The organism is Streptomyces sp. NBC_01257, from assembly GCF_035917255.1.
Classification (GTDB): Bacteria; Actinomycetota; Actinomycetes; order Streptomycetales; family Streptomycetaceae; genus Streptomyces.
In genome coordinates, this window is the sequence record NZ_CP108472.1 from 4505029 (window position 1) to 4561662 (window position 56634).

Consider the following 56634-nt stretch of genomic DNA (forward strand, 5'->3'; position numbering starts at 1 on the left):
CCTCACCCCGCACCAGCACCTTGACCCGGCTGACGTGACGCCGCACGACCTGCGCGGCACCGTCCGCGTCGCCGGACCTGATGGCCTCCAGCAGCTCACCGTGCTCGGTGATGTTGGCGGCGATCCTGCCCGGGTGGGACTCCATGACGGCGACGCCCATCCGCAGCTGCCGGTCGCGCAGCTGGTCGTAGAGGCGCGACAGGATCTCGTTGCCCGCGTGCCGGACGATCTCGGCGTGGAAACAGCGGTCCTTCACGGAGACGGCGGCCAGGTCACCGGCGTCCGACATCTGCCGCTGCTCCTCCAGGAGCTCCTCCAGCCGGGCGATCAGCTTCGCCGACGCCGGCACCGCCTTGCGCACGGCGAACTCCTCGACCAGCAGCCGGGTCTCCACGACGTCCGCGATCTCCTGGGCGGAGACGGCGAGCACCAGGGCGCCCTTCTTCGGATAGAGCTTGATCAGCCCCTCGACCTCCAGCCGCAGCAGCGCCTCGCGCACCGGTGTGCGGGAGACCCCCACGGCCTCGGCGAGGTCGCCCTCGGTCAGGAGCGTCCCGCCCTCGTAGCGGCGGTCCAGGACCGCGTCCTTGATGTGGGTGTAGACGCGCTCGGCGGCGGGGGGCCGCTTCACGGGAGGACGGACGGGGGACGCGGCGGGGGCAGGCATGCACACAGCATAGATACAACATGCACGCAAGGCGGACCCGTTCCACGATCCGGACGCCACCCCTTTCGCGTGCGGTGAGAGCCCCTCCCGTATGTCGTGAAAAATCACCCGGCCCCGCCACAACCATTCATCGACCCCATACGTCTCACAGATGCGCGGCACCCTCATGTGGCCGCATTCCAGGGGCATTTGGAGCGTTCAACTTGAAACTCGGCATTAAGGGCATAAGGCGCGTATCGGCCACCGCCACCGTAGCCCTCACCGCAGGTGCCGTCATGGCGGGCGGTGCCTTCGCCACCACGGCCCAGGCCGCCACGCCGCCGACTCCGAAGATCGTCGCCAAGGGCGGCTTCGTGATGAACAACGGCACCGGGAAGACCCTGTTCACCAAGGCCGCGGACACCCGTCGCTCCACCGGATCCACCACGAAGATCATGACGGCCCGGGTGGTCCTGGCGCAGAAGGGCCTGAACCTGGATTCCAAGGTCACGGTCCAGAAGGCCTACAGCGACTACATCGTCTCCAAGGGCGCGTCCTCGGCCCGCCTGATCGTGGGCGACAAGGTATCGGTCCGTCAGCTGCTGTACGGCCTGATGCTGCCGTCCGGCTGCGACGCCGCGTACGCGCTGGCCGACAAGTTCGGCTCCGGCTCGACGCGCGCGGCCCGGGTGAAGTCGTTCATCGGCAAGATGAACAGCACGGCCAAGACGCTCGGCCTGAAGAACACCCACTTCGACTCGTTCGACGGCATAGGGAACGGGTCCAACTACTCGACCCCGCGCGACCTGACGAAGCTCGCGAGCAGCGCGATGAAGTACTCCACGTTCCGCACGGTCGTGAAGACGAAGTCGACGAAGCAGAAGGTCACGACGAAGAGCGGCGGCTACCGCTACATGTCGTGGGCCAACACCAACAAGCTGCTGGGCACCTACAGCGGCGCGATCGGTGTGAAGACCGGCTCCGGCCCGACGGCCAAGTACTGCCTGGTCTTCGCGGCGACCCGCAAGGGCAAGACCGTCATCGGTACGGTCCTGACGTCCACGTCGGAGGCGAACCGCACGGCGGACGCGAAGAAGCTCATGGACTACGGCTTCAAGAAGTAACCGCGACACGCAAGAGGGGGCTGGGGCCCGCGGACAGGCCCCTGCCCCCTCTTTGTGTTTCGCCGAAAACCGGTGGTCCGCCGCCGCGTTGCGCCACTACGGTGCTGCCGACCGAGTCCTCCAGGCAAAGGCGTCCCGTTGTACACCGTTTGAGACATCCCACTGCTGATCTGTCGCGCGTCGCGCTCTGTGCGCCGTGCTGCTTCCCGCTGCGGACTTCTCACTGAAACCGGTGTACCCCTGTGCTCAACACCTGGGTTGTCATGCCCACTTGCCTGCCTCTTGTCCTGCGACGGTGCCACTCGTGCGCGTCCGGGAGCTTCCGGGCGAACGGCAAGTTCCGCGTCAACGCCCACCACAAGCTCCTCGACGCGTGGCTCCTCGCGCTCTGCACCACGTGCGGGGAGACCACCAAGCTCACGGTCCTGGAACGGGCGCACGTGCGCTCCATCCGGCCCGAACTGCTGGACCGGATGCACGACAACGATCCGGGCCTGACGGCCGAGCTGCTCCAGGACCCGGTTCTGCGGCGCCGCAACCGCATCGCCCTCGACTGGACCGACGCCTGGCGCCTCGACACGGGCCAACCGGACGCCCCGGACCGCGTAGCACTCGACGTATCGGTCCGCTTCGCGGCCCGGATACCGGTCCGTCCGCTGCGTCTGATCGCGGACGGTTCCGGCCTCTCGCGGGCCGAGACGGAACGCCTGCTCGCCGAGGGGAAACTCGTCTCACCGGTCCGCCTGACCGGACGGATCTCCGGCGACTTCGGCTTCCTGCTGAAGCGGTGAGACGTCGGGGGCCGGGTCATCCCGGGCTCGGCCCCCGGCGTTCCCGGCGCCGGCCGCCGGGCTGCTCGTACGGGCGGGCCCCCGCACGGGGTGTGTCCTCACGGACGCCCTCCGCGGGGCTCCCACCCGCCTCGTGGACCCCCGTTCCCGGGGTATACGCGTCCCATGACCTCATCGTGGAACGAAGCGAAGGGCCGCACCGTCCGGGCCGGGTGCGCGCTGGTTCCGCTGCTGGTGCTGACGGCCTGCGGGCACGACGGCGCGGACCAGGCGCAGCCCGGGGCGGCGCACACCTCGTCCGACGGGGCGTTCCGGACCACCTCCCTCACGCAGGGGAGCCGGCTCGTCATCACCACCCAGGGCGGCGTCCGGGTCGTCGGGACGGACGACGACCACCTGACGGTGGACGAGGCAGTTCTCGCCCATGGGGACGGGGACGGGGGCACGTACAGCCTCGACCTGCCCTGCGACGAGGGCGACGACCGGGCGAAGGCGAACTGCGGCGGCATGCCGCTCGTACGCGTACCGAGCGGCGTCACGCTCACGGTGCGGGCGCGCAACGCCGGCATCGATGTGAGCGATGTGCGGGGCGCGCTGAGCCTGAGCACCGTCAACGGCGACGTCACCGTGCAGGACGCGGGCGCGAAGAACGCCCGCCAGCACCTCGTGACGCGGAACGGGTCCGTCCGCGCGACCGGCCTCCAGGGGGCCGGTATCGAGGCGGAGACGGTCAACGGCGACGTCGATCTGGGGTGCGCCACCTCGCCCGGCACGCTCGACGGCGTGACCCGCAACGGCTCCGTGCACGTGACCCTGCCGTCCGCCGCCCCCGCGTACGCGACCGACGCGCAGACCGTGAACGGCCGCTCGACCACGAACATCCCGTCCGACGCCTCGGACCACACACACCGGCTGAGCCTGCGCACCGTCAACGGCGATACCGAGGCCCGACGCGGTTAGCGCGCATCTGTCCGACCAGGACATCACGGGATTTTCCTTCTGTATTCCGACAACGCGCTGCGTTGGCCTCACGCCCTTCCCCCACCGGAGACTTGAGCGCTCCCAGCACGCCGGGCCCGGTCCTGTACGTAGGACCGGGCCCGGTGAGCACGGCTCCTCAACTGGAGCGGATTCCCAGCGCGACGAACTGGGTGACCGCGTCGTCCGCGAAGTTGTCGTCACTGACCAGGACCAGCGACCGTTCGCCGCCCCGCAGGGCCGGGCCCCACGTCATGCCCTCGGTGTTGTCGACGGTGGACAGGCCCAGGTCGTCGAAGTCCGCGATCAGCTTCTTCCGCATCGGCTGGACCCGGTGGCCGGCGAGCGAGTCGACGTTCCGCACGTCGGTCGCACCCCGGGTGGTGGCGTCGTAGAGCCGGATCTTGTAGCCGGAGCCCGCGACCCAGCTGCGTTCGAGCACGAGATAGCGGCTGGGGTCGTCGGGGAACGCGAGGATCGAGGACACCCCGGTGTCCGGCCCCCACAGGCTGGTCGGGTCCGACGCCGCGAAGATCTTCTCCAGCGGGTAGGCGAACTGCCCGAGCACGTCGCCCCTGCGGCTCTGCTGCGTGACGCGGACCAGGGCGCCGTGTTCCAGGGTCGGCTCCGGCCCGTCCTGGAGCAGCGGGCCCTCGACCGCGCTGGTCAGCACGCGGTCCCCGTCCCCGAACGTGATCGCCTCGACGGCCTTGTTCCGCCTCAGGCCCCGATCGGTCATCGTGTTCTCGTAGTTGGCCGGCAGCGGCAGCTGTCCCCGGTAGGCACCGCGGCGGCCGGCGAACTGGATGGAGGGCTGGATCAGCGGTTCACTCGCCGACTTGGGCCGGTCCCCCTCCTGGGCCCACCAGTACCGGCAGCTGCGCGGGTCCACCCGCACCTCCTCCGGGTCCACCGCCTTGCCGTCCCCCGCGCTCGCCGGCGGGTAGACCGAACCGTCGGGCTGGCGGAACGGGTGTGTGCCGGTGAAGTCGACGGAGTGCACCCCGGCGCCGTCCACCGCGATCTTCGCGGTGTAGAAACGGGCGGGCTGAAGAACAGAGCGGTCGTCGCTGATCGCGACGTACTCACCCGTGCAGGGGTTCCGGTCGAGGCCGGACAGACCGCCGACCGTCGTTCCCTGGAAAGCGAGTTTGTGCGGAACGATCTTCTCGCCCAGCAACCGGGCCTGCGCCCCGATGCGGGACTTCACAACGGATTCCGACCGCGCGGCGGCGCCGTCCGACTGGGCCGCCACAGCGGGGGCCACCGTCGTCACCAGCACCAATGCCGCGAGAGAGGCGCGGCGGAACAAGGAAGATTTCATGTAAGCGATCTTGTCCCGGTGCGCCTACAGCTCGCAGTCACCCATAAGCGTGATGGGGTGACGCAACGGAGTGGCGTGAGGGTTGGGCGGTTACCGGGCCTGCACCGCAGCCGAGTTGACCGGTCGGAGCGCCTACGTTCTACGCCTGTCGCCCCAGGGTCTCCCGGAAGGCGTCCCACGCGGCGGGGGCTTGGAGGAGAGCGGGGCCGTCCAGCCGCTTGGAGTCACGGACGGCGACGGCGTGGGGGACGTTGCGGGCGACCTCGACGCACTCACTGGCCGTCGCGCCGTAGCTGGACTTGCGGGGCGTCCTCGCACTCGGCCTTGGCGACGGCGTCGGGCCCGGCGGCGATGATCGCGGCCCAGGAGCGGCGCCCCTCGCCCAGGTGCTGCACCAGGTCGAACAGCGTCCACTCGGGGCAGGTCGGCACCTGAGCGTCGAGGTCGGGGGCGACAGCGACCGCCGCGCGGAAGGCAGTTGACCGCTGGTCGATCAGTCACAGCAGGTCGGAGAATTCCAGGGTCTTTTCCACTCCGGGTGTCTATCACCGTCACCCGGCGGCCGGACAGGGGATTTACGCCGGCACGGCGGGCGGACACGGCAGTGGGCCCGCGCACACCTCGCACGGGCCCACCTCACACACGTACCGCCGGGGCGGCAGCACCGGTCAGCCGCCCTGGCCGGCACTGCCGATCGGGCCGACCAGCACCTGGTCACCGTTGCCGCTGTCCCCTGCGGGCAGCGAGCTCTCCCCCGGCCAGTCGAGGGTGACCGACTTCGTCTCGTTCGGCGGGGTCACCACAAGGCCGGTGATGGTGACGCCGGAGCCACCCGTCTTGTTGAGCGGGTAGCTGACGTTGGAGTCGATCTCCTTGCCGTTCTTGAGGGTGTACGGGTCACCGGGGTCACCCTTGCGCGTGGCGGAGATCGTCCCCGCGTTCGTCTTCAGGTCGACGCCCACGAACCCGGAGATCACGCAGTCCGCGCCGCTGGTGTTCGTCAGCCCCACCGCGATGCTGCCCTCGCGGTCGCCGTCGATGAAGGTGTTCTGCGCCGTGACCTTCAGCCCGTCGGTGGTGCACTTGCCACCCTTGGCCTCGGAGCCGCTCCCGCTCCCGCCGGAGGCAGAGCCGCCGGAGTCCGGGGCGGATGAGTCCTTGCCACCGGCCTCGTCCGTACCACCCGAGTCCGAGCCACCGCCGGAGGAGGAAGCGGAGGACGCGGACTGCCCGGACGACGGGTCGGCCTGGCCCGCGGCATCGTCGTCGTTCTGGCAGGCCGTGAGCGAGAGACCCGCAGCGAGGGCCAGGGCCGCGAGGGTGAGCTTACGAGCGCGCATGGTTTCGTCCTCAGCATCGGTTGGTCAGTACCGGCCCACTCGGTACGGGTCGGTACCAGCGAGCGCTTCTGATCAACAGGAGCGGCCTGAGCGGCTCGGCCGTTCCGCCCGGTCACCGGCTAATACATGCCTGTTACAAGCCCGCCGAGCCGGAACGGACCGGTGGGTGCGCGAGGAGGAGCCCCCTGACCTGCCGTTATGCCCGGCGGGCGGCGGACATGGCAGTGGGCCCGCGCACACCTCGCACGGGCCCACCTCACACACGTACCGCCGGGGGGCTACGCCCAGGTGATCAGCCGCTTGGGCTGCTCCAGGATCGCGGCGACGTCCGCCAGGACCTTCGAGCCGAGCTCGCCGTCGACCAGACGGTGGTCGAACGACAGGGCCAGCGTCGTCACCTGACGGGGCTTCACCTTGCCCTTGTGGACCCAGGGCTGGAGCTTGATCGCCCCGACCGCGAGGATCGCGGACTCGCCCGGGTTCAGGATCGGCGTACCCGTGTCGACGCCGAAGACGCCGACGTTGGTGATGGTCACCGTGCCGCCCGCCATCGCCGCGGGGGACGTCTTGCCCTCGCGGGCCGTGGCGACCAGCTCGCCCAGGGACGCCGCCAGCTGCGGCAGGGTCTGCTCGTGCGCGTCCTTGATGTTCGGCACGATCAGTCCGCGCGGGGTCGCGGCGGCGATGCCCAGGTTGACGTAGTGCTTCTGCACGATCTCCTGGTTCGCCTCGTCCCAGGCGGCGTTGACCTCGGGGTTCCGCTTGATCGCGACCAGGAGGGCCTTGGCGACGATCAGGAGCGGGTTGACCCGCACCCCGGCCAGCTCCTTGTCCTCCTTGAGCTCCGCCACGAGCTTCATCGTGCGCGTCACGTCCACGGTGACGAACTCCGTGACGTGCGGCGCGGTGAACGCGCTGCCGACCATCGCCTGCGCGATGGCCTTCCGTACGCCCTTGACGGGGATGCGCGTCTCGCGGGCACCCGCCGCCACCGGGGCGGGGGCCACGGCCGGGGCCGCGACCGGGGCCTCGGTCCGCACCGGCTCGACGACGGGCGCGGGCGTCGCCGCCGCGTGCACGTCCTCGCGGGTGATGACGCCGCCCTCGCCGGTCGGGGTGACCGTCGCCAGGTCGATGCCCAGGTCCTTGGCCAGCTTGCGGACCGGCGGCTTGGCGAGCGGACGGGCCTCGGGAATGGCGGCCGTGCCGTGCCCGTTCATCTCGCCCTGGATCGCGGCAGCCGCGGCCGCGGGGGCCGCCTCCGTGCCCTTGCGGGCGCGCCGCTTGGTGGAGGACTCGGCCACGCCGTAGCCGACGAGGACCGGCTGGCGCCCCTTGGGCGCCTCGGCCTCCGGCTCCGGTTCCGCGACAGCGGCGGGTGCCGGCGCGGCCTCCGGCTGCGCGGCCGGTGCCGCCGGGGCCGCGTCACCGGAACCCGGTGCCACGTCCACGGCGATGATCACCTGGCCGACGTCGACGGTCGTGCCCTCGGGGAAGCGCAGCTCGTGCACCACTCCGTCGAACGGGATCGGCAGCTCCACGGCCGCCTTCGCCGTCTCGACCTCGCAGACGACCTGGCCGTCGGTGACGGTGTCACCGGGCTGGACGAACCACTTGAGGATCTCGGCCTCGGTCAGTCCCTCGCCCACGTCGGGCATCTTGAACTCACGGAAGCGAGCAGCGTTGGAAGTGTCGGTCATCGTTGTCACGTCCCCGTCCTCAGTACGCCAGCGAGCGGTCGACGGCGTCGAGCACGCGGTCGAGACCCGGCAGGTACTCGTCCTCCAGCCGCGCCGGCGGGTACGGGACGTGGTAGCCGCCGACCCTCAGCACGGGTGCCTCCAGGTGGTAGAAGCAGCGCTCCGTGATGCGGGCGGCGATCTCCGCGCCCGATCCGTAGAACACCGGCGCCTCGTGCACCACGACGAGCCGGCGGGTCTTCTCGACCGAGGCCTGGATGGCGTCGAAGTCGATCGGGGACATCGAGCGCAGGTCCACGACCTCGATCGACTTGCCCTCCTCCTGGGCGGCCGCGGCGGCCTCCATGCAGACCTTCACCATCGGGCCGTACGCGACGAGCGTGAGGTCCGTGCCGGTGCGGGCGACGGAGGCGCGGTGCAGCTGGCCGGGGATGGACTCGGTGTCGACCTCGCCCTTGTCCCAGTAGCGGCGCTTGGGCTCGAAGAAGATGATCGGGTCGTCGCTCTGGACGGCCTGCTGCATCATCCAGTAGGCGTCCGACGGGTTCGAGGGGGAGACCACCTTCAGACCCGCGACGTGCGCGAACAGCGCCTCGGGCGACTCGGAGTGGTGCTCCACGGCGCCGATGCCGCCGCCGTACGGAATGCGCACGACCACCGGCAGCTTGATCTTGCCGAGCGAGCGGGCGTGCATCTTCGCGAGCTGCGTGACGATCTGGTCGTACGCGGGGAAGACGAAGCCGTCGAACTGGATCTCCACGACCGGCCGGTAGCCGCGCAGGGCGAGACCGATCGCCGTGCCGACGATGCCGGACTCGGCGAGCGGGGTGTCGATGACCCGGTCCTCGCCGAAGTCCTTCTGGAGCCCGTCGGTGATCCGGAAGACACCGCCCAGCTTTCCGACGTCCTCACCCATGATGAGGACCTTGGGGTCGGTGTCGAGGGCCTTGCGCAGCGACTCGTTGAGCGCCTTCGCGATGGACATCTTTTCCACGGCCATGGCTACTTGCCCTCCTCGGCGAACGATGCCTGGTAGGCGGCGAACTGGGCGCGCTCCTCGTCGACGAGGGGGCTCCCGTCGGCGTAGGCGTGGTCGAAGATCGCCAGCCGCTCCGGGTCGGGCATGGCCCGCACCGCTTCGCGGACGCGCTTGCCGAGGGTCTCGCTCTCCTCCTCGAGACCGGTGAAGAACGCCTCGTCGGCGACGCCCTCCTTCTCCAGGTAGGTGCGCAGGCGCAGGATCGGGTCCTTGGCCTCCCAGGAGGCGCGCTCCTCGTCGGCCCGGTACTTCGTCGGGTCGTCGGAGGTGGTGTGCGCGCCCATGCGGTAGGTGAACGCCTCCACGAGGGTGGGGCCCTCGCCGCGGCGGGCGCGCTCCAGGGCGGAACGGGTGACGGCCAGGCAGGCCAGCACGTCGTTGCCGTCGACCCGGACGCCGGGGAAGCCGAAGCCCTGGGCGCGCTGGTAGAGCGGCACCCGGGTCTGCTTCTCGGTCGGCTCGGAGATGGCCCACTGGTTGTTCTGGCAGAAGAACACGACCGGGGCGTTGTAGACCGCGGAGAAGGTGAACGACTCGGCGACGTCGCCCTGGCTGGAGGCGCCGTCCCCGAAGTACGCGATCACGGCCGAGTCCGCGCCGTCCTTGGCCACACCCATGGCGTAACCGGTGGCGTGCAGGGTCTGCGAGCCGATGACGATCGTGTACAGGTGGAAGTTGTTGGTGTTCGGGTCCCAGCCGCCGTGGTTCACACCGCGGAACATCCCGAGCAGATTGGTCGGGTCGACCCCGCGGCACCAGGCGACGCCGTGCTCGCGGTAGGTCGGGAAGACGTAGTCGTCGTCGCGCAGGGCCCGGCCGGAACCGATCTGCGCGGCCTCCTGGCCGAGCAGCGAGGCCCACAGGCCCAGCTCGCCCTGACGCTGCAGCGCGGTGGCCTCGGCGTCGAAGCGGCGGGTCAGGACCATGTCCCGGTACAGACCGCGCAGCTCGTCCGCCGTCAGGTCGATCGAGTAGTCCGGGTGCTCGATCCGCTCGCCCTCGGGCGTCAGCAGCTGTACGAGCTCGGGCGCGGAAGTCTCTTGCGTCTTCGCGGGCGTCTTCGCGGCGCTGGTCCGCTTGCTGCTGCGTCGCGGTTTACGCGCGGCAGCAGTGCTCTCCACGGTCACGTGCGTGCTCCTCCGTCGGTCCGGCCCCCGGGGTCTGCCGGGAGACCAGTGCGGCTCGCCTGTGTCCGTACCCGTGCACGGGGTGGGTGCCGCTCGGTCCGGGAACAGGCGTGACAGGTGCCCCGGCGAGCGCCCTGTCAAAGGCACGTTACCCAGTGGGCCGCATAACTGCGAAACCCTTGCTGACCTGCGATTTTGCTTGGATATCCAAGTAAATCCAGGAATTCGGGAACTCCCGCTGGTCACAGCACTGGGAACAGCCTTGCAGGCCGCCGGAACAACGGCACGTTATCCCGCCCGACAGCGGCAGGGAAGAGGGGAGTGTGTGAGACTGCGTTTGTGCGCAAAGAAGGAAAAATCACTGTTTTTCTGCTGGATGACCACGAAGTCGTCCGCCGCGGAGTCCATGAGCTGCTTTCGGTCGAGGACGACATCGAGGTGGTCGGCGAGGCCGGTACGGCGGCGGACGCGCTGGTACGCATCCCCGCGACCCGGCCCGATGTGGCCGTCCTCGACGTACGGCTGCCGGACGGCAGCGGGGTGGAGGTCTGCCGCGAGATCCGTTCCCAGGACGAGTCCATCAACTGTCTGATGCTGACCTCGTACGCCGACGACGAGGCGCTTTTCGACGCGATCATGGCGGGCGCCGCCGGATATGTGCTCAAGGCGATCCGCGGCAATGAACTGCTGAATGCGGTACGGGACGTGGCGGCCGGAAAATCGCTGCTCGACCCGGTGGCCACCGCACGGGTGCTGGAGCGGCTGCGCGACGGCAAGAAGGGCCGCGGCGACGACAAACTCGCGGCCCTGACCGATCAGGAACGCAAGATCCTCGATCTGATCGGCGAGGGGCTGACGAACCGGGTGATCGGCGAACGGCTCCATCTCGCCGAGAAGACGATCAAGAACTACGTCTCCAGCCTGCTGTCCAAGCTGGGCATGGAACGCCGCTCGCAGGCCGCCGCCTATGTGGCACGGCTCCAGGCCGAGAAGCGCTGAGGGGCACGCCCCCGAGGGGCCGGGTTCAGGACTTTGGTCCCGGCCCACCCGGGGCCCCGGCCTCTTATTCCGTCCACACGGGTGACGGACAGTGGAAGGCATGTCCTCCGAGGAACTCCACGCGATCGAACTGCTCGGCCGGGTCCCCTACGGCCGCCTGGCGACGAGCATGCGGGCCCTCCCGATCCTGACGGTGGCCCGGCACATCGTCACGGACGGCCGCGTCTTCCTGCGCATGCACAGCGGGCTCGGCTACCACGAGGCCTGCGACGGCGCGGTCGTCGCGTACGGGGCGGACAACTACAACGCGGCCACCTCGGCCGGCAGCCGCGACCTGTGGTCCGTGCAGTTCACCGGACCCGCCCGCATCGTCGAGCCGACCTGCGCCCAGCGCAAGGACTTCGGCCCCGCCCCCGTCGAGGTCAACGGGGAGCCCTTCGAACCGGCCTACATCCGGCTCGACCCGCACTTCGTCACTGTGCACACTCTGGACTTCCACGCAACTCCGCAGATCCGCAACGCAGCGTGATCTAACATCTGGCGAGTGCCGCGCTCATCTGTAACATTCCCGCCTGTTCCCCCGGTCGGCGAGGTGCTCCGCCGCTACCCGGACGCGGGCGAGCCGCTCACCTGCAAGCCGCTCGCCCAGGGCCTGCTCAACCACGGTTACCGGGTGTCCACCACCCGCGGCTCGTACTTCCTCAAGCACCACCTGGACGACACCACGGGCGACCGGGCCACGATCGTCCGCCAGCACCGCGCCACCCAGCGCCTCCAGTCACTCGGTGTGCCCGTGGCCCCGCCCGTGGAGGACACCGAGGGCGGCACGGTCACCGAGATCGGCGGCCGCTGCTACGCCCTGCACCCCTGGGTCGACGGCCTGCACCGGGCCGGCGCGCAGCTCACCCTCGCCCAGTCGCTGCGGCTCGGGGCGCTGCTCGGAGCCGTACACACGGGACTGGAACAGGTGATGGACGCGGGGGCCGGGGCCCGGTCCGGGCATGCCAGCCCCGATCCGGCCGACACCTTCGCGCTGATCGACGAGTTACTGACCGCCGCGCGCCGCCGCCGGCCCCGGGACTCCTTCGACGAACTGGCCGAACACCGGCTCCAGGAGCGGCGCACCCTGCTGGAACAGCACGCCGACCGCCGACCGCCCGCCCCGGACGGTCCGGCGACCGGCTGGGTGCACGGCGACTTCCACCCGCTGAACGTCCTCTACCGGGGCGCCGACCCGGTGGCGATCCTCGACTGGGACCGGCTCGGCGTGCAGCCGCGCGCGGAGGAGGCGGTCCGCGCCGCGGTCATCTTCTTCGTACTGCCGGCCGGGGAACTGGAACTGGGCAAGGTGCGGGCGTACGCGCGCGCCTACCGGCGGGCGGCCGGCGCGGGGGCCGACGAACTGGCCGCGGCGGTGCACCGGGTGTGGTGGGAGCGGCTCAACGACTTCTGGATACTGCGGTGGCGCTACTGCCTGAACGACCGAAGGGCCGACCCGCAGTTCCCTGCGGTGTCGGCCCTGGCGGTCTGGTGGACCCGTGAATACGAGGCGGTGCGCGAGGCGTTCACGGGGTGAGGACGGGCTACGGGGTGGTGCCGCCCGCGCCCGCGGCTGCTCCGGCGGCGGTCCCGGTCGTTGCGCCCGCGTCCGCGCCACCGGCGTCCGTGCCCTCGCTCGTTCCCGTACTGCCCTCGCTGGTACCGGTGTTGCCCTCGCTGGTGCCCGTGTTGCCCTCGCTGGTACCGGTGTTGCCCTCGCTCGTTCCCGTGTTGCCCTCGCTGGTACCCGTGTTGCCCTCGGTCGTCCCCTCCGTGTCCGTCTCGGTCGGAGAGGTCGTGGGCGACGGGTCGGCCGTCTTGCTCGGGGTGTACGACGGGGTGTACGACGGCTGCTCGGGGGTCTCCTGCTGATCACCCGTGGAGTTGCCCGGCTGCTCGGTGTCCTGCGTCGTCTCCTCGTCGGTCGGCGAGGCCGACGACTTCGTCGGGGAGGGGGAGCTGGACGTCGAGGTGACCGGCGTCTTCGGCTTCTCGCCGCCGCCCTTCGCCGCGTTGACCGCGAAGGCCACACCCACACCGATCGCGATCAGCGCGAGCACGACGAACAGCCACAGCTTGCCGCGGCCGCCACCGCCCTGCCGGGTGCTGCCGTCGTAACCGCCGTCGTCCGGGTTCATCGGCGGCAGGATCGGGCCCTGCGAGGTGTCCCCGTGCTGCTGGTACCCCATCGCGCGGGTGGAGCCGCTCGTGCCGTGCGGCGGGGTGCCGCCCGCGCCCTCGTGCAGCGCGACCGGGCCGGTGTTCCACGTACCGGTGTGACCGCCCTGCACCTGGAGCATCTGCAGGCTGTACTGGACGAGCCCGCGCATCTCCTCGGCGCTCTGGAACCGGTCGTCCGGGTCCTTCGCGAGCGAGCGCATCACGAGCCCGTCCAGCTCCGGCGGCACCACGTCGGAGATCTCCGACGGCGGGACCGGAATGTCCTGAACGTGCTGATACACAACGGAAAGCGGCGTTTCGCCCGTGAACGGGGGCCGCAGCGCGAGGAGTTCGTACAGCAGACAGCCGGTGGCGTACAGGTCGGAGCGGTGGTCGACGGCCTTGCCCAGCGCCTGCTCGGGGGAGAGGTACTGCGGCGTCCCCATGACCATGCCGGTCTGGGTCATCGTCGACTGCGCGCCGTGCAGCGCACGGGCGATGCCGAAGTCCATCACCTTGACCGCGCCGGAGTGCGTGATGATCACGTTCGCCGGCTTGATGTCGCGGTGCACGATCCCGTGCTGGTGCGAGTAGGCGAGCGCCTCCAGCACCCCGGAGACGATGATCAACGCCTGCTCGGGGGGCGGCGCCTCGGCATTGAGCAGCAGGTCACGGATGGTGCGGCCCTCGACCAGCTCCATCACGATGTACGGGACGGTCTGGCCGGCCACGGTGTCCTCACCGGAGTCGTACACCGCCACGACCGCATGGTGGTTGAGGCCGGCGACCGACTGCGCCTCACGCGTGAACCGGGCCTTGGAGACCGGGTCCTCGGCAAGATCGGAACGCAGCAGCTTCACCGCGACCGTACGTCCCAGCCGGACGTCCTCGGCCGCGAACACCTCGGCCATGCCGCCCCGGCCGAGGCGGCCGGTCAGCCGGTAACGTCCGTCACCGACCACACCGCCGACGCCCCAGGAGTCGGTGCCATCCGGAACTCCGCCGCCGTTTGCTTCGGGTTCGGGTGCCATCAGTCCTCGCCGTCGTTTCTGTCCGCGCGTCCGCGGGTTCTCACGGTGCCTTGCTGCATTGCGACGTCACGCTACAGCCTCCGTCGGACACACCGTTTCCGAGAGGGACGGGCCATCCAACCGGCTGGCGCGCCCACCACGCAAATTCCATGCGGTTCCTGTAACGCTTCCGAGACGCTTCTTGTGCGTAGGGTCACGGAACGGGCACCTGGCTTGACGTGTCGTACCCCTCGGGCAGACTTGGCCAGTAATACGGATCTTCGCGCGAATCGCGCGCCCTAGGGGGAAGCAAGTCATGAGCCAGGACGGCGCACAGGGTGCCCAGGGTCGCTACGCGGGCGGTTCGGTCGCCGGCGGCCGCTACCAGCTCCGCGACCTGCTGGGCGAGGGCGGGATGGCGTCCGTTTATCTGGCGTACGACTCCGCGCTGGACCGGCAGGTCGCGATCAAGACCCTCCACACGGAACTGGGCCGCGAGCAGTCCTTCCGTGAGCGCTTCCGGCGCGAGGCGCAGGCGGTCGCCAAGCTCCAGCACACCAACATCGTCTCCGTCTTCGACACCGGCGAGGACGAACTCGGCGGCGCGCTGATGCCGTACATCGTCATGGAGTACGTCGAGGGGCAGCCGCTCGGCTCCGTCCTCCAGGCCGACATCCGCTCCTACGGCGCGATGCCCGCCGACAAGGCGCTCAAGGTGACGGCCGACGTGCTGGCCGCCCTGGACACCAGCCACGAAATGGGGCTCGTCCACCGCGACATCAAGCCCGGCAACGTGATGGTGACCAAGCGCGGCATCGTGAAGGTCATGGACTTCGGCATCGCCCGCGCCATGCAGTCGGGCGTCACGTCGATGACGCAGACCGGCATGGTCGTCGGCACCCCGCAGTACCTCTCCCCCGAACAGGCCCTGGGCCGTGGGGTGGACGCGCGGTCCGACCTGTACTCGGTCGGCATCATGCTGTTCCAGCTGCTGACCGGCCGCATCCCGTTCGACGCGGACTCGCCGCTCGCCATCGCGTACGCGCATGTGCAGGAGGAGCCGGTCGCCCCGTCCACCATCAACCGCTCCATCACCCCGGCGATGGACGCGCTCGTCGCCCGCGCCCTGAAGAAGAATCCGAACGAGCGCTTCCCGAGCGCCGCCGCGATGCAGGACGAGATCACGCGCGTGCTGAACGCGGGCGGCCAGACGGGCGCCCCCGTGATCGTCAGCGGTGCGGGCGCACCGTCGAACAGCGGCTCGGGCGTCGGTTCGGCCGTCTTCCCGCCGGTCGACCAGTCCACCCCGGCGCCGCACAACGTCCAGACGCCGTACCAGCCTGGCCCGTACCAGTCGCAGCAGCAGCCCGGTCCGTACGCCCCGACGCCCGCCCCGGCGCCTTCGTACGGCTACCCGCAGTCGGCTCCGGCCTACCAGACACCGGCGGCGATGTCGCCGATGCAGCAGCAGACCCCGCCGCCGTACTCCATGTCGCCGCAGACACAGACACAGAGCGGGTCGTCGGGCGGCGGTTCCGGGCGGAACATGCCCGTGATCGTGGGCTCGATCGTGGTCGCCCTGATCGCGATCGGCGGCCTGATCACCGCGCTCGCGCTGAACGGCGACGGTGACGACGACCCGGGCAAGGGCGGCACCGAGGCCTCGTCGAGCGAGTCCCCGGCCGGTGGCCACAAGGATCCGGAGCGGAACCGGACGATGGAAACCGAGAAGTGCACGGACGCGTACGAGGACGACGACGACCCGAACAAGGTCGACGCCCCGAGCTTCCTCTACAAGGACATCCTCTCGGCGCGTGCCTGCACGGACGCGGCCGGCTGGACCCTCAAGATCATCAAGGTTCCCGGGAACGCGTACGCGGAGGACCAGGTCATCGACCAGTTCCCCACGTCCGGAACCGCGGTGCCCAAGACGGGCGCCCACTTCGAGCTGCGGATCGCCACGGGCGACCCGGCGTAGCCGGGGACGGGGTCCGGGGCCGCGTCGTCGTGAGGTGACCCGGTCCCGCCCGCCATCCAGTCGGGAAGTGGCCCGGTCCCGTCCGCCATCCATCCGTATCACCTGAGATGCCGGACACACCGTCACATGTGACGGTGGTCGCATGGCTTCAGGACACCTCGCCTCACGGCTCTCAAGGTGCGTGGCCTGCCTGGCGCTGACGGCGGCCGCGACCCTGGGGGGCCTGACGGCCGGCGAGGCGCACGCGGACCAGCAGACGCCCACCCGGGCGCCCGCGCGCCTGTCCGTGACGCCGCAGGCGCTCCTCCCCTCGGGCTCCCCGGCCGCGTCGCACTCCGCTCCCGTCGCCTCCGGCGTCCCCTCCGCCGTGCCCGCACACCCCGCACATCCCGCGCCCCTGCCGTCGCTCTCCCCGGCCTCCGCCACGCCCTCCCCCACGGACGACGCAGCTGCGCCCGGGCAGCCCTCGCCGAGCGCGGGATCGCCTCGCCCGGACGACGCCCAGTCGCCGCTGGCGGGGCGGCCCGCCGGGGAGGGGCGGCCGCGCCCCGGCAGGACGATGACACCGGAGGAGATCGCCCGGGCCGACGCCCTCGAAGCGTCCGAGGAGGAGGCGGCCGAGGAAGCGGAGGAGGAGGCCGAGGCGACCGAACCCGCCGCCGTACCGGCCGTCACCCCGGAGCCGAGCACGTCACCCGGAACGGGCCGGATGTCGCGGCAGGCGCTTGACGGGGCGGCGGTCGAGCAGGTCCAGCAGCTGTCGCTCGGCGCGGGAATCGCCCTGGTCGGGCTGGGTCTCGGCTTCCTCGCCTTCCGTATCCGCCGCTCGGTCTGAACGCCGGACGGCCGGAGAAGCGGCGGACACGGAGCTCCCCGCGGAGACTTGCGCCCGGCAACATACTCGGTATACATACTCAGTATGTCGATCCGTCACGGGCTGCTGGCCCTCCTGGAGCGGGGGCCTCGTTACGGCTCCCAGCTCCGCACCGAGTTCGAGTCGCGCACCGGCTCCACCTGGCCGCTGAACGTCGGGCAGGTGTACACGACGCTGAGCAGACTGGAGCGCGACGGCCTGGTCGTCCAGGACGGCGAGGACGACCAGGGGCACGCCCTCTACTCGATCAGCGACGACGGACGCACCGAGCTGCACTCCTGGTTCGAGACGCCGGTCGACCGCAGCAGCCCGCCCCGCGACGAGCTGGCGATCAAGCTCGCCATGGCCGTCGGAGCCCCCGGCGTCGACATCCGGGCCGTCATCCAGTCCCAGCGCCACCACACGGTGAAGGCGATGCAGGACTACACCCGCCTCAAGGCGCAGGCGCTCACTGACGTGCCCGCCAACCGTGACGAGGTCGCCTGGCTGCTCGTGCTGGAGCAGCTGATCTTCCAGGCCGAGGCCGAGGCCCGCTGGCTGGACCACTGCGAGGCCCGGCTGGTCCGCCTCGCCGAGGCCGCCGCCACCGAGCCCGAGGCGCCCACGGCCCCGCGCAGCCCCGCCCGCGGCGCCTCCGGGCCCCGCGCACGCCGCTGAGCCACGTCAGCCCGACCGCGTACTCCGGCACTACCTGCCACCACCACCGCCGCCGGACCGCGCTCTCCTGCACCACCTGCCACCACCGCGTCCGGTACCGCGCGCTCCGCCGCCGGCCACCGAACCGTTCCTGCCGACCACAGAACCGTTCCGAGGGGGAACCCACCGTCATGTCCCTGCACGTCCCGTCCCCGTCCCCGTCCCCGTCCCCGTCCCCGGCCGCTCCGCCCCTGTCGGTGGACGCGCCGGTGCTCGAACTCCGCGACCTGACCCGTACCCACGGCACCGGTATCGCCGAGGTGCACGCGCTGCGCGGCATCAACCTGTCCGTGCACCCCGGCGAGCTCGTCGCCGTGATGGGACCGTCCGGATCCGGCAAGTCCACCCTGCTGACCATCGCCGGCGGTCTCGACACCGCGACCGCAGGACAGGTCGTCATCGAGGGCCAGGACATCTCCACGCTCGGCCGCAAGGGGGTGGCCGCGCTGCGCCGCCGCAGCGTCGGCTACGTCTTCCAGGACTACAACCTGATCCCCGCCCTGACCGCCGCCGAGAACATCGCGCTGCCGCGTGAGCTCGACGGCGTCCCGGTGCGCAAGGCGCGCAAGGAGGCCCGCGCCGCGCTGGAGGAGATGAACCTCCTGGAGATCGCCGACCGCTTCCCGGACGAGATGTCCGGCGGCCAGCAGCAGCGCGTCGCGATCGCCCGCGCGCTGGTCGGGGACCGCCGCCTGGTGCTCGCGGACGAACCGACCGGGGCCCTCGACTCCGAGACGGGAGAGACCGTCCTCGCGCTGCTGCGCAACCGCTGCGACCAGGGCGCCGCCGGGGTGATGGTGACGCACGAACCGCGGTACGCCGCCTGGGCGGACCGGGTCGTCTTCCTCCGGGACGGCTCGATCGTCGACCAGACGCTGACCGCCGGGGCCGATTCGCTGCTGGCCGCCGGGAGCCCCGAGTGAGCGTCTTCACGGGGTGGCGCGCCGCCCTCCGGATCGCCCGGCGCGACGCCATGCGGGCCAAGGGCCGCAGCGCGCTCGTCGTCGCGATGATCGCGCTGCCGGTGCTCGGGGTGACGGCCGCTGACATCGCGTACCGCAGTGTCGACTCCACCGAGGCCGAGAAGCTGACGGCCAGGATGGGTTCCGCCGACGCGCTGTTCAGCGATCCGGGGCTGGGGCCGCTGCAGCAGATGCCCGACGGGAACATGTACGACGCCGCCGGGAAGGAAGCCCCCGACGGGGAGGCCCCGCCGGTCGACATGAGTACGGCCTTCCCCGAGGGCGCACGGGCGATCAGTATCCTTTCGGTGCCCGCGAGCGTGACGACGGCGTACGGACTGACCGACGCCGACATCACGGAGGTCCGGACCTCGGACCGCATGGCGCGCGGGAAGATCGACCTGGTCGAGGGCGCGTTTCCGCACGGCACGGACGAGATGGCGGCCACCGAGCCGTTCCTGAAGTCGTCCGGGCTGCACATCGGCTCCCGCACCACGGTGAACGGCGCCGGCCGGACGTACACCATCACGGGTGTGGTCGAGGAGCCCGACGACCTGAAGGCGAAGCAGCTGTACGCCGATCCGGGCGCGGTCATCGCCCCGTGGCAGGCCGCGGCCGACCGCGACAGGAAGGTGCTGCCGCCCAACACCGGCTCGACCGAGTGGCTGGTCGAGGGCTCCGGCACGGCGGGGATCGGCTGGGGCGATGTGCTCGCGGCCAACAAGGCCGGTGCGCTCGTCGTGTCCCGCCAGGTGGTCCTGGACCCGCCGCCGGACTCCGAGATCCCGATGGCGCGGACCATCACCGACTACACGCCGCGCGAACCGGTCGAGGTGAGCACGGCCGCCGTCACCGTCGTCGCCATGACCGTCCTGGAGATCGTGCTGCTCGCCGGACCGGCCTTCGCCGTGGGGGCGCGGCGCTCGCGCCGCCAGCTCGGACTCGTCGGCACCTGCGGCGGCGACCGGCGCCACATCCGTGCGGTGGTGCTCTCCGGCGGGCTGGTGCTGGGCGGCATCGGGGCGGTGACCGGGGTCGCGGCCGGGCTGCTGCTCACGGTCGCGTTCCGGCCGCTGATCGAGGACTGGGCGGGTCAGCGCTTCGGCTCCCTGCTCCTGAAGCCGACGGAACTCCTCGTCATCGCCGTGCTCGGCCTGGTCACCGGGCTCCTCGCTGCGCTCGCCCCGGCGATCGTGGCCGCCCGGCAGTCCGTACTGGAGTCGCTCACCGGGCGGCGCGGTGTGCGCCGCAGCTCCCGGGTGCTTCCCGCGATCGGCTCCGGCGCCCTGGCTCTCGGGGTCGCCGTCGCCGCGTACGGCGGCACCACCGGCAACTCCACCCTGGTGTCCGGCGGCTCGGTCGTCGCCGAACTCGGGCTGCTCGCCTGCATTCCGGTGATCGTCGGCCTGCTGGGCCGGCTCGGCCGCAGGCTGCCGCTCTCGCCCCGGATGGCCCTGCGCGACGCCGCCCGCAACCGCGGCCGCACCGCTCCGGCGGTCGCCGCCGTGATGGCCGCCGTCGCGGGCTCGGTGGCCATCGCGACGTACATGTCCAGCAGCCTGGCGGAGTCCGACCACGACTACACGCCCATGCTGTCCAAGGGGACGATGGTGCTCTCGGCCGTCGACACCGAGGCCGCCGAACGGCTGCCGCTGGCCCGGGCCGCCGTCGAACGGAACATCGCGGTGACCGGCGGCCACGCCGACTTCTCCCGCCTCTGGGCCGGCAGCGACTGCTCCGTCTACTACGAGGACGAGTCCCGCTGCGGCAGCCTGGAGCTGGTCAAGCCCACCGGCAAGGGCCACACCTGCCCCCTCAATACCAAGGGCGCCAAGGAACTCGCCGCACGGCTCTCCGCGGAGGAGCACCGCGCGATGATGCGGTCCCCCGCCTGCATGGACGAGTACCTCTCGTCGGGCAGCTTCAGCTCGGAGACGAACAACATCGTGGTGGGCGACGCCGCCCTGCTCCACACGTACGCGAAACTCGACGACCCCGCGGCCGCCGCGGCGCTGAGGGCCGGCACCCCCGTCCTGCTGAACCGGGCGTACGCGAAGAACGGCGAGGTCACCCTCAAGGCCGTCCACACCTACAACGCCAAGGACACCAGGAACCGCAAGCTGCACCCCGGCCCGGCCCGGAAGACCACGAACCGGCTGAAGGTGTACGTCGCGGACGCCGAGTACGCCGCCACCCCCGGCATCCGCATGATCATGCCGCAGCGGACCGCCGAGCGGCTCGGCCTGCACACCGCGCGGTCCGGCACCGTGTACGCCGTCCCCGGACCGCCCACGGACGCCGGGACGCAGAGCGTCTCGGCCGCCATCGAACAGGCCGGCGGCGGGATCTGGCTCCAGACCGAGAACGGTCCGGGCGACCGGGAGGACGTCATCCTGCTGATCCTCACCCTGTTCGCCGGGGTGGTGACCCTGGGTGCGGCGGCCATCACCACCGGCCTCGCCAAGGCGGACGCGGAGGCCGACCTCACCACGCTGAGCGCGGTCGGCGCGCCCCCGCGCGTCCGGCGGTCGCTCTCCGGGTTCCAGTGCGTGGTGGTGGCACTCACCGGGGTGCTGCTGGGCACCGCGGCGGGCCTGGTGCCCGCGGTGGCGCTGCGCCTGGTCGACCAGCGCAAGGCGCTGCAGGCGATGCGGATCGAGCCCATGGAGTCCGCGTTCACGCCGATCGTGCTGCCCTGGGCGACCATCGGACTGCTGGCCTTGGCCGTTCCGCTGCTGGCCGGGGTGCTGGCGGCGGTGTTCACCCGCTCCCGGCTGACGCTGGCGCGGCGCGCCGGATGACCGGGAGAGAGCCCGCGCAGACGGCCTGACCGGCTGCTTCGCAGCCGATTCGGTGCCCTCGGAAACGGTGGATCATCCGTTTCCGGGGGCACCACAGTGTTGAACGGCACGTGTGCGAGACAATGGACGGCATGGAGATGCCGAGGAATGAACGGTCGCAGGAGCACCCCCAGGTCCTCGTAGTGGGGCAGGACGGAATGGCGATCGGCGGCGGTGGCACTGACGACGAGTCGCGTGAGGTCCCGGTGACGGAGATGGTCGAACAGCCCGCCAAGGTCATGCGCATCGGCAGCATGATCAAGCAGCTCCTGGAGGAGGTCAGGGCGGCTCCCCTCGACGAGGCGAGCCGGGTACGCCTCAAGGAGATCCACGCCAGCTCGGTCAAGGAGCTGGAGGACGGCCTCGCGCCGGAGCTGGTGGAGGAACTGGAGCGGCTCTCCCTGCCGTTCACCGAGGAGTCGGTTCCCTCCGAGGCGGAACTCCGGATCGCACAGGCCCAGTTGGTCGGCTGGCTGGAGGGCCTCTTCCACGGCATCCAGACGGCACTGTTCGCCCAGCAGATGGCGGCCCGTGCGCAGCTGGAGCAGATGCGCCGCGCGCTGCCTCCCGGCAGCGGCCACGAGGAGGAGGACGGTGGCGCGGACCCGCACGGGGCGATCCGCTCGGGCCCGTACCTGTAGGCCGCGGTCCGGTTCCGTACTTCTTGCCGAAACCCGTCGAACGAGCACAAGCACACGCGCAGGGCCCGGCACACGAACTCCGTGTGCCGGGCCCTGCGCGTGGCTGCGGTTCCGGGGTGGTCGGTTCAGATCGTGGCGGACGCCTGGGGCGATCGGTTCAGATCGTGGCGGACGCCTGGGGTCGTGGTCGGTTCAGTTCGTGGCGGACGCCTGGGGCGCCTGCAGGAGCACCTTGCCGACGTGGGTGCTGGACTCCATGACGCGGTGGGCCTCCGCCGCGTCCGGCATCGGCAACATGCGGTCCACGACCGGCCGAACGACGCCGTCGGCGATGAGCGGCCATACGTGCTCACGTACGGCGGCGACGATCGCGGCCTTCTCGGCGAGCGGGCGCCCGCGCAGCGACGTCGCCGTGACAGCGGCCCGCTTGGTCAGCAGGGCACCCAGGTTCAGCTCGCCCTTGGCACCGCCCTGGAGCCCGATGATCGCGAGCCGGCCGTTGACGGCGAGCGCCTGCACGTTCCGGTCCAGGTACTTCGCGCCGACGATGTCGAGGATGACGTCCGCGCCCGCCCCGTCCGTCGCCTTGCGAAGCTCCTCGACGAAGTCCTGCTCCCGGTAGTCGATCAGGATGTCGGCACCGAGCTCGGCGCAGCGCGCCAGCTTCGTCGGTCCGCCGGCGGTCACGGCGACCCGTGCCCCGACCGCCTTGGCGAGCTGGATCGCCATCGTGCCGATACCGCTGGATCCCCCGTGCACCAACAGCGTCTCGGCGGGCCGCAGATGCGCCACCATGAACACGTTGGACCAGACGGTGGCCGTCACCTCCGGCAGTGCCGCGGCGAGCGTGAGGTCCAGCCCGTCCGGTACGGGGAGCAGCTGCCCGACGGGAACGGCGACCTTCTCCGCGTAGCCGCCGCCCGCGAGGAGGGCGCACACCTCGTCGCCGACCGACCAGCCGGTGACTCCGGGGCCGAGCGCCGAGATGCGGCCCGAGCACTCCAGGCCCGGGTAGGGGGACGCACCGGGCGGCGGGTTGTAGAAGCCCTGCCGCTGCAGCACGTCGGCCCGGTTGACCGCGCTGGACACGACGTCGACGAGGACCTCGCCCTCGCCGGCTACGGGATCGGGCACCTCGGCCCAGACGAGCGCCTCGGGGCCACCGGGTTCGGGGATCGTGATCGCATACATGGCCGCGAGGCTACTCCGCTCAGTTGCGCGGGGCGGCCTGCGGCGGCTGGTTGAGCGGCGGTTCGTTGGTGGCGCGCACGATCGTGATCAGCCGGTCCGTCAGCTGCAGCGGGCTGGCGGCCGGATCGTCGTACCCCAGGAGCCGGTGCCCGCGCAGCACGCTGACCACGAGGTCGTCGGTCTCGCGGACGTTCTTGCCCACCTCGGCCTTTATCACCGGCCGTTCGACGAGGTCGAGCCCGCTGCCCTGCTGGATCAGGTCCTCCATCACCGTGCCGGCGCTGGGGCTGAGCACGGAGAGACCGAGCAGCCGCCCGGCCGCGCTGGCGCTCGTGATCACGGCGTCGGCACCGGACTGCCGCAGCAGCGGGGCGTTCTCCTCCTCGCGCACCGCGGCCACGATCTTCGCGCCGCGGTTGAGCTGCCGCGCGGTGAGCGCGACCAGGACGGCCGTGTCGTCGCGCTGGGTGGCGATGATGATCTGACGCGCCTTCTGCAGCTCGGCCCGCAGCAGCACATCGCTGCGTGTCGCGTCCCCGAGCACTCCGGTGAAGCCCTCGGCGTTGGCGATCTCCATCACCTTGGACGCCGGGTCGACGATGACGATCTGGTCCTTCCGCAGCCCGGTGGCGCAGAGGGTCTGGATGGCCGAGCGGCCCTTCGTGCCGAAGCCGACGACGACGGTGTGGTCACGCAAGTTGGTTCTCCAACGCTTCAGCCGGAAGTCCTCCCGAGTCCGTTCCGTGAGGACCTCGAGGGTGGTGCCGACCAGGATGATGAGGAAGAGCACGCGCAGTGGTGTCACGAGCACCACATTTATGAGCCGGGCGCCGTCGCTGTACGGAGTGATGTCGCCGTACCCGGTGGTGGAGAGGGTGACCGTCGCGTAGTACACCGCGTCCAGCAGGTCGACCTTGCCGTCGGCCGCGTCGTGGTAACCGTCGCGGTCGACCCAGACGATCAGCACCGTGATGGCGAGCACCATCAGGGCCATCATCAGCCGCTTGGCCACCTGGCGCGCCGGACCGTCGATGACCCTGCGCGGGAGCATCACCCGCGTGGGAACGGCATGTTCGTCGGCGCGCCTGGCCATCGCGTCATGGCCGGGAAGTTTCACGTGAAACACCCTTCAGTCCACGGCGTCGCCGGGGCCCACGGTAGATCGAGGATCTCCACCTCGGTGCCGGACCGTACCCCGCCCGGCTCCACAACGGCCAGCCCGTCCGCGGCGGCGATGCCGCGGAGCATGGCGGGACCGTTGTAATGCAGGGGTACGACGTGATCCGTACCGCCGCCGGTTCCGCTGCCGTCGCGACGTGTTGTGGCACCCGGCACGCCGCCGGGCCGGTCGGCTGTGCGATGGACCACGGGGACCAGCCGGGTGTCGTGCGGGTGGCCGTGCACCTCGTCCCTTATGGCGATCCGGTAGCGGTCCTGAGGGGTCCGGCCCGCCAGCCCGCCGAGCAGGGGCTCGGCGAGAGTGAGCAGACCGGACACCGCGGCCAGGGGGTTGCCGGGCAGCCCGACGAGATACGGGCCTCCGGCCGCCAGCCGGGCCAGCAGCATGGGGTGACCGGGCCGCACGGCGACCCCGTCGACGAGCAACTCGGCGCCGATCCGGTCGAGGACGGGGTGCACATGGTCGACGGGTCCGGCGGCGGTGCCGCCGGTGGTGATGATCAGGTCGGCCCGGGAGCCGGTGAGCGCCTGCCGAAGGGCCTCCGCGTCATCGCCGAGGCGGCGCGGTGCGGCGACCTCGGCGCCCAGCGCGCGCAGCCAGGGGCCGATCATCGGGCCGAGAGCGTCCCGGATCAGCCCGTCGTGCGGCAGACCGGCGGTCAGGAGTTCGTCACCCAGGACGAGGACGTCGACCCGCGGCCGGGGTCTGGCCGGCAGCTCGTCGTAACCGGCGGCCGCGGCAAGCCCGAGGACGGCGGGAGTCACCAGCGTTCCGGCGGGGAGGAGTTGGTCGCCCGAGCGGCACTCCTGACCACGCGGCCTGATGTCCTGCCCGGGGTGCACCTGACGCTGCGCGTGCAGCAGCCCCTTGGCCTCGTCGGCGTGGGCGTGCTCGCTGCGGATGACGGCGGTGACGTCCGACGGGATCCGGGCACCCGTGGCGATGCGGATGGCGTCGCCGTCGGGAAGGGGGGCCGGGGTGGCGTGTCCCGCGAGAATCCCCTCGTCCGCCCGGATGATCCACGGCCCCGGTCCCGCTACGGCCCAGCCGTCCATGGCGGAGGTGTCGAAGGAGGGCAGATCGGTGAGAGCGGTGAGCGGCTCGGCGAGCACCTGACCGAGGGCGCGGTCGAGGGGCAGTCGCACGGAACGCGGAGGAACCGCGCGCCCGGCCCGGGCGGCAAGGGCACGGGCCTCGCCCCACGACGTCGCCCGGACGTGCCGCCGGCCCTGGGCGGAGTGCCGGCCGGGGGCGGGGGTGGGGGTGGGGGTGGGGGAATGCTCGGGGGAGTGCGCCGGGAGACGCTCGCCGCGGTCCGGGGCCGCGTGGGCTTGGGCGGGGGGTTGCCGGCGCCCGTGGCCGGGGTCGGGGTCCTCTCCGGAGGCGGATGCGGTGGTGGTGGCGGTGGTGGAGGCGCCTGCGGATGCGGGGCCGGTGGTGGAGGCAGTTGCGGCTGCGGCTGCGGCTGTCGGATCTGAAGGTGCGGGCGGGCCCACCAGGGCGAGGGCCTGCGCCACGGCCAGTTCCTCGGCGGCTTCGGCCGCCAGGGCAGCTCGGGCGGATGCGACCGCTTCGGCGGGTTCGGCAGGCTCTGCGGGTTCGGCGGCTTCGGCGGGTTCAGCGGGTTCGGTCGCTTGGGTCGCTTCAGTCGCTTCAGTTGCCTCGGTCGCTTGGGTCGCTTCGGTCGCTTCGGCGACGGGAGCGCGTTTCTGTTCGGCGACCCGGCCGGACGGCGGCAGCCGCTCGGCGCTGCCGCTGGGGCCCGTCATGGCGACTCGTTCTCGTCCGCCCACCGGAGGGCGAGCGCGGCGGCCTTCCGGGCGGCCTCGGCCACCGCTTCGGGTCCGCCGCCGTCGCCGCTCGCCTGCGCAGCCGCGTAGCCGACCAGGAAGGTCGTCAGGGGCGCTGCGGGCCGGGCGACGCCGTGGGCGGCATCACGGGCGAGGTCGAGCAGGACGCCGGTGTCGACGTCGAGTTCGATGCCCAGTTCGGTCTTGACTGCGGTGATCCATTCGTCCAGCACGGTCCCATGTTCTCTGATCCGGGCCCGGGCCGAAGCGATGTCCTCCCAGGTGTCGCAGTCGAACGAGGCGAGCGGGTCCGCCGCCACCCGGGCAAGCTCCAGTTCATGGGTGAGCAGCCGCAGGGGCAGCCCGGCCAGACTGCCGTGCTCCGTGGCGATGAGCGCCAGTTCACGGCGCAGCGGCTCCGCACGGTAGACGGCCACGAGAGGCTGGTCCCGGCCGTCCTGGTCGGTGCAGACCGCACCCTCGACGTCTCCCCGGCCGAGCGCTTCCAGCAGCGAGCCGACGGTGTCCGCGCCCAGGAACGGCAGATCGGCGGAGAGCACGAGCACGTGTTCCGCCGCCGTGTGCCGCACCCCGGCACCGAGCGCGGCCAACGGGCCGCCGCCCGGCGGCTCTTCGCGCGTCCAGGTCACCGGACGCGCGGTGGGCCGTCTGCCTCCCACGACCACGGTGGTCCCGGCACCGGCGCAGGCACCGAGTACCCGGTCGAGCAGCGGCCGGCCACCGACCCGGAGCCCGGGCTTGTCGGCGCCGCCGAGCCGCTTCGCGGCCCCTCCGGCGAGAACGATGGCGTCATACGCGGTCATGCCCCGAGTATGCGTGCCACGGCGCCCGGTGGATCCTCCCCGTCCCCATTCCCGTGGATCAACGGAGAACGCGAACGGGGAGACCAGGGCGCGCAGGGCGTCAGCCCCACCACCCCCGGGCCGGCCCCTCCGGGGCCTACAGCGTCCGCAGGAGCACCGCCGGCTGTTCCACGCAGTCGGCCACGTACCGCAGGAAGCCTCCCGCCGTACCGCCGTCGCAGACCCGGTGGTCGAAGGTCAGCGAGAGCTGGACGACCCGTCGTACGGCGAGCTCGCCCTCGTGGACCCACGGCTTGGCGACGATCCGGCCGACGCCGAGCATCGCCGCCTCGGGGTGGTTGATGATCGGTGTGGAACCGTCGACGCCGAACACCCCGTAGTTGTTCAGCGTGAACGTGCCGCCGGTCAGCTCCGCCGGCTTCAGCGTCCCGGTCCTCGCCGCTTCGGTCAGCCGGGCGATCTCCGCCCCGATCGACTCCACGTTGCGCACCTGCGCATCCCGCACGACGGGGACGACGAGCCCGCGCTCGGTCTGGGCCGCGAAGCCGAGATGGACCTCCGGCAGCCGCACGATCTCGCGCGCTTCCACGTCCACCGTGGAGTTGAGCTCGGGATAGCGGGCCAGGGCCGCCGTACAGATACGGGCGAGCAGGGCCAGCACCGACACCTTGGGACCGGCACCGGAACCGGAACCGCCCACGCTGTTCATCGCGGCCCGGGCCGCCATCAGCTCGGTGGCATCGGCGTCCACCCAGCACGTGGCGTCGGGGATCTCCCGTCGGCTGCGCGACAGCTTGTCCGCGACCGCTCCCCGCACCCCGCGCAATGGAATCCGTTCCCCGGCAGGACGCACCGAAGACCCACCCGTCACAGGCGACACGGACGTCACGGGCGACGCAGGCGCAGCGGGAGCAGCGGTGACGGAAGCAGCCGTGGCGGAACCGGCCGCGGCAGTGGCGACAGCGACGGCAGGAGCCGACGTCGCCGACCGGATGGCGGACTCGACATCCGCCCGCAGGATCAGGCCGTCGGGCCCGGACCCGGCGAGCTGTCGCAGATCGAGATCGTGCTGCCGCGCCAGCTTGCGCACCAGCGGGGAGACGACAGCGACCGGCCCCTGCCTCCCGTCCGAAACCCGCGCGACCGCAACGCGCGCAGCCGGAGCAGGAGTCGGGTCAGGCGCAGAAACAGGACCAGGACCAGTGCCAGGACCAGGACTAGTGCCAGGGCCCGGGCTACGACTAGGAGCAGGCGCGCCGGGAGACGCGGAAAGGCCCTCGGGCCGGACCCGCCGACGCCGCACCGGCGGCGCCCCGGTCCCGTATCCCACGAGTACGTTCCCGGACCCGGACGGCTCCGCGCCGTCAGCACCCGGGCCCGTACGGGCACCGGAACCGGAACCGGCATCAGCACTCGCCCCCGACCCCGACGCCTCCGCCGACCCGACAGCGACGGTCAACAGGGGTGCCCCGACAGGAAGTTCCGCCCCCTCCTCGCCGAACCGCGCGGTCACCACGCCCCCGTACGGGCACGGCACCTCCACCATCGCCTTGGCCGTCTCGACCTCGACGACCGGCTGGTCGATGGCGACGACATCGCCGATCTCCACCAGCCAGCGCACGATCTCCGCCTCGGTCAGCCCCTCACCGAGATCCGGAAGCCTGAATTCGAGTACCTGCGGCATCAGTGCTCCGCCTCCCACTGCAGTCGGGCGACGGCGTCGAGCACCCGGTCCACACCCGGCAGATGGTGGCGCTCCTGCATCGGCGGCGGATAGGGGATGTCGAATCCGGCGACGCGCAGCACCGGTGCCTCCAGGTGGTGGAAGCAGCGCTCCGTGATCCGGGCGGCGATCTCGCCACCCGGCCCGCCGAAGCCGGTGGACTCGTGGACGACGACCGCGCGGCCGGTCCGCCGCACGGACGCGGCAACGGTCTCGTCGTCGAACGGCACCAGCGACCGCAGGTCGACTACTTCGAGGTCCCAGCCCTCCTCGACGGCGGCCTCCGCCGCCTCCATGCAGACCGGCAGGGACGGCCCGTACGTGATGAGCGTCGCGCTGCGGCCCTGACGGCGCACGACGGCCCGCCCGATGGGCTCCACGGCGGCGGGTGCCTGCGGCGACCAGTCCGCCTTCGACCAGTAGAGCCGCTTGGGCTCCAGGAAGACCACAGGGTCGTCGGAGGCGATCGAGGCCCTCAGCAGCCCGTAGGCGTCGTCGACGGTGGCGGGTGTGACGACATGGAGACCCGGGGTCGCCATGTAGTACGCCTCCGAGGAGTCGCTGTGGTGCTCGACACCGCCGATTCCGCCGCCGTACGGCACCCGGACGGTGATGGGCAGCGGCATCGCGCCCCCGGTCCGGTTCCGCATCTTGGCGACATGGCTGATGAGCTGCTCGAACGCCGGATAGGCGAAGGCGTCGAACTGCATCTCCACCACGGGCCGCAGCCCGTACATCGCCATGCCCACGGCCGCCCCGAGGATGCCGGCCTCGGCCAGCGGGGTGTCCGTGCACCGCTCGTCGCCGAACTCCTTCGCCAGGCCGTCGGTGATCCTGAAGACCCCGCCGAGTGTCCCGACGTCCTCACCGAGGACGTGCACGGAAGGGTCGTCGGCCATCGAGTCGCGCAGCGCGCGCCCGAGTGCCTGGGCCATCGTGGCGGGCTTGGCCTTCGCCGTCCGCTCTCCGGCCGTGGCCGCTGCGGTGGTCATCGCCCTGCACCCCTGTCGTCCGTGCCGTGCTGGTCGTGCTGGTCGTTCTCCGCGTCCAGCTCGACGCGCAGGCGGGCCGCCTGCTCGCGCAGCTGTGTCGTCTGCTCCGCGTACACATGGGCGAAGAGGTCCATCGGGTCGAGCACCGGGTCCGCGTTCATCCGGTCCCGCAGCCCGGCCGCCATCTGCTCTGCGGCCACCCGCGCCTCCTCGATGCCGTCGTCGCCGAGCAGCCCGCGCCCGGTCAGCTCCCGCTCCAGGATCCGCACCGGGTCGTGGTCCCGCCAGGCTTCTACCTCGCTGTCCCCGCGGTAGCGCGTCGCGTCGTCGGCGTTCGTGTGCGCGTCCATCCGGTAGGTCACGGCCTCCACGAGCGTCGGACCGCCGCCGCTGCGGGCACGCGCCACCGCCTCGGAGAGCACCTGGTGCACGGCTGCCGCGTCGTTGCCGTCGACCAGCCGGCCGGGCATTCCGTACCCCACGGCCTTGTGGGCCAGGGACGGTGCCGCGGTCTGCTTGGCCAGGGGTACGGAGATGGCGAAGCCGTTGTTCTGCACGAGGAAGACGACAGGGGCCCGCCAGACGGCCGCGAAATTGAGCGCCTCGTGGAAGTCGCCCTCGCTGGTGCCGCCGTCGCCGACCATGGCGAGCGCGACCACGTCGTCGCCCTTGAGCCGCGCCGCGTGGGCCAGGCCCACGGCGTGCGGCAGCTGGGTTGCGAGCGGGGTGCACAGGGGCGCGATGCGGTGCACGCGCGGGTCGTAGCCGGTGTGCCGGTCGCCGCGCAGCAGGGTGAGCGCCTCGACCGGGTCCAGGCCCCGGGCCACGGCCGCGAGCGTGTCGCGGTAGCTCGGGAAGAGCCAGTCCCGCTCCTCCAGCACCAGGGCGGCCGCGACCTCGCAGGCCTCCTGCCCGGTGCTCGACGGGTAGACGGCGAGCCTGCCCTGCTTGGTGAGGGCGGTCGCCTGCGCGTTGTACCGCCGGCCGCGCACGAGCTCGGCGTAGAGCCGCAGCAGCAGCTCGGGGTCTGCGTCGGCCACGGCGTCCGTACCGAGCACGCGGTACGGCTCGGGGTCCGGGAGCAGCGGCGCGGGATCGGTGAGCGGCTTCCAGGCCGGGGGCGGCGTGGGCCGGTAGGCGGCCGCGCCGGGCAGCTCTTGGACCGTCATGACAAGCACCTCCTGGCATCGAGGGGTATCGAGCGGCGTCTGGCGGCATCAGGGGTACCCGATGCCGAGGGGTGTCGAAATATGTCGAAATGTCGAAAGCCGTGCGAGCCGCGGATGTGGTGCGTCTCACCTACCGATTGTTCGGTCGCGAGCGCATTTTGGCTACAGGCACCGCCAGCCTGTGGACAAACGGTTCTCCACAGCCTGGGATGGGAACAGGTCGTCCAGGACGGGGAGGCACGGGAACATGGCAGCTGAACAAATGGCCGACGGGGCCGAGGAGCCCGGCCAGGTTCCGCCGGCACGCCCGCTCGACTCCATCGATCGCGCCATCCTCCGGTTGCTCCAGACGGACGGCCGCGCCTCGATACGGTCGGTGGCCGACCGGGTCCATGTCTCGCGCGCCAACGCGTACGCCCGGATCAACCGGCTCATCGACGACGGCGTGATCCGCGGCTTCAGCGCCCGGGTGAACCATGAGCGGGCGGGGCAGGGAGCCTCCGCGTACATCACGCTCAAGATCGTCCAGAATTCCTGGCGCACCGTGCGCGAGCAGCTTCAGGCGCTGCCGGGGGCCACGCACATCGCGCTGGTCAGCGGTGATTTCGACGTACTGCTGCTGGTGCACACACCGGACAACCGCTCACTGCGCGAGCTGGTCCTGACCAGGATCCAGGCCATTCCGGAGGTGCTGTCCACACGCACCCTGCTGGTGTTCGAGGAGACGGACCTGGCCCCGGGCCCGGAACGCCCCACGGAACTCACCTGAGCCCGGGCACCCCGGCGGGCAGCCGCCGGGTCAGCGGCTCGACTTCATGCCCTCGAAAGCCAGCTGCACGACGGTGTCGGCGAGCCGCTCCCCCTCCGCGCCGCCGTCGGCCAGCGGCCGGAACCACTCCACGAGCGAGTTGACCATCCCGAAGAGCAGCCGCGTCGCCAGCCGTATGTCCACGTCGGAGCGGAGATCGCCGTCCGCCACCGCCGCCTTCAGCAGATCGGCCACGCGCTGGTCGAACTCGCGCCGCCGCTCCAGGGCCCAGCGCTCGGTCTTCGTGTTGCCCCGTACGCGCAGCAGCAGCGTGACATAGGGCAGTTCGGCTATCAGCACCTCGACGGTGCGACGGGTGACGTACTCGACCCGCGCGATCGCGCGGCCCCGCGTCGCCCCCGACTCGTCGAGGATGCCGAAGAGCCCGTCCAGGGCCCGGGTGACCGCACGCCGCAGCAGTTCTTCCTTGCCGGCGACGTGGTGGTAGATGGACGACTTGGAGATGCCCGCCGCCTTCGACAGGTGCTCCATGGACGTGCCGTCGTAGCCGCGCTCGTTGAAGACACGGACGGCGACCGTGAGCAGAGTCTCCGGGGTGTACGTGTCCCGCTTGGCCGTGGTCATGCCCGCGATCCTCCCCTACGAGTTGTCCACAGGTTTCGTGGGCCCCCTTGTCCCGACCGATCGTTCGGTTACTCTAACTCTGTCCGCCCGTCCCTGCCCAGCTCGATGAGGAGTTGGTCCGTCATGGCCGCCGAGCTCTCCCCGCACCTGCTGTCCGAGAAGCACCGCCCCACGCTGGACCGGACCCTCGAAGCGATCCGCACGCGGGAGTACTGGTCCCCGCACCCCGAGCACCCGAAGGCGTACGGCGAGGGCGGCGCCCCCGGCAGCCTGGGCGCGGCCGAGGGCAAGGCCGCCTTCGACGCCGTGCTGCGCACCCGCCTCGACCTGGACCAGCCGGGCACGGACGGCTGGACGGGCGGTGAGATCTCGCCCTACGGTCCGGAGCTGGCCGTCGAGTATCCGCACGCCGACCTGGATGTCCTGCTCCCCGCGATGCGCGCGGGAATCCCCGCCTGGCGCGAGGCCGGACCGGAGACCAGGGCCCTGGTCTGTCTGGAGATCCTGGCGCGGATCAGCGCCCGCACCCATGAGTTCGGCCACGCGGTGATGCACACCAGCGGACAGGCCTTCATGATGGCGTTCCAGGCCGGCGGCCCGCACGCCCAGGACCGCGGTCTGGAGGCGGTGGCGTATGCGTACGAGGAGCAGATCCGCGCCCCCCGCACCGCCGACTGGTCCAAGCCGCAGGGCAAGCGCGACCCGCTCGACCTGCACAAGACGTTCACCGCGTCCGGACGCGGCATCTCGCTCTTGATCGGCTGCAACACCTTCCCCACGTGGAACGGCTACCCGGGCCTCTTCGCCTCCCTCGCCACCGGCAATCCGGTCCTGGTCAAGCCGCACCCCCGGGCCGTGCTCCCGCTGGCCCTCACCGTCCAGGTGGCGCGCGAGGTGCTCGCCGAGGCCGGCTTCGATCCCAACCTGGTCGCTCTGGCCGTCGAGCGGCCGGGCGAGGGCATCGCCAAGACCCTGGCGCTCCGCCCCGAGATCAGGATCATCGACTACACCGGCTCCACGGAGTTCGGCGACTGGCTGGAGGCCAACGCCCGCCAGGCGCAGGTCTATACGGAGAAGGCCGGGGTCAACACGATCGTCCTCGACTCGACCGACGATTACCGCGGCATGCTCGCCAACATCGCGTTCTCGCTCTCGCTCTACAGCGGCCAGATGTGCACCACCCCGCAGAACCTGCTGATCCCCCGCAACGGCATCACCACGGACACGGGCGACAAGTCGTACGACGACGTGGTCACCGACATCGCCGCCGCGGTCACCGGCCTCCTGGGCGACGACGCCCGTGCGAACGGCCTGCTGGGCGCCCTGGTCAACCCGGAGGTGAAGGCCCGCCTGGAGGAGGCCGCGCAGCTGGGCGACGTGGCGCTGCCTTCCCGGGAAGTGACCAACCCCGACTTCCCCGACGCGGTCGTCCGTACCCCGCTGATCGTCAAGCTCGACGGCACCAAGCCGGACGACGACTCCCCCTGCCTCTCGGAGTGCTTCGGCCCGGTCTCGTTCGCGGTCGCGGTCGACTCGACGGCGGACGCGCTGGAGCTGCTGCGCCGCACCGTCCGTGACAAGGGAGCGATGACGGTGGGCGCTTACACGACCTCACCGGAGGTGGAGCGCGCGATGGAGGACGTCTGCCTGGACGAGTCGGCCCAGCTCTCGCTGAACCTGACCGGCGGGGTGTACGTCAACCAGACGGCGGCGTTCTCCGACTTCCACGGCTCAGGAGGCAACCCGGCAGCGAACGCCGCCCTGTGCGACGGCGCCTTCGTCTCGAACCGCTTCCGCACCCTGGAAGTCCGCCGCCAACGCTGACCCCGGCACCAACCGACGGGCCCTCCCCATCCAGGCCCTTCCCGCTGTGGGCCCCTCCGATCCAGGCCCTTCCCGACCCAAGCCCCTCCGGCTTTCGGCCCTACCCGATCCAGGTTCCTCCCGACCCAGGTCCCTCCCGCTGTGGGGCCCTACCCGATCCAGGTTCCTCCCGACCCAGGACCCTCCCGCTGTGGGGCCCTACCCCAGTCCCCTCCCCTCCCCTCCCCTCCCGGCCCTCATCCGGCCCCTTCGCCCCACCCAGCCCCTCCGGCGTTTGAGGAGCGGGGTCCGGGGCGGAGCCCCGGTTACGGGAAGGGGCGGGTAGGGGAAAAGCCCCGCCGCAGGCGACGCCACCCACCCCCTCCCGCACGCCCAGCCGCGACCGCAACCAGACCCCGGACCACCCCGGTCCGGGCTCCGGACCGCCCCGGTCCGGGCCCCGGACCACCCCGGTCCAGGGACTCGGACCACCCCGGTCCGGGCAACAGCCCAGGGCCAGGCCTACGCCCCGCCCCCAGAAATATCCGCATACCGCTGCACCCACGCATGCATCGCAATCGCCGCAGCAGCCCCCGCATTGATCGACCGCGTCGACCCGAACTGCGCGATCGAGCACACCATCGAGGCGTGCTTACGGGCCTCTTCGGTCAGCCCCGGCCCCTCCTGCCCGAAGAGCAGCACGCAGCGCCGAGGCAGCTCCGTCCGCTCCAGCGGCACGGCACCCGGCAGATTGTCGATACCGATGATCGGCAGCCCCTCGGCCTCCGCCCAGGCGGTCAGATCGGCGGTGTCCGGGTGGTGCCGGACATGCTGATACCGGTCGGTGACCATCGCTCCGCGACGGTTCCAGCGCCGCCGCCCCACGATGTGCACCTCCTTGGCGAGGAAGGCGTTCGCGGTACGGACGACGGAGCCGATGTTGAAGTCGTGGCCCCAGTTCTCCACCGCCACATGAAAGTCGTGCCGCCGCAGATCGAGATCGGCGACGATCGCCTCACGGGTCCAGTAGCGGTAGCCATCACCGACATTGCGCCGGTCGCCATGGGCAAGCAGCTCGGGGTCGTACCGCTCTCCGACGGGCCAGGGAAGCGGATGCGGCCCGACCCCGATCTCCGTCCCGAACCCCTCGTCGTACTGAGCCGGCTCACCCATCTGGGCCGGCTCATCCACACCATCGGCACCGCCGACAGCGCCAGGGCCACCCGCACCACTGACACCACCGGCACTGTCCGCACCACTCGCACTACCCATCTCGCTGCTCACCCGACGAGCGTATGGCCCCCGTCGCCACTGTGCTGCGGTGCCTCCCGCCGGTCCGCACCGTCCCGTGGCCCCGGCACCTCGCCACGCCGCCCCTTCCCGTTCCGGCGCCGCACCAGCAGGTCCCGCCCGAGAGCCGCCCGGCCTCCGAGCCACACCAGGAAGACGGTCGGCAGGAAGACGGCATCCGCCGCGATCATGGCCATCGAGAAGAAGGGGAGCCCCAGCAGCAGGGCGATACCGGCGTGCTCGCAGATCATCACGACGAGCAGCACGTTCTTGACGCGCCGGTTGAACAGCGTGAACGGGAAGGCGACCTGCACGATGACCGTGGCGTACGTCAGCACCATCACCATCACCCCGCTGGAGGCGAGGATGTCGGAGAGCGCCGGCCAGGGCGTGAAGTAGTGGAGCTTGAGCGGGTAGTACAGCGCCGTGCCGTCCTGCCACCGGGAGCCCTGGATCTTGTACCAGCCCGCGGTCGAGTAGATCAGGCAGACCTCGGCCATGATCACGACGAGCGTCGCGTTGTGGGCGAGGTTGGCGACGACATCGAGCAGGGTGCGCGGCTCGCTCTGCGGTGCGTACCGGCTCACGGCCCACCAGACGCCGTGGCCGATCCACAGGATCCAGAAGAAGACCGGCAGCCAGGAGGTCCCGCCCAGGTTGTCCGTCACCGTGGCCCCGAGAAGAACCGCGCCGAACGCCACCCACAGCAGCGGACCGGCCAGGTCACCCGCCCGCGGTTCGCCGTCGACCGGGCGCCGGGCACGGCGGGCGTCCAGGGACCAGACCTGCCCGCACCGGGTGAGCACCAGGTAGATCGCCATGAGGTGGATGACGTTGTCGCCGCCGTCGCCCATGAAGATGCTGCGGTTCTGCAGCGAGAGAACACCGGCCATGAACAGCACGGACATGGCACGGGTGTGCCAGCCGACCATCAGCAGCGCGGCGGAGACCAGCGCCAGCCCGTACACGAACTCGAACCAGACCGAGCTGTCCGACCACATGAGCGTGGTGAAGGCCTGATTGCCGGAGATGAGCTGGTGCGCCATGTCCCAGCGCCACGGAGCATCGGGGCCGTACATCTCGTGCCGGTGCGGAAACTCGCGCAGCAGGAAGAGCAGGTACGTGGCGGAGAAGCCGATCCGGATGACGGCGCTCTGGTACGGGCCCAGGGCCGAGGCCGTGATGCGCTGAATGCCGCGGGGGAGCCCGCGCTCGGAACCGAACCGGCGAGAGGAACCAGGCCTGCGGCCGAGGCCGGGGCTGCGTCCGGGACCGGGCTTGCTGTCGGGGCCAAGCGTGCTGTCGGGGCCGGACGTGCTGTCGGGGCCGGGCGTGCTCACTGGTCCGCCTCCTCGGAGGCGGCCGAGCCCTTCGGGAGGTCGGCCGCGGTGACGGTCCACCAGGGCAGAACCCGGTAGGACGGCTTGGTGCTGATCTTCTCGCCGCTCCACGCGGGAGCCGCTACGGACCTGATCTCGGACCTGACCTGAATCCTCAGTACGGTGCCGCCGTAGTCGTGCTCACTGAGGCGCAGCATCACGATGCGCCGGATGTACTGCTCGGAGAGCCGGCCGCGCATGCCGTTGGCGCGGTTCTCGTTGTCGTGCGAGCCGAGGTAGAAGTCCCATCCCCGGCGGAGTTCGTTCTGCTGGACGTGGCTGGGCAGCAGATTGCCGCGTATCGCCTCACCGTCCTCGCCCGAGAGGCTCATCCAGGGCGTGGTCCGACGGCTGCCGGGGCCGGCTATCTCGGCCCGCACGTGCACGGCGATGTTCTGCTGGAGCGGATTGGGAGCGAACAGCTTCCAGTTCTGCTCGAACTCGGGGTAGACCCATTGGTCGACCGCCTCGCCGTACTGCTTGGTCAGCGTGTTGGAGGGGGCGACGTGCAGGAACACCATGCCGAGCTGGACACAGGCGAACAGCCCGATCACCGACAGCGCCACGGATGCGGCGACCTGATACGGAAACGAGAGCCCGGCCATACCGACCCGGGGCTCAGGGGCCGGCTCAGGGGCCGGCTCCGGGCCGGAATCGGGAACTGAACCGGGACCGGAGCCGAGACCGAGGCCTCGACCGGAGCCGCGCTCGGAGTCGTGCCCGGGACCCGCATCAGCACCCGGGTCCGCCACATCGGCACGCACATCAGCCTCGGCAAAGGTGCGCGCCTCGGGAACGGTCTGCGCCTCGGGAACGGTCTGCCGCTCAGGAACCTCACGCGGCTCGGAACCCTTCCGTGGCTCGGAATCCTTCCGTGGCTCGGAATCCGTACGCGGATCAGGGTCGGCCGCGCCGTCACCCCCACCGCCGGCGCCCCCGCTGACGCCCCCGCCGACGTCCTTGCCGTCGTACGAATCCATCCCGCCCCGATCCCCGTCGATCCCGGTCAGTTATCCACAGGGTTGACACCCTACGGGCCGCAGACTCACCATTGAAGACATTGAACCGAACGATCGGTCGGTAGGGAGTCCGGGATGGCGGCAGTGACTGCGGGCCAGACAGCGCAGGCGACAGCGGGCAGTACCGATGGGGCGGACGAGGCCCTGGAGGCGGCCTTCGACGCCGCGGTGGCGGCCGACGAGCGCATCGAGCCACGTGACTGGATGCCCGATGCCTACCGCGCCTCGCTGGTCAGGCAAATGGCCCAGCACGCCCACTCCGAGATCATCGGCATGCAGCCGGAGGCCAACTGGATCAGCCGCGCGCCCTCGCTGCGCCGCAAGGCCATCCTGATGGCCAAGGTGCAGGACGAGGCGGGCCATGGGCTGTATCTGTACAGCGCGGCGGAGACCCTCGGCACCGGCCGCGAGGAGCTGCTCGACAAGCTGCACGCGGGACGCCAGCGGTATTCATCGATCTTCAACTACCCGACGCTGACCTGGGCGGACGTCGGCGCCATCGGCTGGCTCGTGGACGGCGCCGCGATCACCAACCAGGTCCCCCTCTGCCGCTGCTCCTACGGCCCCTACGCCCGGGCCATGGTCCGCATCTGCAAGGAGGAGTCCTTCCACCAGCGCCAGGGGTACGAGCTCCTGCTGGCCCTCAGCGCCGGCACCCAGGCGCAGCACGAGATGGCACAGGACGCGGTGAACCGGTGGTGGTGGCCGTCCCTGATGATGTTCGGCCCGCCCGACGACGCCTCGTCCCATTCGGCGCAGTCGATGACCTGGAAGATCAAGCGGCACTCCAACGACGAGCTGCGGCAGCGCTTCGTGGACATCTGCGTCCCGCAGGCCGAGGTCCTGGGCCTCACCCTCCCCGACCCGGACCTCCGGTGGAACGAGGAGCGCGGTCAGCACGACTTCGGGGCGATCGACTGGACGGAGTTCCAGGAGGTCCTCAAGGGCAACGGGCCGTGCAACGAGCAGCGCCTCACCCAGCGCCGCCGGGCCCATGAGGAAGGCGCCTGGGTGCGGGAAGCCGCCGCCGCGTACGCACAGAAGCACACGGACGTACCGGATGCACCGGATGCACCGAACGGGGAGGCGACAGCATGAGCAGCTCGACCGACTGGCCGCTGTGGGAGGTGTTCGTGCGCTCACGGCGCGGGCTGTCCCACACCCACGCCGGCAGTCTGCACGCACCGGACGCCGAAATGGCCCTGCGCAACGCCCGCGATCTGTACACCCGCAGGTCCGAGGGCGTCTCGCTCTGGGTGGTGCCCTCCAGCCAGATCACGGCGTCGTCGCCGGACGAGAAGGACACGTTCTTCGAGCCGGCCGGCGACAAGCCCTACCGGCACCCCACCTTCTACGCGATCCCGGACGGGGTGAAGCACCTGTGACCGCGGCCCTCGCCCTCGGCGACGACGCGCTGGTGCTGTCGCACCGGCTGGGGGAGTGGGCGGGCCATGCGCCCGTGCTGGAGGAGGAGGTGGCCCTCGCCAACATCGCCCTGGACCTGCTCGGCCAGGCGCGGGTGCTGCTGTCCCTGGTGGGTGACGAGGACGAGCTGGCGTACCTGCGCGAGGAGCGCGCCTTCCGCAACGTCCAGCTGGTCGAGCAGCCGAACGGCGACTTCGCCCACACCATCGCCCGTCAGCTGTACTTCTCCGTGCACCAGCACGGGCTGTACGAACAGCTGGCCGCCGGTGACGGCGAGTTCGCCGGGCTGGCGGCGAAGGCGGTCAAGGAGGTCGCCTACCACCGGGACCACGCCGAGCAGTGGACCCTGCGCCTCGGCGACGGCACGGAGGAAAGCCACGCACGCATGCAGCGCGGGGTGGACGCCCTGTGGCGTTTCACCGGCGAGCTGTTCCAGCCCGTCGAGGGCGTGGAGGTGGACTGGCAGGCACTGCACAGCCGCTGGCTGGACTCCGTCACCACCGTGCTGGAACGGGCGACGCTGACCGTACCGACAGGACCGCAGACCGGCGCCTGGACGGCGGGCGCGGGTCGGCAGGGCATCCACACGGAACCTTTCGGCCGCATGGTCGCCGAGATGCAGCACCTGCACCGCAGTCATCCGGGGGCGTCATGGTGACCTGGACACCGCTCGAGGAGGAGCTGCGGAGTCTCGCGGGCTCCGTCCCCGACCCGGAGCTTCCCGTGCTGACCCTGGAGGAGCTGGGCGTGCTCCGGGGCGTCGAGGTGCTGGCACCGGGCCGCGTCACGGTCCGGCTCACCCCGACCTACACCGGCTGCCCGGCGATAGAGGCCATGTCTACGGACATCGAGCGCGTGCTCCACGACCACGGCATGACCGAGGTCTCCGTGGTTACCGTCCTCGCCCCCGCCTGGTCCACGGACGACATCAGCGCGGAAGGGCGTCGCAAGCTCGCCGAGTTCGGCATCGCACCCCCGAGGCCGCACGCCGCCGGGTCCCCCGCCGACGGACCCGTGCCGCTCACCCTGTCGGTGCGCTGCCCGCACTGCGGCTCCACCGACACGGAGCTGCTGAGCCGGTTCTCCTCGACCGCCTGCAAGGCGTTGCGCCGGTGTGTGTCGTGCCGCGAACCGTTCGACCACTTCAAGGAGTTGTAGATGTTCCATCCGCTCCGGGTCAGCGCGATCGAGCGGCTCACGGACGATTCGGTGGCTGTCACCTTCGCCGTGCCGCCCGAACTGCGCGAGACCTTCCGCCACAAACCCGGTCAGCACCTCAATGTCCGCTACACCGTGGACGGCGAGGAGATCCGGCGCTCGTACTCGATCTGCGCACCGGCGACCGAACGGCCGGCCGACCCGTCGCTGAAGGTGGGCATCCGTCTCGTCGACGGCGGCGCGTTCTCCACGTACGCGCTCAAAGAACTGGCGGTCGGCGACCAGGTCGAGGCGATGCCCCCGATGGGGCGCTTCGTGCTCGCACCGCGTGCCGGGCGGTTCGCGGCGATCGTCGGGGGCAGCGGCATCACCCCGGTGCTGTCCATCGCGGCGACGCTGCTGGCCCGGGAACCCGAGGCCTCGTTCTGCCTGATCCGGAGCGACCGGACCGCGGCATCCACGATGTTCCTGGACGAGGTGGCCGACCTGAAGGACCGCTACCCGGACCGGTTCCAACTGGTCACCGCGCTTTCCCGGGAGGAACAGCAGGCGGGTCTCCCATCGGGCCGGCTGGATCGCGAAAGGCTCACCGGACTCCTGCCGGCCCTGCTGCCGGTGGCCGAGATCGAGGGCTGGTACCTGTGCGGTCCGCTCGGCCTGGTCCGGGCCGCCGAGGGCGCGCTGCACGGCCTGGGCGTCGACCGGACCCGCATCCACCAGGAGATCTTCCACGTCGAGGACGTCCCGGAGGCCGCCGCCCGGCCTCGCGTCGAGGCGTCCGCGCACAGCACGCTCACCGCGACCCTGGACGGCCGCTCGGGCACCTGGCCGGTGCAGGAGGGCGAGTCGCTGCTGGAGACGGTGCTGCGCAGCCGCTCGGACGCGCCGTACGCCTGCAAGGGCGGGGTGTGCGGGACCTGCCGGGCCTTCCTGGTCTCGGGCGAGGTGCGGATGGACCGCAACTTCGCCCTGGAGCCGGAGGAGACGGAAGGAGGCTATGTGCTGGCCTGTCAGTCCCATCCGGTGACCGGAGAAGTGGAGCTCGACTTCGACCGCTGACCCGCGGTGCGGCCGGACTGTTCCCTTCTTGTAGAACCTGTTCTATCTTGACGATCCGTCAGGTCCGGGTACGGGCGCAGCGGTTCGCGGGAGGCCAGGACAGTGGACTTCACCTTCACCGAGGAACAGCAGGCAGCCACAGAGGCGGCACGAGCGGTCTTCTCGGGCGTCGCCCCTGATGCGGTGCCCAGTCCGGCGCTCGTGCCGGGGGCGGTGGCCGACGACATCGACCGGCCGCTGTGGGCCGGTCTCGCCGCCGGTGACCTGCTGAGCCTGACACTGGCGCCGGAGCACGGGGGCGCGGGCCTCGACCTGGTCGCGCTCTGCCTGGTGCTCCGCGAGTCCGCCAAGGTACTCGCCCGGGTTCCCCTGCTGGAGACGTGCGCGGTCGCGATGACGCTCCAGCGTTACGGGGACCGGGCTCTGGCGGCAGAGCTCCTGCCGGGCGTCGGGCGGGGGGAACTGGTCCTCACGGTCGGGGCCAACGGCCGCACCGGCCACGACCCCGCCGAACTCGCCGTCACCGCAAGGCCGGACGGCACCACCACCGGCAACACCCCCAGCGGCACCACCAGCGGCAACGGCGACAACGCCGGTAGCGGGAACGGTGACGGGACCGGCGGCGGGTCGCACTGGGTGCTCGACGGGGTGCAGTCGGGAGTGCCGTGGGCTCAGGCCGCGGACTGGATCGCGGTGCCCGCCCACACCGGGGACGGCCGGGCCGTCCTGGCCCTGGTACGCCGCGGCCACGACGGCGTCACCATCGCCGAGCAGGTCTCCACCAACGGCGAACTCTTCGGCGAGGTACGGCTCGACGGGGTACGGATCGAGAGCAGCGAGCTGATCGAGGCCGCCGACGCCTGGGAATGGCTGCACTCCCTGCTCACCACCGGAACGTGCGCCCTCGCGCTGGGGCTCGGTGAGGCCGTACTGGCCATGACGAGCGAGTACACCGGCAAGCGCGAACAGTTCGGCTTCCCCGTGGCGACCTTCCAGTCCGTCGCCGTACAGGCCGCCGACCGCTACATCGATCTGCGGGCCATGGAGGTGACCCTCTGGCAGGCGGCCTGGCGGATCGCAGTCGGCGGTGCGGGCGCGCTGCCACCGGCGGGTGATGTCGCGGTGGCGAAGATCTGGGCGTCCGACGGGGTCCGCCGGGTCGTGCAGACGGCACAGCACCTGCACGGCGGCTTCGGCGCGGACACCGACTACCCCCTGCACCGCTTCCACGCCTGGGCGAAGCAGATCGAGCTCTCCCTCGGCCCGGCGGCAGCCCACGAAGAGGCTCTGGGCGACCTGCTGGCCGCCCACCCCCTCGGCTGAGGAACCCTTCTGAAGAAGCGGGCCCGGCTGAAGAAACCGGGCTGAAGAAGCCGGACCGAAGAAACCGGACCGAAGAAACCGGGCTGAAGAAGAGCGAGGTCTCAGACGACGAACGCGGGGTCACCGCTGTCGCTGACCATCGGGCGCCCCGCACCGTCCCAGGCGAGCATGCCGCCGTCGATGTTCACGGCGTCGATGCCCTGCTGCACCAGATACTGGGTGACCTGGGCGGACCGGCCGCCGACCCGGCACATCACGTGCACACGCCGGCCGTCCTCCACCGCCTCGGTCAGCTCGCCGAACCGGCCGACGAAGTCACTCATCGGGATGTGCAGGGCGCCGTCGACATGCCCGGCCGCCCATTCGTCGGCCTCCCGGACGTCCAGCACGAAGCCGTCCGCCGGCACCGCCGTGGCGTCGACCGCGGGAAGCTGGGCGAAATTCATGGGTCATGCCTTCTCTCGTCAATGCGCACCGAAGTCTCCGGAAACGCTACTGCACCAGACCGGCCAGCTCGGCCTCACGCTGCGAGACCTCGCCCAGCAACTGCTCGGCGATCTCCTCCAGCAGGTGATCGGGGTCGTCCGGCGCCATCCGCAGCATGGCGCCGATCGCGCTCTGCTCCAGCTCCTGGGCGAGCACCGTCAGCAGTTCCTTGCGCTGGGTCAGCCAGTTCAGCCGGGCGTAGAGCTCGTCGGCCTCGCTGAGCTCCGCCTCGGGCAGGGCGGGTCCGGCCGCCCACTCCTGCGCCAGTTCCCTGAGCAGCGCCTCGTCCCCGCGCCCGTACGCACCGTTGACCCGGGTGATGAACTCGTCCCGGCGGGCCCGCTCCGTCTCGTCCTGAGCCAGATCCGGGTGGGCCTTGCGCGCCAGCTCGCGGTAGAGCTTGCGCGCCTCCTCGGTCGGCCGGACACGCTTCGGCGGCCGGACCGGCTGCTCGGTCAGCATGGCCGACGCCTCGGGGGACAGCCCGTCGGAGTCGATCCAGTCATGGAACAACTCGTCGACGCCCGGCATGGGCATCACCATCGACCGTGCGTCCTGCGCCTTGCGCAGGTCCTCGGGATCGCCCGTCATGGCAGCCCGCGCCTCGGCGATCTGCGCGTCGAGCTCGTCCAGCCGTGCGTACATGGGGCCCAGCCGCTGGTGGTGCAGCCGGGAGAAGTTCTCGACCTCGACCCGGAAGGTCTCCACCGCGATCTCGAACTCGATCAGAGCCTGCTCGGCCACCCGCACCGCATGCGCCAACCGCGCCTCGGGACGCGCCTCGCCTGAGCCGGAGCCGGAGCCGGATGCAGAGCCAACGCCGGAGCCAACGCCGGAGCCGTCCGCTCCCGCAGCACCGTCGGCAGGTTCAGCCGCCCCGGAAACATCCGCAGCGTCCGTGGCGTCCTCGGCCGCCCCGGCAGGGGCCTCCGCATGCGCCTCGGCCGGGGAGCCGGTCTGCTCGTCCTGCCGGTCGTCGTCCTGCCGGTCATCGTCGTTCCGGGTGGTCGGCACCCCGGCGGCTTCGTGGGTCACCCGTCCAGCGTATGGCCACGGCCCGCCTGCCGAGGACGCGCGGTCGGCGGAACGGGGCCTCACACCCCCAGCTCGGCGGCTATCCGCCCTGCCCCGATCGCCTGCACCAGCTCCGCGTGGTCCGCCTCGGTCCGGTCGGCGTACGTCACCGCGAACGACGCCACCGCCTCGTCCAGCTCGTCGTTCTTTCCGCAGTAGCCCGCGATCAGCCGCGGGTCGGCGCTGTGTGCGTGGGCGCGCGCCAGCAAGGCACCGGTCATCCGGCCGTAGTCGTCGACCTGGTCGGCCGCGAGTGCCGCCGGGTCGACGCTGCCCTTGCGGTTCCTGAACTGCCGCACCTGGAAGGGCCGCCCGTCCACGGTCGCCCAGCCCAGCAGGATGTCGCTGACGACCTGCATCCGCTTCTGCCCGAGCACCACCCGGCGGCCCTCGTGCTCCACCTCCGGCACGCCGAAGCCCACGGCGGGCAGATAGGGCGCCAGCACCGAGGGCCTGGCCTCCTTCACCTGGAGGACCAGCGGCTCACCCCGGTGATCCAGCAGCAGAACCACGTACGACCGGGTTCCCACGCTCCCCGTGCCGACCACCCGGAACGCCACGTCATGGATCGCGTACCGGGCCAGCAACGGCACCCGGTCCTCGGAAACGGTCCCCAGATAGTCACCGAGCCCTGCCGCCACGGCTGCGGCCTCCTGGTCCGGCACCCGGCGCAGCACCGGCGGCGCGTCGACGAAGCGGCGCCCGCCGTCCGCGGAGTCCTCCGTCGACTTCGCGGCGAAACGGGCGCTCGTGTTGTTGCGCGCCTTCTCCGACACCCGCTCCAGCGTGCCGAGCAGGTCCCGCGCGTCCGTGTGCGAGACCAGTTCCTCGTCGGCGATGGCGTTCCACGCGTCGAGCGCGGGGAGCTTCGCCAGCAGCCGCATCGTCCGCCGGTACGCGCCCACCGTGTCGTAGGCGCCCCTGCGGCAGGTGTCCTCGTCCGCCCCGGCCTCGCGGCCCGCGAGCACCAGCGAGGTGGCCAGCCGCTTGAGGTCCCACTCCCACGGGCCCGCCACGGTCTCGTCGAAGTCGTTCAGGTCGATGACCAGGCTGCCCCGCGCATCGCCGTACAGCCCGAAATTCGCCGCGTGCGCGTCGCCGCAGAGCTGCGCGGCCACCCCGGTGACGGGCGTCCCCACCAGGTCATGGGCCATCAGCCCGGCCGAACCCCGCAGAAAGGCGAACGGCGTGGCCGCCATCCGGCCCACCCGTATCGGCGTCAGACCCGGCACCCGGCCCTGGTTCGACTCCTCGACCGCCCGCACCGCGTCGGGCCGGCCCGACGGAAGCACCAGAGAGCCGTGCGACGAGCGTGGCACGCGCTCGCGCAGCGCCTTGCCGGCGTCTCTCAACGACGACGGCCCGCTCCGGTCCGCCCCGCCCCTGCGGGGGGCGAACCCGGGCACGGCCGGAATGCGCGGACCGTCCTCGACCGCCCGCTGTACCGGCACGGTCACTTCGCTCTCGCTCATGGCGCGCAGCCTCCCCCGACCTCGCCCGGCGCCACCGTCCGGCGTCCCGGTCCAACATCAACTGCCGATGACGGTACCGCCGTCCGCCGATATCCGTCTGCCCCTGTGGACAACTGGACAGCCGGCCGGAACACCTGTGGAAAACGCCCGCCCCCGCACTCCCGCCGAGGCCGACACCCAGCCGACGCCTCCAGCCGAGGGGCTGCGTAATCGCCTGGTCAGACGGCCACGGCCTCCTCGATCTCCTCTTCCGTCTCCTCTTCCGTTTCCGTCCCCGTCCCGGCCTGTTCTCCGCGCCGCCGCTCCCCCGCAGCCGGTGCGGTGGCCGCCACGGCCACCCGCCGCTTCCGCTCGGCCAGCCCCGCCAGCGCCATCGCCAGGATGCCCACCACGAACCAGAGCGCGAGCACCAGCAGATGTCCGCCGAGGGCGTGCCCGCCGAAGTACACATGGCTGCGGACACCTTCGACGAAGCCCGCTCCGTTCCAGAACGCGTGCAGTGCGCCGAAGAACCCCGGCTGCAGCTCGGGCCGGAAGATGCCGCCGGAGCTGGTGAAGTTCAGCATGACGAACAGCACCATGACGCCGAGCGTGGTCCACCGCTTGAGGAAGGTGTGCAGCCCGACGCCGATCAGCAGAATGCCTGCCGCGTAGAGCCACGCCATCGCCCACAGGCCCCCGAGTCCGCGGTCCACGAGGCCGAAGAGCGGACCGGCGAACACCGCCCCGATCACGCTCACCACGAGCGAGGCGGCAACGGCCAGCGCCGCCCGGATCCGCAGGGGCAGCACCGCGCCCGCTCCGCCGATCACGGCGACGGACGCGTACGAGCCGATGCTCACCGCGACCAGCAGGAAGAAGATCCCCTGCCCGGTCGGGTCACCGTCAGCGGTGGGTGCCGTGTTCGTGACCTTCAGCGGCGCGCCCTGTCCCGCCGCCACCTCGGTGAAGACCTTCTCCACCACGGTCGCGCTGGTGTCGGAGGACGCGGTGGCCACCAGCAGTTCGGGGCTCCGGCCCGGCACATAGGCGCCATAGCTGTCCTGCGTCCTCAGGTGGTCGACCGCCGCGGCCCGGTCCGGGACCGTACGGACGCTCAGCGCCCCGTCCCCCTTGTCCTGGAGGGTCTGGGCCAGCACCTGCGCACTCGGCCCCGAACCGACCACGTCCACCCGCAGATCGTGCGGCTCCGGGGCGTGGAACGCCCCGAGATAGGCGAGCCCCATGCCCACACACATCAGCAGTGGCGTGACGAGATGGCTCAGCACATGACGCAGGGCGGCGGCATGGGAGCCGGCAGCGGCACTCGGGCCTGTGGACATCGGAACTCTCCAGACGAACGGCAGATGGTTGGCTTTTACAACTCACATTCCGTTGTACTATACAACTGAACTCGAGGAAGGCGGCTCATGCCAGGCACCCCCGGAGAACGCGAGGAGTCGCTGGACGTCATCCAGCGCGAACTGACCGCCTTCGCCCGCCGGGCGCGCGCCGCCGCGGCCAGACTCCATCCCGAGCTACCCCTGGTGTCGTACACCCTGCTGGCACACATCGACGACCGGCACGGCTGCCGGGCCACGGATCTGGCGGCGCACTACATGCTCGACAAGTCCACGGTCAGCCGACAGCTCGGCACCCTGGAGAAACTGGGCCTGGTCGAGCGCCACCCGGATCCGGACGATCACCGCATCCAGGTGCTTCACCCCACCGAGGCCGGCACACAGGCGCTGGCCTCGACCCAGGCCAGCCGGCGGGCCGCCTACCAGGAGCGGCTCGCGGAATGGACCGCCGAAGACCTGGCCAGCTTCGCCACTTATCTGCTCCGCTACAACTCGGCCGGGGACCCCGCAGGCCCGCAGCAGCCAGCGGACTGACCCACAGCCCTCCGCGCGCCCCCGCGCAGCGCCACGGCCAGGCCCGCCCTAGCAGTCGCCGAGGTCGTTCCTCAGATGGGTCTCCGCCCAGCTCCCCAGCTCCTTGAGCGCGGGCTCCATCGCGGCACCGGCCTGCGTCAGGCGGTACGACACCCGCAGCGGCGGTCCCTCATCGACCTCACGGACCACCAGCCCCGCCCCCGCCAGCTCGGTCAGCCGGTCGGAGAGCATGCGCTCACTGATGCCCGGAATGGCCCGCCGCAGATCGGCGAAGTGCACTGGCTGCTGCATCAGTACGGAGACGATCGGCCCGGTCCAGCGCTTACCGAACAGCTCGAAGACGCGGCTGATGCCCACGTCCACCCGCTTGCACGCCTGCTCGCTGTGATCCGCCATACGCCCAGGGTACTGCGTCGACGTGAGGGACTTACTATTCGTAAGCCACTATGTTATTACTAGGTACACACGAAAAATTGGCCCGCCGCACCGGCCCGCCCCTCACCGAACCGTGGAGACCCCCATGGCCACACTCCTGCACCTCGACTCCGCCGTATTCCCCCAGGGTTCCGCGTCCCGCGAGGTCACCGCCGCCTTCGTGCAGACCTGGCGCGAGCAGCACCCCGACGGGCAGGTCGTCTACCGCGACCTCGCCGCCGATCCCCTGCCGCACCTCAACGCGGAGTCCGTCGCCGCCGGCGTCGAGCACCCGCTGCGCGCCGAGCTCGCCGCGGAACTCGCCGCCGCGGACGCGGTCCTGATCGGGGCCCCGATGTACAACTTCACGATTCCGTCGACGCTGAAGGCCTGGCTCGACCACGTGATCATCGTCGGCCACAACGTCGGCCCCGAGAGCCCGGTGGCCGGCACCCCGATCACCGTCGTCGCCAGCCGGGGCGGCTCGTACGCCGCGGGCACCCCGCGTGAAGACGCCGAGTTCGTCCAGAACTACCTGGAGAAGCTGCTGACGTCCATGTTCGCCGCCGAGGTCGACTTCATCGTGCCGGAGCTCACCCTGGCCCACACCAACCCGCAGATGGCCGAGCTCATCCCGCTCGCCGACACCTCCCGCGCCAAGGCGCTCACGGACGCCGCGGAGAAGGCCAAGGCGCTCGCGTCCCGCCTCGCCGCCTGAGTACTGGCGCAGAGCACAGAGCGCCCCACAGAGGCGCGGTACGCAGGGCGCAGAGCCCCACACGGGCGCACGGCGCAGAAGACGAGGAAGGGGCGGGGTCCGCGGACCCCGCCCCTTCCTCGCGCCTCACACAGTCGCCGTATCTCACACAGCTGCCCGTTCCGGACGTTTCACGTGAAACCGAACCCCCGGAACCGGGCTGCCCCGCCCCCGGAACCGCCCGGCCCGGCAAGAACCGGACCCAACAGAAGAAGCCCCACAGACCAGAGGTCTGTGGGGCTTCTCTCTTGTGCGCGAGGGGGGATTTGAACCCCCACGTCCCTAAGGACACTGGCACCTGAAGCCAGCGCGTCTGCCGTTCCGCCACTCGCGCATGAGTGGTGTTTCCAAGCTCTCCCTTGTGGTGCGAGCGCCTGGCGACAAACGGAAGATTAGCACGCTGGACAGGGTGGATTCACATCCGTTTGTTTCGCCGAACGTCCGGAGGGAACCGGGAACCCGGAGCAGCCGCCCCCCACTCCTCCTGAGTGCACCCAAGGTGCGGGACACTGTCAGGAGGCCACCTCTACGATCCGTGTGAGGGGGGACACTCATCCACTCTGCAGACAAGGGGAACCAGCCGATTTCCCGACGCGTGGATACGATCAGTAAGCAGTACAGGGCCGACGACACCGGAGGAGGTGCCCCATGGGAGTCATGAAGCGTTTCGAGCAGCGTCTCGAAGGTCTGGTCAACGGCACCTTCGCCAAGGTCTTCAAGTCCGAGGTCCAGCCGGTCGAGATCGCGGGTGCCCTCCAGCGGGAGTGCGACAACAACGCCACCATCTGGAACCGCGAGCGGACCGTCGTCCCCAACGACTTCATCGTCGAGCTCAGCGCCCCCGACTACGAGCGCCTGAGCCCGTACTCGGGCCAGCTGGGCGACGAGCTCTCCGGCCTGGTCAGGGACTACGCCAAGCAGCAGCGGTACACCTTCATGGGCCCCATCAAGGTCCACCTGGAGAAGGCGGACGACCTCGACACCGGTCTCTACCGTGTGCGCAGCCGCACCCTGGCGTCGAGTTCGTCACAGCAGGAGCCGCCCGGCCAGCACGCCCAGCAGGGCTTCCCGAACCACCAGGGGCAGCAGGCGGCACCGCCCGCCCGTCCCGGCCAGGGACGGCCCCAGGCGCCCGGCGGCTACGGATACCCGCCCAGCTCCCCGCCGCCCATGCCCGCGGCCCCGCCGCCGGGCGCCGGGCATGCCGGAGCGCAGGGCCCCGGCCGGCGCCCGCCGGCCACCCCCAGCCCCCTGCCGAACACGCAGGTGCGACGCTGGATCGAGATCAATGGCACCCGTCATCAGATCTCCCGCCCCACGCTGGTGATGGGACGCAGCACCGACGCCGACGTGCGCATCGACGACCCCGGTGTGTCCCGTCGGCACTGTGAGATCAGGACCGGAACGCCCTCGACGATCCAGGATCTCGGGTCCACCAACGGCATCGTGGTAGACGGGCAGCACACAACCCGCGCTACGCTCCGCGACGGCTCGCGGATTGTCGTGGGCAGTACCACCATCGTTTACCGGCAAGCCGAAGGGTGAAGCGGGGGCAATGTCAGAGCTGACCCTGACGGTCATGCGGCTAGGTTTCCTGGCTGTTCTGTGGCTGTTCGTGATCGTGGCCGTCCAGGTCATTCGAAGTGACCTGTTCGGAACGCGCGTCACGCAGCGCGGCTCACGCCGCACTGCTGCCGACGCGCGGCCTCCACAGGCGCGCCAGACCGCTGCGGCACCGCCGCAGCAACGCCAGCAGCCCGGTCGCCAGCGCCGCGGGGCGCCGACCAAGCTGGTCGTGTCCGAAGGGACGCTCACCGGCACCACGGTGGCGCTCCAGGGCCAGACCATCACCCTGGGCCGGGCCCATGACTCAACGATCGTGCTGGACGACGACTACGCGTCCAGCAGGCATGCCAGGATCTACCCCGACCGTGACGGCCAGTGGATCGTCGAGGATCTCGGGTCCACCAACGGCACGTATCTGGACCGGACCCGTCTCACCACCCCGACGCCTGTTCCGCTGGGCGCGCCGATCCGGATCGGCAAGACCGTCATCGAGCTGCGGAAGTAGTACGACAATGAGCGAGCGGAGCGAGCGAGCCGCGGCGGTCCGGGCAACGGACCCGGCCAGGCTCCCGACCGGAGGGTGGGCAGTGTGGCTCGAGACCGGCTGTACCCCGAACCGACGGGCGAGGTGCGCATGAGTCTGTCCCTGCGCTTCGCCGCCGGATCGCACAAGGGCATGATCCGGGAGGGCAACGAGGACTCCGGCTACGCCGGTCCGCGCCTTCTCGCCATCGCCGACGGCATGGGCGGCCAGGCGGCCGGCGAGGTCGCCAGCTCCGAGGTGATCTCCACGCTCGTCCAGCTCGACGACGACGTGCCGGGCTCCGACATCCTCACCTCGCTCGGTACGGCGGTCCAGCGGGCCAACGACCAGCTGCGCATGATGGTCGAGGAGGACCCCCAGCTGGAGGGCATGGGCACCACGCTCACCGCTCTCCTCTGGACCGGTCAGCGGCTCGGCCTGGTCCATGTCGGCGACTCGCGCGCGTACCTGCTGAGGGACGGCGTCCTGACGCAGATCACGCAGGACCACACCTGGGTCCAGCGGCTGGTCGACGAGGGCCGGATCACCGAGGAGGAGGCCACCACCCACCCGCAGCGCTCCCTGCTGATGCGCGCGCTGGGCAGTGGCGACCACGTCGAACCCGACCTCTCCATCCGTGAGGTCCGGGCCGGCGACCGGTACATGATCTGCTCCGACGGCCTCTCCGGCGTCGTCTCCCACCAGACGATGGAGGAGACGCTCGCCAGCTACCAGGGCCCGCAGGAGACCATCCAGGAGCTGATCCAGCTCGCTCTGCGCGGCGGCGGTCCGGACAACATCACCTGCATCGTCGCCGACGTCCTCGACGTCGACAGCAACGACACCCTGGCCGGACAGCTCAACGACACCCCGGTCATCGTCGGCGCGGTCGCGGAGAACCAGGCCGCCCAGCAGAACGACGGCGGCGCCATGGAGACCCCGGCCGGACGCGCGGCCGGCCTCGGCCGCCCCGTCCCGCCGCCCTCGGGCGGCTTCGGCCCTCCCGGCAGCGGTGACGACGTCGGATACGGCGGAATGCCGGACGGGTCCTTCGGGGCCTACTCCGACGACGACTTCGTCAAGCCCGGCGGCGGCCGCAAGTGGCTCAAGCGGTCGCTGTACATCGTGCTCGCCCTGGCCGTCATCGGCGGCGGGCTGTACGGCGGCTACCGCTGGACCCAGACCCAGTTCTACGTCGGCGCGAAGAACGACAACGTCGCGCTGTACCGGGGCATCAGCCAGGACCTCGCATGGGTGTCGCTCTCGAAGGTCGAGAAGGACCACCCCGAGATCGAACTCAAGTACCTCCCGCCCTACCAGCGCGAGAAGGTCGAGGCGACGATCGCCGAGGGCAGCCTGGCGCACGCCCAGGCGAAGATCACCGAACTCTCCGCGCAGGCCACCGCCTGCAAGAAGGACGCCCAGCGCCGCGCAGCCGAGAAGAACGCCCCCAGCGACGAGGGCCAGGCCGGCGGTACGGACGCGGACGCCACCAAGACGTCCTCGACGTCCGGCACCACCAAGACCAAGCAGACTTCAGCGACTCCCACTCCTGGTCCCAGCCTCTCGGAGGAAGAGAAGAAGCTGGTCCCGCAGTGCGGTAAGCAGTAAAGCCGTAGGGGGCCTTCAGCACCATGAGCGTTGTCACCAACACGACCACGATCGGCGCGATCGACGCACCGAGCCGGCGCAACACCGAACTGATGATGATGGTCTTCGCCATCGCCATCTCGGTGTTCGCCTACGCCAACGTGGGACTTGCCATGGACGGCAAGATCCCCTCGGGCATGTTCGGCTACGGGGCGGGACTCATCCTGCTCGGCGGCGTCGCCCACCTCGTGGTGCGCAAGTTCGCGCCCTACGCCGACCCGCTGCTGCTGCCGCTGGCCACCCTGCTCAACGGGCTGGGCCTGGTACTGATCTGGCGGCTGGACCAGTCTCCGAGGCTGATCCAGCGCGCGGAGTACCTGTACGGGGCGTACAGCCCGGACGCGCCCAAGCAGCTTCTCTACTCGGCGATCGGCGTCGCTCTCTTCGTCGCCGTGCTGATGGTCCTCAAGGACCACCGCATCCTGCAGCGGTACACCTACATCTCGATGGCTGCGGCCCTGGTCCTGCTGGTCATCCCGATGTTCTTCCCCGCGGTGAACGGCGCGAAGATCTGGATCAGCCTCGGCCCGTTCTCCATCCAGCCGGGTGAGTTCGCCAAGATCCTCATCGCGATCTTCTTCTCCGGGTACCTCATGGTGAAGCGCGACGCACTGGCCCTGGCCAGCCGCCGCTTCATGGGGCTGTACCTCCCGCGCGGCCGCGACCTGGGCCCGATCATCACCATCTGGGCCCTCTCGATCCTGATCCTGGTCTTCGAGACCGACCTCGGTACGTCGCTGCTGTTCTTCGGTCTCTTCGTCGTCATGCTGTACGTCGCCACCGAGCGCACCAGCTGGATCGTGTTCGGTCTGGCGATGTCCGCGGTCGGCGCGGTGAGCGTCGCGTCCTTCGAACCGCACGTGCAGGACCGCGTCAACGCCTGGCTCGACCCGTTCTCCAAGGCGACGATGGAGCAGAGCGACCAGATCGCCCAGTCCCTGATGTCCTTCGGCTCCGGCGGCACGCTCGGCACCGGACTCGGCCAGGGCCACTCGGACCTGATCATGTTCGCCGCCAACGCCGACTTCATCCTCTCCACCGTCGGCGAGGAGCTCGGGCTGGCCGGAATGATGGCCGTCCTGCTGATCTACGGTCTGATCGTCGAGCGGGGCGTGCGCACCGCGCTCGCCGCCCGCGACCCCTTCGGCAAGCTCCTGGCGATCGGCCTCTCCGGCGCCTTCGCGATCCAGGTCTTCGTGGTGGCCGGCGGAGTCATGGGCCTCATCCCGCTGAGCGGTATGACCATGCCGTTCCTGGCCTACGGTGGTTCGTCCGTGTTGGCCAACTGGGCGCTGATCGCCATTCTGATCCGGATCAGCGACACCGCCCGCCGCCCCGCCCCGGCCCCCGCTCCCTCCTCCGACGCCGAGATGACCCAGGTGGTCCGACCGTGAACAAGCCCCTGCGCCGGATCGCGATCTTCTGCGGCGTCCTGATCTTCGCCCTGCTCGCACGGACCAACTACCTGCAGTACGTGAAGGCCGACGAGCTCAACACCCGCGACGAGAACCGCCGCGTCCGCATCGAGCGGTACGCCCACGAGCGCGGCAACATCATCGTGGACGGCGGCAAGTCCATCACCGGATCCACCGAGACCACGAGCAGCGACTTCAAGTACAAGCGGGTCTGGCAGGACGGCCCCATGTGGGCCCCCGTCACCGGCTACTCCTCGCAGGCCTTCGACGCCTCGCAGCTGGAGAAGATCGAGGACGGCATCCTCACCGGCAACGACGACCAGCTCTTCTTCGACCGCACGATGTCGATGTTCACGGGCGAGAAGAAGCAGGGCGGCAACGTCGTCACCACCCTCAACAGCGCCGCCCAGAAGGCCGCCTTCGAGGGGCTCGGCAACAAGAAGGGCGCCGTCGCCGCGCTCGACCCGCAGACCGGCGCCATCCTGGCGCTCGCCAGCACCCCGTCGTACGACCCCTCGACCTTCGCGGGCAACTCCGACAAGGACTCCAAGGCCTGGCAGAAGCTCCAGAAGGACAAGGACAAGCCGATGCTCAACCGGGCGTTGCGCGAGACCTACCCGCCCGGTTCGACCTTCAAGATCGTCACCGCGGCCGCCGCCCTGGAGAACGGGCTCTACACCGACATCGACGCCAAGACGAAGTCGCCGGTGCCCTTCCGCCTGCCCCAGACCACCCAGGACCTGCCGAACGAGGGCAGCATCCAGTGTGAGAACGTCCCGCTCCGGGAAGCGCTGCGGATTTCCTGCAACACCGTCTTCGGCAAGATCAGCGATGACCTCGGCAACCAGAAGATGATCGACCAAGCCAATAAGTTCGGCTTCAACAAGGACGTCTTCACCCCGGTCCGCGCCACCGAGAGCGTCTACCCCAAGGACAACCCGCCGCAGAACGCGATGGCCGGCATCGGCCAGGCGTCCAACCGCGCCACCCCGCTCCAGATGGCCATGGTGGCCTCCGCGGTCGCCAACGACGGCAAGCTGATGCAGCCGTACATGGTCGCCAAGCGGCAGTCGCCCGGTCTGGACGACATCTACACCCACGAGCCGGAGCAGCTCAGCCAGCCCCTGTCGGCCGAGAACGCCCAGAAGCTCCAGGAAATGATGAAGACCGTCGTCGAGTCGGGAACGGGCAGCAACGCCAAGATCCAGGGCGTCACCGTCGGCGGCAAGACGGGTACGGCCCAGCACGGTCTCGGCAACAGTGAGAACCCGTACGCCTGGTTCATCTCGTACGCGAAGACCGACAGCGGCTCCCCCGTCGCCGTCGCCGTGGTCGTCGAGGACAGCAAGGCCACCCGCGACGACATCTCCGGTGGCGGCCTGGCTGCCCCCATCGCGAAGAGGGTCATGCAGGCGGTCATCGACAGCAAGAAGTGACGCCCGTCACGCCGGACGCCATATCCGCACGTTGGGATACCGGTCGGATATCAGGTACGGGCTGCGGGCTGATCACGTAGTGCGCGGCCGGTAGCGTATGCGCGAACAGCACACCGCCGGACCGCACACCGGTGCGGTCAGGACTGACGGAGAGGGCTGGAACAGTTATGGAAGAGCCGCGTCGCCTCGGCGGCCGGTACGAGCTGGGCTCGGTGCTCGGCCGTGGTGGCATGGCCGAGGTCTACCTCGCTCACGACACCCGGCTCGGCCGCACCGTAGCTGTGAAGACGCTCCGGGCGGACCTCGCCCGCGACCCGTCCTTCCAGGCCCGGTTCCGCCGTGAGGCCCAGTCCGCCGCCTCGCTCAACCATCCGGCGATCGTCGCGGTCTACGACACCGGTGAGGACTACGTCGACGGGGTCTCGATCCCGTACATCGTCATGGAGTACGTCGACGGGTCGACGCTCAGGGAACTGCTTCACTCCGGCCGCAGACTGCTGCCCGAGCGCACCCTGGAAATGACCGTGGGGATCCTCCAGGCGCTGGAGTACTCGCACCGCGCCCAGATCGTCCACCGCGACATCAAGCCGGCGAACGTCATGCTGACGCGCACCGGCCAGGTCAAGGTCATGGACTTCGGCATCGCCCGCGCCATGGGCGACTCCGGCATGACGATGACCCAGACCGCGGCCGTCATCGGCACCGCCCAGTACCTCTCCCCGGAGCAGGCCAAGGGCGAGCAGGTCGACGCGCGCTCCGACCTGTACTCCACCGGCTGCCTGCTCTACGAGCTGCTGGCCGTGAGACCGCCGTTCGTCGGGGACTCGCCCGTCGCGGTGGCCTACCAGCACGTACGGGAAGAGCCTCAGCCGCCCAGCAACTTCGACCCCGAGATCACGCCCGAGATGGACGCGATCGTGCTGAAGGCGCTCACCAAGGACCCCGACTACCGCTACCAATCGGCCGACGAGATGCGCGCCG

Annotated in this window: 51 protein-coding genes, 1 tRNA gene and 2 pseudogenes (2 of these 54 cut by a window edge); 28 read left to right on the plus strand and 26 right to left on the minus strand. The window is 70.8% G+C overall.

Going from position 1 to position 56634, the window contains the following annotated elements; translation table 11 throughout:
• Nucleotides 1-667 carry the 5' portion of a GntR family transcriptional regulator gene (locus OG408_RS19305; protein WP_266780328.1) on the minus strand. Its footprint begins 8 nt before the window's first position, so 667 of the gene's 675 nt are visible here — the first part of the coding sequence; the start codon lies at nt 665-667; the stop codon falls past the left edge of the window.
• Nucleotides 668-870: 203 nt separating this feature from the next.
• Here OG408_RS19305 and OG408_RS19310 point away from each other — a divergent pair, with 203 nt between their 5' ends.
• From OG408_RS19310 to OG408_RS19320, 3 genes are all read left to right on the plus strand, one after another.
• Nucleotides 871-1770, plus strand: a complete 900-nt coding sequence (locus OG408_RS19310) for a D-alanyl-D-alanine carboxypeptidase family protein (protein WP_266780329.1) — start codon at nt 871-873, stop codon at nt 1768-1770.
• A 242-nt stretch (nt 1771-2012) separates the two neighbouring features.
• Entirely contained in the window at nt 2013-2561 is a 549-nt protein-coding gene (locus OG408_RS19315; RefSeq protein WP_326671014.1) for a DUF1062 domain-containing protein, read from the plus strand.
• A 165-nt stretch (nt 2562-2726) separates the two neighbouring features.
• On the plus strand, nt 2727-3521 hold the full coding sequence (locus tag OG408_RS19320) for a DUF4097 family beta strand repeat-containing protein (RefSeq protein ID WP_326671016.1): 795 nt from the start codon (nt 2727-2729) through the stop codon (nt 3519-3521).
• Nucleotides 3522-3678: 157 nt separating this feature from the next.
• On the opposite strand, the gene OG408_RS19325 is transcribed toward OG408_RS19320, so the two are convergent.
• The 7 genes and pseudogenes from OG408_RS19325 to pdhA (OG408_RS19355) all read right to left on the minus strand — a co-directional run bounded on the left by OG408_RS19325 (nt 3679) and on the right by pdhA (OG408_RS19355) (nt 10069).
• Nucleotides 3679-4863: an esterase-like activity of phytase family protein gene (locus tag OG408_RS19325; RefSeq protein ID WP_326671018.1), complete on the minus strand. Its 1185-nt coding sequence runs from the start codon at nt 4861-4863 to the stop codon at nt 3679-3681.
• Nucleotides 4864-5002: 139 nt separating this feature from the next.
• A pseudogene (locus tag OG408_RS19330) lies at nt 5003-5107 on the minus strand (DUF397 domain-containing protein); the annotation flags it as partial.
• A gap of 55 nt (nt 5108-5162) precedes the next feature.
• A pseudogene (locus OG408_RS19335) lies at nt 5163-5360 on the minus strand (maleylpyruvate isomerase N-terminal domain-containing protein); the annotation flags it as partial.
• A 171-nt stretch (nt 5361-5531) separates the two neighbouring features.
• Nucleotides 5532-6203 (minus strand): DUF4232 domain-containing protein, encoded by a 672-nt coding sequence (locus tag OG408_RS19340; protein WP_326671020.1) that lies wholly within the window; start codon nt 6201-6203, stop codon nt 5532-5534.
• A gap of 278 nt (nt 6204-6481) precedes the next feature.
• Nucleotides 6482-7912 (minus strand): dihydrolipoamide acetyltransferase family protein, encoded by a 1431-nt coding sequence (locus OG408_RS19345; RefSeq protein WP_285569737.1) that lies wholly within the window; start codon nt 7910-7912, stop codon nt 6482-6484.
• A gap of 10 nt (nt 7913-7922) precedes the next feature.
• Nucleotides 7923-8903 (minus strand): alpha-ketoacid dehydrogenase subunit beta, encoded by a 981-nt coding sequence (locus OG408_RS19350; RefSeq protein ID WP_326671023.1) that lies wholly within the window; start codon nt 8901-8903, stop codon nt 7923-7925.
• Between the two features lie 2 nt (nt 8904-8905).
• Nucleotides 8906-10069, minus strand: a complete 1164-nt coding sequence (pdhA, locus tag OG408_RS19355) for a pyruvate dehydrogenase (acetyl-transferring) E1 component subunit alpha (RefSeq protein WP_266780336.1) — start codon at nt 10067-10069, stop codon at nt 8906-8908.
• A 339-nt stretch (nt 10070-10408) separates the two neighbouring features.
• On the opposite strand from pdhA (OG408_RS19355), the gene OG408_RS19360 reads away from it, so the two are divergent.
• From OG408_RS19360 to OG408_RS19370, 3 genes are all read left to right on the plus strand, one after another.
• Nucleotides 10409-11068, plus strand: coding sequence for a response regulator (locus OG408_RS19360; protein WP_285569743.1), 660 nt, complete (start codon nt 10409-10411; stop codon nt 11066-11068).
• Nucleotides 11069-11168: 100 nt separating this feature from the next.
• Nucleotides 11169-11597, plus strand: coding sequence for a pyridoxamine 5'-phosphate oxidase family protein (locus OG408_RS19365; protein ID WP_285569746.1), 429 nt, complete (start codon nt 11169-11171; stop codon nt 11595-11597).
• Nucleotides 11598-11660: 63 nt separating this feature from the next.
• Nucleotides 11661-12644 carry a phosphotransferase gene (locus OG408_RS19370; protein ID WP_266780339.1) on the plus strand — a complete coding sequence of 328 codons (984 nt, stop codon included), beginning with the start codon at nt 11661-11663 and terminating at the stop codon, nt 12642-12644.
• A 7-nt stretch (nt 12645-12651) separates the two neighbouring features.
• Here the strand turns inward: OG408_RS19370 and OG408_RS19375 are convergent, their stop codons facing one another.
• Nucleotides 12652-14298 carry a protein kinase domain-containing protein gene (locus OG408_RS19375; protein ID WP_266780340.1) on the minus strand — a complete coding sequence of 549 codons (1647 nt, stop codon included), beginning with the start codon at nt 14296-14298 and terminating at the stop codon, nt 12652-12654.
• Between the two features lie 295 nt (nt 14299-14593).
• On the opposite strand from OG408_RS19375, the gene OG408_RS19380 reads away from it, so the two are divergent.
• The 6 genes from OG408_RS19380 to OG408_RS19405 all read left to right on the plus strand — a co-directional run bounded on the left by OG408_RS19380 (nt 14594) and on the right by OG408_RS19405 (nt 22268).
• Nucleotides 14594-16255, plus strand: a complete 1662-nt coding sequence (locus OG408_RS19380; RefSeq protein ID WP_285569750.1) for a protein kinase domain-containing protein — start codon at nt 14594-14596, stop codon at nt 16253-16255.
• A 142-nt stretch (nt 16256-16397) separates the two neighbouring features.
• A complete protein-coding gene (locus tag OG408_RS19385) occupies nt 16398-17090 on the plus strand; it encodes a hypothetical protein (RefSeq protein WP_326671028.1) in 693 nt (230 codons plus the stop codon).
• Nucleotides 17091-17174: 84 nt separating this feature from the next.
• Nucleotides 17175-17786: a PadR family transcriptional regulator gene (locus OG408_RS19390; RefSeq protein ID WP_266780343.1), complete on the plus strand. Its 612-nt coding sequence runs from the start codon at nt 17175-17177 to the stop codon at nt 17784-17786.
• A gap of 170 nt (nt 17787-17956) precedes the next feature.
• Complete coding sequence (locus tag OG408_RS19395) at nt 17957-18748, plus strand: ABC transporter ATP-binding protein (protein WP_326671030.1); 792 nt, start codon at nt 17957-17959, stop codon at nt 18746-18748.
• On the plus strand, nt 18745-21588 hold the full coding sequence (locus OG408_RS19400; RefSeq protein WP_326671032.1) for an ABC transporter permease: 2844 nt from the start codon (nt 18745-18747) through the stop codon (nt 21586-21588). The genes OG408_RS19395 and OG408_RS19400 overlap by 4 nt, the downstream gene beginning before the upstream one ends.
• A 131-nt stretch (nt 21589-21719) precedes the next feature.
• Complete coding sequence (locus OG408_RS19405) at nt 21720-22268, plus strand: bacterial proteasome activator family protein (protein ID WP_285569761.1); 549 nt, start codon at nt 21720-21722, stop codon at nt 22266-22268.
• Between the two features lie 192 nt (nt 22269-22460).
• Here the strand turns inward: OG408_RS19405 and OG408_RS19410 are convergent, their stop codons facing one another.
• The 7 genes from OG408_RS19410 to pdhA (OG408_RS19440) form a co-directional block, all read right to left on the minus strand.
• Nucleotides 22461-23459, minus strand: coding sequence for an NAD(P)H-quinone oxidoreductase (locus OG408_RS19410; protein ID WP_326671035.1), 999 nt, complete (start codon nt 23457-23459; stop codon nt 22461-22463).
• A 19-nt stretch (nt 23460-23478) separates the two neighbouring features.
• Nucleotides 23479-24552 carry a potassium channel family protein gene (locus OG408_RS19415; protein ID WP_266786277.1) on the minus strand — a complete coding sequence of 358 codons (1074 nt, stop codon included), beginning with the start codon at nt 24550-24552 and terminating at the stop codon, nt 23479-23481.
• 20 nt (nt 24553-24572) lie between these two features.
• Nucleotides 24573-26408: a molybdopterin molybdotransferase MoeA gene (locus OG408_RS19420; protein ID WP_326671037.1), complete on the minus strand. Its 1836-nt coding sequence runs from the start codon at nt 26406-26408 to the stop codon at nt 24573-24575.
• Nucleotides 26405-27253 (minus strand): NTP transferase domain-containing protein, encoded by an 849-nt coding sequence (locus tag OG408_RS19425; protein WP_266780347.1) that lies wholly within the window; start codon nt 27251-27253, stop codon nt 26405-26407. Before OG408_RS19425 ends, OG408_RS19420 begins: the two co-directional genes overlap by 4 nt.
• Before the next feature lie 136 nt (nt 27254-27389).
• The gene (locus OG408_RS19430) at nt 27390-28937 is read right to left on the minus strand and encodes a dihydrolipoamide acetyltransferase family protein (RefSeq protein WP_326671039.1); all 1548 of its coding nucleotides are present in this window, start codon (nt 28935-28937) and stop codon (nt 27390-27392) included.
• Entirely contained in the window at nt 28937-29968 is a 1032-nt protein-coding gene (locus OG408_RS19435; RefSeq protein WP_266780349.1) for an alpha-ketoacid dehydrogenase subunit beta, read from the minus strand. Before OG408_RS19435 ends, OG408_RS19430 begins: the two co-directional genes overlap by 1 nt.
• A complete protein-coding gene (gene pdhA, locus OG408_RS19440) occupies nt 29965-31137 on the minus strand; it encodes a pyruvate dehydrogenase (acetyl-transferring) E1 component subunit alpha (RefSeq protein WP_326671041.1) in 1173 nt (390 codons plus the stop codon). The genes OG408_RS19435 and pdhA (OG408_RS19440) overlap by 4 nt, the downstream gene beginning before the upstream one ends.
• A 262-nt stretch (nt 31138-31399) precedes the next feature.
• Here pdhA (OG408_RS19440) and OG408_RS19445 point away from each other — a divergent pair, with 262 nt between their 5' ends.
• Entirely contained in the window at nt 31400-31906 is a 507-nt protein-coding gene (locus tag OG408_RS19445; RefSeq protein ID WP_405407065.1) for an Lrp/AsnC family transcriptional regulator, read from the plus strand.
• A 30-nt stretch (nt 31907-31936) separates the two neighbouring features.
• On the opposite strand, the gene OG408_RS19450 is transcribed toward OG408_RS19445, so the two are convergent.
• Nucleotides 31937-32530, minus strand: a complete 594-nt coding sequence (locus OG408_RS19450; RefSeq protein ID WP_326671043.1) for a TetR/AcrR family transcriptional regulator — start codon at nt 32528-32530, stop codon at nt 31937-31939.
• 123 nt (nt 32531-32653) lie between these two features.
• Between OG408_RS19450 and paaN the strand changes: the two genes are divergently transcribed.
• The gene (paaN, locus tag OG408_RS19455) at nt 32654-34354 is read left to right on the plus strand and encodes a phenylacetic acid degradation protein PaaN (protein ID WP_285569781.1); all 1701 of its coding nucleotides are present in this window, start codon (nt 32654-32656) and stop codon (nt 34352-34354) included.
• A 501-nt stretch (nt 34355-34855) separates the two neighbouring features.
• Here the strand turns inward: paaN and OG408_RS19460 are convergent.
• The 3 genes from OG408_RS19460 to OG408_RS19470 form a co-directional block, all read right to left on the minus strand.
• Complete coding sequence (locus tag OG408_RS19460) at nt 34856-35506, minus strand: TrmH family RNA methyltransferase (protein WP_266786281.1); 651 nt, start codon at nt 35504-35506, stop codon at nt 34856-34858.
• 107 nt (nt 35507-35613) lie between these two features.
• Nucleotides 35614-36963, minus strand: coding sequence for an HTTM domain-containing protein (locus OG408_RS19465; RefSeq protein WP_442806039.1), 1350 nt, complete (start codon nt 36961-36963; stop codon nt 35614-35616).
• Nucleotides 36960-37754 (minus strand): DUF5819 family protein, encoded by a 795-nt coding sequence (locus tag OG408_RS19470; RefSeq protein WP_442806136.1) that lies wholly within the window; start codon nt 37752-37754, stop codon nt 36960-36962. The genes OG408_RS19465 and OG408_RS19470 overlap by 4 nt, the downstream gene beginning before the upstream one ends.
• 342 nt (nt 37755-38096) lie before the next feature.
• On the opposite strand from OG408_RS19470, the gene paaA reads away from it, so the two are divergent.
• From paaA to OG408_RS19500, 6 genes are all read left to right on the plus strand, one after another.
• Entirely contained in the window at nt 38097-39119 is a 1023-nt protein-coding gene (gene paaA, locus OG408_RS19475; protein ID WP_326671045.1) for a 1,2-phenylacetyl-CoA epoxidase subunit PaaA, read from the plus strand.
• The gene (gene paaB, locus OG408_RS19480) at nt 39116-39406 is read left to right on the plus strand and encodes a 1,2-phenylacetyl-CoA epoxidase subunit PaaB (RefSeq protein ID WP_219572877.1); all 291 of its coding nucleotides are present in this window, start codon (nt 39116-39118) and stop codon (nt 39404-39406) included. Before paaA ends, paaB begins: the two co-directional genes overlap by 4 nt.
• A complete protein-coding gene (gene paaC, locus OG408_RS19485; RefSeq protein ID WP_326671047.1) occupies nt 39403-40104 on the plus strand; it encodes a 1,2-phenylacetyl-CoA epoxidase subunit PaaC in 702 nt (233 codons plus the stop codon). Before paaB ends, paaC begins: the two co-directional genes overlap by 4 nt.
• Entirely contained in the window at nt 40098-40604 is a 507-nt protein-coding gene (paaD, locus tag OG408_RS19490) for a 1,2-phenylacetyl-CoA epoxidase subunit PaaD (protein WP_326671048.1), read from the plus strand. The genes paaC and paaD overlap by 7 nt, the downstream gene beginning before the upstream one ends.
• Nucleotides 40605-41663 carry a 2Fe-2S iron-sulfur cluster-binding protein gene (locus OG408_RS19495; protein ID WP_326671049.1) on the plus strand — a complete coding sequence of 353 codons (1059 nt, stop codon included), beginning with the start codon at nt 40605-40607 and terminating at the stop codon, nt 41661-41663. It begins immediately after the preceding gene.
• A 102-nt stretch (nt 41664-41765) separates the two neighbouring features.
• Nucleotides 41766-42986 carry an acyl-CoA dehydrogenase family protein gene (locus OG408_RS19500; RefSeq protein WP_326671051.1) on the plus strand — a complete coding sequence of 407 codons (1221 nt, stop codon included), beginning with the start codon at nt 41766-41768 and terminating at the stop codon, nt 42984-42986.
• 101 nt (nt 42987-43087) lie between these two features.
• On the opposite strand, the gene OG408_RS19505 is transcribed toward OG408_RS19500, so the two are convergent.
• The 4 genes from OG408_RS19505 to OG408_RS19520 form a co-directional block, all read right to left on the minus strand.
• Nucleotides 43088-43432, minus strand: a complete 345-nt coding sequence (locus tag OG408_RS19505) for a rhodanese-like domain-containing protein (protein WP_266780359.1) — start codon at nt 43430-43432, stop codon at nt 43088-43090.
• A 46-nt stretch (nt 43433-43478) separates the two neighbouring features.
• Complete coding sequence (locus OG408_RS19510) at nt 43479-44507, minus strand: hypothetical protein (RefSeq protein ID WP_326671053.1); 1029 nt, start codon at nt 44505-44507, stop codon at nt 43479-43481.
• Nucleotides 44508-44566: 59 nt separating this feature from the next.
• Nucleotides 44567-46018, minus strand: a complete 1452-nt coding sequence (locus OG408_RS19515) for a DUF2252 domain-containing protein (RefSeq protein ID WP_285569804.1) — start codon at nt 46016-46018, stop codon at nt 44567-44569.
• Between the two features lie 218 nt (nt 46019-46236).
• Nucleotides 46237-47340 (minus strand): hypothetical protein, encoded by a 1104-nt coding sequence (locus OG408_RS19520; protein ID WP_285569807.1) that lies wholly within the window; start codon nt 47338-47340, stop codon nt 46237-46239.
• A gap of 87 nt (nt 47341-47427) precedes the next feature.
• Between OG408_RS19520 and OG408_RS19525 the strand changes: the two genes are divergently transcribed.
• A complete protein-coding gene (locus tag OG408_RS19525; RefSeq protein ID WP_326671056.1) occupies nt 47428-47892 on the plus strand; it encodes a MarR family winged helix-turn-helix transcriptional regulator in 465 nt (154 codons plus the stop codon).
• A gap of 48 nt (nt 47893-47940) precedes the next feature.
• Here OG408_RS19525 and OG408_RS19530 read toward each other — a convergent pair whose 3' ends face one another.
• Complete coding sequence (locus OG408_RS19530) at nt 47941-48288, minus strand: winged helix-turn-helix transcriptional regulator (protein WP_266780364.1); 348 nt, start codon at nt 48286-48288, stop codon at nt 47941-47943.
• A 124-nt stretch (nt 48289-48412) separates the two neighbouring features.
• On the opposite strand from OG408_RS19530, the gene OG408_RS19535 reads away from it, so the two are divergent.
• Nucleotides 48413-49024 (plus strand): FMN-dependent NADH-azoreductase, encoded by a 612-nt coding sequence (locus tag OG408_RS19535; RefSeq protein WP_266780365.1) that lies wholly within the window; start codon nt 48413-48415, stop codon nt 49022-49024.
• 290 nt (nt 49025-49314) lie between these two features.
• Here the strand turns inward: OG408_RS19535 and OG408_RS19540 are convergent.
• Nucleotides 49315-49397: transfer RNA gene (locus tag OG408_RS19540), tRNA-Leu, on the minus strand.
• A gap of 314 nt (nt 49398-49711) precedes the next feature.
• On the opposite strand from OG408_RS19540, the gene OG408_RS19545 reads away from it, so the two are divergent.
• The 6 genes from OG408_RS19545 to pknB all read left to right on the plus strand — a co-directional run.
• Entirely contained in the window at nt 49712-50608 is an 897-nt protein-coding gene (locus tag OG408_RS19545) for an FhaA domain-containing protein (protein WP_266780366.1), read from the plus strand.
• Nucleotides 50609-50618: 10 nt separating this feature from the next.
• Nucleotides 50619-51134 carry an FHA domain-containing protein FhaB/FipA gene (locus OG408_RS19550; protein ID WP_266780367.1) on the plus strand — a complete coding sequence of 172 codons (516 nt, stop codon included), beginning with the start codon at nt 50619-50621 and terminating at the stop codon, nt 51132-51134.
• Between the two features lie 129 nt (nt 51135-51263).
• Nucleotides 51264-52763: a Stp1/IreP family PP2C-type Ser/Thr phosphatase gene (locus tag OG408_RS19555; protein ID WP_266780368.1), complete on the plus strand. Its 1500-nt coding sequence runs from the start codon at nt 51264-51266 to the stop codon at nt 52761-52763.
• Nucleotides 52764-52786: 23 nt separating this feature from the next.
• Nucleotides 52787-54196 carry an FtsW/RodA/SpoVE family cell cycle protein gene (locus tag OG408_RS19560; protein WP_266780369.1) on the plus strand — a complete coding sequence of 470 codons (1410 nt, stop codon included), beginning with the start codon at nt 52787-52789 and terminating at the stop codon, nt 54194-54196.
• A complete protein-coding gene (locus OG408_RS19565; RefSeq protein ID WP_266780370.1) occupies nt 54193-55653 on the plus strand; it encodes a peptidoglycan D,D-transpeptidase FtsI family protein in 1461 nt (486 codons plus the stop codon). Before OG408_RS19560 ends, OG408_RS19565 begins: the two co-directional genes overlap by 4 nt.
• Before the next feature lie 167 nt (nt 55654-55820).
• Nucleotides 55821-56634, plus strand: the beginning of a protein-coding gene (gene pknB, locus OG408_RS19570) for a Stk1 family PASTA domain-containing Ser/Thr kinase (RefSeq protein WP_326671061.1). The gene runs 1178 nt beyond the window's last position; 814 of the gene's 1992 nt are visible here — the first part of the coding sequence; it begins with the start codon at nt 55821-55823; the stop codon falls past the right edge of the window.

What these genes read in the sequence shown, in the direction of transcription:
- paaA (WP_326671045.1), top strand. Translation starts at nt 38,097, where the DNA reads ATGGCGGCAGTGACTGCGGGCCAGACAGCGCAGGCGACAGCGGGCAGT.
- OG408_RS19460 (WP_266786281.1), bottom strand. Translation starts at nt 35,506, where the DNA reads ATGGGTGAGCCGGCTCAGTACGACGAGGGGTTCGGGACGGAGATCGGG.
- OG408_RS19420 (WP_326671037.1), bottom strand. Translation starts at nt 26,408, where the DNA reads ATGACGGGCCCCAGCGGCAGCGCCGAGCGGCTGCCGCCGTCCGGCCGG.
- OG408_RS19410 (WP_326671035.1), bottom strand. Translation starts at nt 23,459, where the DNA reads ATGTATGCGATCACGATCCCCGAACCCGGTGGCCCCGAGGCGCTCGTC.
- OG408_RS19505 (WP_266780359.1), bottom strand. Translation starts at nt 43,432, where the DNA reads ATGAATTTCGCCCAGCTTCCCGCGGTCGACGCCACGGCGGTGCCGGCG.
- OG408_RS19435 (WP_266780349.1), bottom strand. Translation starts at nt 29,968, where the DNA reads ATGACCACCGCAGCGGCCACGGCCGGAGAGCGGACGGCGAAGGCCAAG.
- OG408_RS19430 (WP_326671039.1), bottom strand. Translation starts at nt 28,937, where the DNA reads ATGCCGCAGGTACTCGAATTCAGGCTTCCGGATCTCGGTGAGGGGCTG.
- OG408_RS19560 (WP_266780369.1), top strand. Translation starts at nt 52,787, where the DNA reads ATGAGCGTTGTCACCAACACGACCACGATCGGCGCGATCGACGCACCG.
- OG408_RS19520 (WP_285569807.1), bottom strand. Translation starts at nt 47,340, where the DNA reads ATGTCCACAGGCCCGAGTGCCGCTGCCGGCTCCCATGCCGCCGCCCTG.
- OG408_RS19550 (WP_266780367.1), top strand. Translation starts at nt 50,619, where the DNA reads ATGTCAGAGCTGACCCTGACGGTCATGCGGCTAGGTTTCCTGGCTGTT.
- OG408_RS19405 (WP_285569761.1), top strand. Translation starts at nt 21,720, where the DNA reads ATGGAGATGCCGAGGAATGAACGGTCGCAGGAGCACCCCCAGGTCCTC.
- OG408_RS19425 (WP_266780347.1), bottom strand. Translation starts at nt 27,253, where the DNA reads ATGACCGCGTATGACGCCATCGTTCTCGCCGGAGGGGCCGCGAAGCGG.
- OG408_RS19555 (WP_266780368.1), top strand. Translation starts at nt 51,264, where the DNA reads ATGAGTCTGTCCCTGCGCTTCGCCGCCGGATCGCACAAGGGCATGATC.
- OG408_RS19545 (WP_266780366.1), top strand. Translation starts at nt 49,712, where the DNA reads ATGGGAGTCATGAAGCGTTTCGAGCAGCGTCTCGAAGGTCTGGTCAAC.
- OG408_RS19415 (WP_266786277.1), bottom strand. Translation starts at nt 24,552, where the DNA reads ATGGCCAGGCGCGCCGACGAACATGCCGTTCCCACGCGGGTGATGCTC.
- OG408_RS19450 (WP_326671043.1), bottom strand. Translation starts at nt 32,530, where the DNA reads ATGACCACGGCCAAGCGGGACACGTACACCCCGGAGACTCTGCTCACG.
- OG408_RS19340 (WP_326671020.1), bottom strand. Translation starts at nt 6,203, where the DNA reads ATGCGCGCTCGTAAGCTCACCCTCGCGGCCCTGGCCCTCGCTGCGGGT.
- OG408_RS19350 (WP_326671023.1), bottom strand. Translation starts at nt 8,903, where the DNA reads ATGGCCGTGGAAAAGATGTCCATCGCGAAGGCGCTCAACGAGTCGCTG.
- OG408_RS19525 (WP_326671056.1), top strand. Translation starts at nt 47,428, where the DNA reads ATGCCAGGCACCCCCGGAGAACGCGAGGAGTCGCTGGACGTCATCCAG.
- OG408_RS19365 (WP_285569746.1), top strand. Translation starts at nt 11,169, where the DNA reads ATGTCCTCCGAGGAACTCCACGCGATCGAACTGCTCGGCCGGGTCCCC.
- OG408_RS19320 (WP_326671016.1), top strand. Translation starts at nt 2,727, where the DNA reads ATGACCTCATCGTGGAACGAAGCGAAGGGCCGCACCGTCCGGGCCGGG.
- OG408_RS19530 (WP_266780364.1), bottom strand. Translation starts at nt 48,288, where the DNA reads ATGGCGGATCACAGCGAGCAGGCGTGCAAGCGGGTGGACGTGGGCATC.
- OG408_RS19390 (WP_266780343.1), top strand. Translation starts at nt 17,175, where the DNA reads ATGTCGATCCGTCACGGGCTGCTGGCCCTCCTGGAGCGGGGGCCTCGT.
- paaB (WP_219572877.1), top strand. Translation starts at nt 39,116, where the DNA reads ATGAGCAGCTCGACCGACTGGCCGCTGTGGGAGGTGTTCGTGCGCTCA.
- paaD (WP_326671048.1), top strand. Translation starts at nt 40,098, where the DNA reads ATGGTGACCTGGACACCGCTCGAGGAGGAGCTGCGGAGTCTCGCGGGC.
- OG408_RS19395 (WP_326671030.1), top strand. Translation starts at nt 17,957, where the DNA reads ATGTCCCTGCACGTCCCGTCCCCGTCCCCGTCCCCGTCCCCGTCCCCG.
- OG408_RS19380 (WP_285569750.1), top strand. Translation starts at nt 14,594, where the DNA reads ATGAGCCAGGACGGCGCACAGGGTGCCCAGGGTCGCTACGCGGGCGGT.
- OG408_RS19325 (WP_326671018.1), bottom strand. Translation starts at nt 4,863, where the DNA reads ATGAAATCTTCCTTGTTCCGCCGCGCCTCTCTCGCGGCATTGGTGCTG.
- OG408_RS19445 (WP_405407065.1), top strand. Translation starts at nt 31,400, where the DNA reads ATGGCCGACGGGGCCGAGGAGCCCGGCCAGGTTCCGCCGGCACGCCCG.
- OG408_RS19535 (WP_266780365.1), top strand. Translation starts at nt 48,413, where the DNA reads ATGGCCACACTCCTGCACCTCGACTCCGCCGTATTCCCCCAGGGTTCC.
- OG408_RS19385 (WP_326671028.1), top strand. Translation starts at nt 16,398, where the DNA reads ATGGCTTCAGGACACCTCGCCTCACGGCTCTCAAGGTGCGTGGCCTGC.
- pdhA (WP_326671041.1), bottom strand. Translation starts at nt 31,137, where the DNA reads ATGACGGTCCAAGAGCTGCCCGGCGCGGCCGCCTACCGGCCCACGCCG.
- OG408_RS19495 (WP_326671049.1), top strand. Translation starts at nt 40,605, where the DNA reads ATGTTCCATCCGCTCCGGGTCAGCGCGATCGAGCGGCTCACGGACGAT.
- paaN (WP_285569781.1), top strand. Translation starts at nt 32,654, where the DNA reads ATGGCCGCCGAGCTCTCCCCGCACCTGCTGTCCGAGAAGCACCGCCCC.
- OG408_RS19375 (WP_266780340.1), bottom strand. Translation starts at nt 14,298, where the DNA reads ATGGCACCCGAACCCGAAGCAAACGGCGGCGGAGTTCCGGATGGCACC.
- OG408_RS19515 (WP_285569804.1), bottom strand. Translation starts at nt 46,018, where the DNA reads ATGAGCGAGAGCGAAGTGACCGTGCCGGTACAGCGGGCGGTCGAGGAC.